At 60.9% G+C, this 57,671-nt stretch carries 49 protein-coding genes (1 of these 49 only partly in view); 25 read left to right on the top strand and 24 right to left on the bottom strand.

What is annotated here, in order from left to right; translation table 11 throughout:
* Positions 1-28: 28 nt before the first annotated feature.
* A complete protein-coding gene (locus F2S13_RS07255; RefSeq protein ID WP_166359792.1) occupies positions 29-589 on the bottom strand; it encodes a nitroreductase family protein in 561 nt (186 codons plus the stop codon).
* 102 nt (positions 590-691) lie between these two features.
* On the opposite strand from F2S13_RS07255, the gene F2S13_RS07260 reads away from it, so the two are divergent.
* Entirely contained in the window at positions 692-2,146 is a 1,455-nt protein-coding gene (locus F2S13_RS07260) for a TrkH family potassium uptake protein (protein ID WP_166359793.1), read from the top strand.
* Here the strand turns inward: F2S13_RS07260 and F2S13_RS07265 are convergent.
* A complete protein-coding gene (locus F2S13_RS07265) occupies positions 2,103-3,170 on the bottom strand; it encodes an AraC family transcriptional regulator (protein ID WP_166359794.1) in 1,068 nt (355 codons plus the stop codon). The genes F2S13_RS07260 and F2S13_RS07265 overlap by 44 nt on opposite strands.
* Before the next feature lie 160 nt (positions 3,171-3,330).
* Here F2S13_RS07265 and F2S13_RS07270 point away from each other — a divergent pair, with 160 nt between their 5' ends.
* Complete coding sequence (locus tag F2S13_RS07270; protein ID WP_166359795.1) at positions 3,331-3,642, top strand: Mpo1-like protein; 312 nt, start codon at positions 3,331-3,333, stop codon at positions 3,640-3,642.
* Here F2S13_RS07270 and F2S13_RS07275 read toward each other — a convergent pair.
* A complete protein-coding gene (locus tag F2S13_RS07275) occupies positions 3,639-4,457 on the bottom strand; it encodes a UDP-2,3-diacylglucosamine diphosphatase (RefSeq protein WP_166359796.1) in 819 nt (272 codons plus the stop codon). The genes F2S13_RS07270 and F2S13_RS07275 overlap by 4 nt on opposite strands.
* Positions 4,458-4,589: 132 nt before the next feature.
* Here F2S13_RS07275 and F2S13_RS07280 point away from each other — a divergent pair, with 132 nt between their 5' ends.
* The gene (locus F2S13_RS07280) at positions 4,590-5,468 is read left to right on the top strand and encodes a DMT family transporter (protein ID WP_166359797.1); all 879 of its coding nucleotides are present in this window, start codon (positions 4,590-4,592) and stop codon (positions 5,466-5,468) included.
* On the opposite strand, the gene F2S13_RS07285 is transcribed toward F2S13_RS07280, so the two are convergent.
* Positions 5,465-5,746: an Rdx family protein gene (locus tag F2S13_RS07285; protein WP_166359798.1), complete on the bottom strand. Its 282-nt coding sequence runs from the start codon at positions 5,744-5,746 to the stop codon at positions 5,465-5,467. The genes F2S13_RS07280 and F2S13_RS07285 overlap by 4 nt on opposite strands.
* 79 nt (positions 5,747-5,825) lie before the next feature.
* Here F2S13_RS07285 and F2S13_RS07290 point away from each other — a divergent pair, with 79 nt between their 5' ends.
* A complete protein-coding gene (locus F2S13_RS07290; protein WP_166359799.1) occupies positions 5,826-8,015 on the top strand; it encodes a patatin-like phospholipase family protein in 2,190 nt (729 codons plus the stop codon).
* On the opposite strand, the gene F2S13_RS07295 is transcribed toward F2S13_RS07290, so the two are convergent.
* Positions 8,012-8,446, bottom strand: coding sequence for a MarR family transcriptional regulator (locus F2S13_RS07295; protein WP_166359800.1), 435 nt, complete (start codon positions 8,444-8,446; stop codon positions 8,012-8,014). The genes F2S13_RS07290 and F2S13_RS07295 overlap by 4 nt on opposite strands.
* 119 nt (positions 8,447-8,565) lie before the next feature.
* Positions 8,566-10,695 (bottom strand): DNA helicase RecQ, encoded by a 2,130-nt coding sequence (gene recQ / locus F2S13_RS07300; protein ID WP_166359801.1) that lies wholly within the window; start codon positions 10,693-10,695, stop codon positions 8,566-8,568.
* Between the two features lie 266 nt (positions 10,696-10,961).
* On the opposite strand from recQ, the gene F2S13_RS07305 reads away from it, so the two are divergent.
* Together F2S13_RS07305 and F2S13_RS07310 are read left to right on the top strand one after the other, a co-directional pair.
* Positions 10,962-11,549, top strand: coding sequence for a UPF0149 family protein (locus tag F2S13_RS07305; RefSeq protein WP_166359802.1), 588 nt, complete (start codon positions 10,962-10,964; stop codon positions 11,547-11,549).
* A gap of 23 nt (positions 11,550-11,572) precedes the next feature.
* The gene (locus F2S13_RS07310) at positions 11,573-11,971 is read left to right on the top strand and encodes a YbaN family protein (protein WP_166359803.1); all 399 of its coding nucleotides are present in this window, start codon (positions 11,573-11,575) and stop codon (positions 11,969-11,971) included.
* Positions 11,972-12,017: 46 nt separating this feature from the next.
* Here F2S13_RS07310 and F2S13_RS07315 read toward each other — a convergent pair whose 3' ends face one another.
* Entirely contained in the window at positions 12,018-17,816 is a 5,799-nt protein-coding gene (locus F2S13_RS07315; protein ID WP_166359804.1) for a retention module-containing protein, read from the bottom strand.
* A 567-nt stretch (positions 17,817-18,383) separates the two neighbouring features.
* On the opposite strand from F2S13_RS07315, the gene F2S13_RS07325 reads away from it, so the two are divergent.
* Genes F2S13_RS07325 through F2S13_RS07335 form a run of 3 tightly spaced genes read left to right on the top strand, consistent with a single transcriptional unit; the run spans position 18,384 to position 23,290 of the window.
* Entirely contained in the window at positions 18,384-19,745 is a 1,362-nt protein-coding gene (locus tag F2S13_RS07325; protein ID WP_166359806.1) for a TolC family outer membrane protein, read from the top strand.
* A gap of 36 nt (positions 19,746-19,781) precedes the next feature.
* A complete protein-coding gene (locus F2S13_RS07330; RefSeq protein WP_166360169.1) occupies positions 19,782-21,923 on the top strand; it encodes a type I secretion system permease/ATPase in 2,142 nt (713 codons plus the stop codon).
* Positions 21,924-21,934: 11 nt separating this feature from the next.
* Positions 21,935-23,290 (top strand): HlyD family type I secretion periplasmic adaptor subunit, encoded by a 1,356-nt coding sequence (locus F2S13_RS07335; RefSeq protein WP_166359807.1) that lies wholly within the window; start codon positions 21,935-21,937, stop codon positions 23,288-23,290.
* 112 nt (positions 23,291-23,402) lie between these two features.
* On the opposite strand, the gene F2S13_RS07340 is transcribed toward F2S13_RS07335, so the two are convergent.
* The 3 genes from F2S13_RS07340 to F2S13_RS07350 form a co-directional block, all read right to left on the bottom strand.
* Positions 23,403-24,008 carry a tRNA-uridine aminocarboxypropyltransferase gene (locus F2S13_RS07340; protein WP_166359808.1) on the bottom strand — a complete coding sequence of 202 codons (606 nt, stop codon included), beginning with the start codon at positions 24,006-24,008 and terminating at the stop codon, positions 23,403-23,405.
* 125 nt (positions 24,009-24,133) lie between these two features.
* Entirely contained in the window at positions 24,134-24,928 is a 795-nt protein-coding gene (locus tag F2S13_RS07345; protein ID WP_166359809.1) for a carbohydrate binding domain-containing protein, read from the bottom strand.
* A 190-nt stretch (positions 24,929-25,118) separates the two neighbouring features.
* A complete protein-coding gene (locus F2S13_RS07350) occupies positions 25,119-26,012 on the bottom strand; it encodes a LysR family transcriptional regulator (protein ID WP_166359810.1) in 894 nt (297 codons plus the stop codon).
* A 222-nt stretch (positions 26,013-26,234) separates the two neighbouring features.
* Here F2S13_RS07350 and speB point away from each other — a divergent pair, with 222 nt between their 5' ends.
* The 6 genes from speB to F2S13_RS07380 all read left to right on the top strand — a co-directional run bounded on the left by speB (position 26,235) and on the right by F2S13_RS07380 (position 31,707).
* Positions 26,235-27,185, top strand: coding sequence for an agmatinase (gene speB / locus F2S13_RS07355; protein WP_166359811.1), 951 nt, complete (start codon positions 26,235-26,237; stop codon positions 27,183-27,185).
* A 9-nt stretch (positions 27,186-27,194) separates the two neighbouring features.
* Entirely contained in the window at positions 27,195-27,602 is a 408-nt protein-coding gene (locus F2S13_RS07360) for a YybH family protein (RefSeq protein WP_166359812.1), read from the top strand.
* 55 nt (positions 27,603-27,657) lie between these two features.
* On the top strand, positions 27,658-29,169 hold the full coding sequence (locus F2S13_RS07365) for a purine-cytosine permease family protein (RefSeq protein ID WP_166359813.1): 1,512 nt from the start codon (positions 27,658-27,660) through the stop codon (positions 29,167-29,169).
* 87 nt (positions 29,170-29,256) lie between these two features.
* Positions 29,257-30,636, top strand: coding sequence for a sodium:solute symporter family protein (locus tag F2S13_RS07370; protein ID WP_166359814.1), 1,380 nt, complete (start codon positions 29,257-29,259; stop codon positions 30,634-30,636).
* Between the two features lie 75 nt (positions 30,637-30,711).
* Positions 30,712-30,963: an acyl carrier protein gene (locus F2S13_RS07375; protein ID WP_166359815.1), complete on the top strand. Its 252-nt coding sequence runs from the start codon at positions 30,712-30,714 to the stop codon at positions 30,961-30,963.
* Between the two features lie 21 nt (positions 30,964-30,984).
* Positions 30,985-31,707 (top strand): MBL fold metallo-hydrolase, encoded by a 723-nt coding sequence (locus tag F2S13_RS07380; RefSeq protein WP_166359816.1) that lies wholly within the window; start codon positions 30,985-30,987, stop codon positions 31,705-31,707.
* 34 nt (positions 31,708-31,741) lie between these two features.
* On the opposite strand, the gene F2S13_RS29695 is transcribed toward F2S13_RS07380, so the two are convergent.
* Both F2S13_RS29695 and ptrR read right to left on the bottom strand, forming a co-directional pair.
* Positions 31,742-31,867 carry a PA1414 family protein gene (locus tag F2S13_RS29695; RefSeq protein WP_343047364.1) on the bottom strand — a complete coding sequence of 42 codons (126 nt, stop codon included), beginning with the start codon at positions 31,865-31,867 and terminating at the stop codon, positions 31,742-31,744.
* 125 nt (positions 31,868-31,992) lie between these two features.
* On the bottom strand, positions 31,993-32,889 hold the full coding sequence (ptrR, locus tag F2S13_RS07385) for a putrescine utilization regulator PtrR (RefSeq protein ID WP_166359817.1): 897 nt from the start codon (positions 32,887-32,889) through the stop codon (positions 31,993-31,995).
* 103 nt (positions 32,890-32,992) lie between these two features.
* On the opposite strand from ptrR, the gene F2S13_RS07390 reads away from it, so the two are divergent.
* Positions 32,993-34,195: a YbfB/YjiJ family MFS transporter gene (locus tag F2S13_RS07390; RefSeq protein ID WP_166359818.1), complete on the top strand. Its 1,203-nt coding sequence runs from the start codon at positions 32,993-32,995 to the stop codon at positions 34,193-34,195.
* Here F2S13_RS07390 and F2S13_RS07395 read toward each other — a convergent pair.
* A complete protein-coding gene (locus F2S13_RS07395; RefSeq protein WP_166359819.1) occupies positions 34,117-34,509 on the bottom strand; it encodes a transcriptional regulator in 393 nt (130 codons plus the stop codon). The two genes, F2S13_RS07390 and F2S13_RS07395, sit on opposite strands and share 79 nt — an antisense overlap.
* Positions 34,510-34,631: 122 nt before the next feature.
* Here F2S13_RS07395 and F2S13_RS07400 point away from each other — a divergent pair, with 122 nt between their 5' ends.
* Both F2S13_RS07400 and F2S13_RS07405 read left to right on the top strand, forming a co-directional pair.
* Entirely contained in the window at positions 34,632-34,913 is a 282-nt protein-coding gene (locus F2S13_RS07400) for a hypothetical protein (RefSeq protein ID WP_166359820.1), read from the top strand.
* Positions 34,914-34,987: 74 nt separating this feature from the next.
* Entirely contained in the window at positions 34,988-35,272 is a 285-nt protein-coding gene (locus F2S13_RS07405) for a hypothetical protein (protein WP_166359821.1), read from the top strand.
* Positions 35,273-35,414: 142 nt separating this feature from the next.
* Here the strand turns inward: F2S13_RS07405 and F2S13_RS07410 are convergent, their stop codons facing one another.
* Complete coding sequence (locus tag F2S13_RS07410) at positions 35,415-36,758, bottom strand: DEAD/DEAH box helicase (RefSeq protein WP_166359822.1); 1,344 nt, start codon at positions 36,756-36,758, stop codon at positions 35,415-35,417.
* A gap of 204 nt (positions 36,759-36,962) precedes the next feature.
* Between F2S13_RS07410 and F2S13_RS07415 the strand changes: the two genes are divergently transcribed.
* The gene (locus F2S13_RS07415; RefSeq protein ID WP_166359823.1) at positions 36,963-38,264 is read left to right on the top strand and encodes a mechanosensitive ion channel family protein; all 1,302 of its coding nucleotides are present in this window, start codon (positions 36,963-36,965) and stop codon (positions 38,262-38,264) included.
* Here F2S13_RS07415 and F2S13_RS07420 read toward each other — a convergent pair.
* The 3 genes from F2S13_RS07420 to F2S13_RS07430 form a co-directional block, all read right to left on the bottom strand.
* Positions 38,202-39,083, bottom strand: coding sequence for a carboxylate/amino acid/amine transporter (locus F2S13_RS07420; RefSeq protein WP_166359824.1), 882 nt, complete (start codon positions 39,081-39,083; stop codon positions 38,202-38,204). The two genes, F2S13_RS07415 and F2S13_RS07420, sit on opposite strands and share 63 nt — an antisense overlap.
* A 185-nt stretch (positions 39,084-39,268) precedes the next feature.
* Positions 39,269-39,868 (bottom strand): FMN-dependent NADH-azoreductase, encoded by a 600-nt coding sequence (locus tag F2S13_RS07425; protein WP_166359825.1) that lies wholly within the window; start codon positions 39,866-39,868, stop codon positions 39,269-39,271.
* Between the two features lie 166 nt (positions 39,869-40,034).
* On the bottom strand, positions 40,035-40,349 hold the full coding sequence (locus tag F2S13_RS07430; RefSeq protein ID WP_166359826.1) for a 3-phosphoglycerate kinase: 315 nt from the start codon (positions 40,347-40,349) through the stop codon (positions 40,035-40,037).
* Between the two features lie 49 nt (positions 40,350-40,398).
* On the opposite strand from F2S13_RS07430, the gene F2S13_RS07435 reads away from it, so the two are divergent.
* From F2S13_RS07435 to F2S13_RS07450, 4 genes are all read left to right on the top strand, one after another.
* The gene (locus tag F2S13_RS07435) at positions 40,399-41,322 is read left to right on the top strand and encodes a PA3225 family LysR-type transcriptional regulator (protein ID WP_166359827.1); all 924 of its coding nucleotides are present in this window, start codon (positions 40,399-40,401) and stop codon (positions 41,320-41,322) included.
* Between the two features lie 14 nt (positions 41,323-41,336).
* Complete coding sequence (locus F2S13_RS07440) at positions 41,337-42,140, top strand: alpha/beta fold hydrolase (protein WP_166359828.1); 804 nt, start codon at positions 41,337-41,339, stop codon at positions 42,138-42,140.
* A 4-nt stretch (positions 42,141-42,144) separates the two neighbouring features.
* Positions 42,145-42,708 carry a peptidylprolyl isomerase gene (locus F2S13_RS07445; protein WP_166359829.1) on the top strand — a complete coding sequence of 188 codons (564 nt, stop codon included), beginning with the start codon at positions 42,145-42,147 and terminating at the stop codon, positions 42,706-42,708.
* Between the two features lie 64 nt (positions 42,709-42,772).
* Positions 42,773-44,605 carry an ABC transporter ATP-binding protein gene (locus F2S13_RS07450; protein ID WP_166359830.1) on the top strand — a complete coding sequence of 611 codons (1,833 nt, stop codon included), beginning with the start codon at positions 42,773-42,775 and terminating at the stop codon, positions 44,603-44,605.
* Positions 44,606-44,705: 100 nt separating this feature from the next.
* On the opposite strand, the gene F2S13_RS07455 is transcribed toward F2S13_RS07450, so the two are convergent.
* From F2S13_RS07455 to hrpA, 6 genes are all read right to left on the bottom strand, one after another.
* The gene (locus F2S13_RS07455) at positions 44,706-45,830 is read right to left on the bottom strand and encodes a GNAT family N-acetyltransferase (protein ID WP_166359831.1); all 1,125 of its coding nucleotides are present in this window, start codon (positions 45,828-45,830) and stop codon (positions 44,706-44,708) included.
* A gap of 87 nt (positions 45,831-45,917) precedes the next feature.
* Positions 45,918-47,231: an OprO/OprP family phosphate-selective porin gene (locus tag F2S13_RS07460; RefSeq protein ID WP_166359832.1), complete on the bottom strand. Its 1,314-nt coding sequence runs from the start codon at positions 47,229-47,231 to the stop codon at positions 45,918-45,920.
* A gap of 230 nt (positions 47,232-47,461) precedes the next feature.
* Entirely contained in the window at positions 47,462-47,701 is a 240-nt protein-coding gene (locus F2S13_RS07465) for an anti-sigma factor family protein (RefSeq protein WP_166359833.1), read from the bottom strand.
* Positions 47,695-48,306 carry an RNA polymerase sigma factor gene (locus F2S13_RS07470; RefSeq protein ID WP_166359834.1) on the bottom strand — a complete coding sequence of 204 codons (612 nt, stop codon included), beginning with the start codon at positions 48,304-48,306 and terminating at the stop codon, positions 47,695-47,697. Before F2S13_RS07470 ends, F2S13_RS07465 begins: the two co-directional genes overlap by 7 nt.
* A 154-nt stretch (positions 48,307-48,460) precedes the next feature.
* The gene (locus tag F2S13_RS07475) at positions 48,461-49,582 is read right to left on the bottom strand and encodes a beta-ketoacyl-ACP synthase III (protein WP_166359835.1); all 1,122 of its coding nucleotides are present in this window, start codon (positions 49,580-49,582) and stop codon (positions 48,461-48,463) included.
* 226 nt (positions 49,583-49,808) lie between these two features.
* On the bottom strand, positions 49,809-53,720 hold the full coding sequence (hrpA, locus tag F2S13_RS07480) for an ATP-dependent RNA helicase HrpA (protein WP_166359836.1): 3,912 nt from the start codon (positions 53,718-53,720) through the stop codon (positions 49,809-49,811).
* A 452-nt stretch (positions 53,721-54,172) separates the two neighbouring features.
* Between hrpA and F2S13_RS07485 the strand changes: the two genes are divergently transcribed.
* Both F2S13_RS07485 and F2S13_RS07490 read left to right on the top strand, forming a co-directional pair.
* Complete coding sequence (locus F2S13_RS07485) at positions 54,173-55,537, top strand: glutamine synthetase family protein (RefSeq protein WP_166359837.1); 1,365 nt, start codon at positions 54,173-54,175, stop codon at positions 55,535-55,537.
* 44 nt (positions 55,538-55,581) lie between these two features.
* Complete coding sequence (locus tag F2S13_RS07490) at positions 55,582-56,883, top strand: NAD(P)/FAD-dependent oxidoreductase (RefSeq protein ID WP_425500221.1); 1,302 nt, start codon at positions 55,582-55,584, stop codon at positions 56,881-56,883.
* 736 nt (positions 56,884-57,619) lie between these two features.
* Here F2S13_RS07490 and fadD1 read toward each other — a convergent pair.
* Positions 57,620-57,671 carry the 3' portion of a long-chain-fatty-acid--CoA ligase FadD1 gene (gene fadD1 / locus F2S13_RS07495; RefSeq protein ID WP_166359839.1) on the bottom strand. Its footprint extends 1,646 nt past the window's final position, so only the last 52 of its 1,698 coding nucleotides appear in the window; the start codon falls outside the window, past its right edge; its stop codon occupies positions 57,620-57,622.

Below are 57,671 nucleotides of genomic sequence, written 5' to 3' on the forward strand. Positions count from 1 at the left end.
TTGCCAGCGATAGGCCGCAACGCGGCCTCTAAGCCCCCCAGGCGCTGACGAAATCAGCCGTAGCCATAGGCTGCGGCACACGCAGTTCCTTCTGCGGCGTCCCCACGTAAAGGAAGGCAATCACCTCCTCCCCGTCAGTCAACCCAAGGCCCTTGGCCACGTTCGCCGCATAGGACAACTCACCGGTACGCCACACCGCACCAATCCCCTGGGCATGGGCCGCCAGCAAAATACTGTGGGCCGCACAGGCCGCCGCCAGCTTCTGTTCTGATTTCGGCACCTTGAAATGGTCTTGCAACCGAGCGATCACCACGATCAGCAGCGGAGCACGCATCGGCATGGCGCGAGCCTTTTCCAGGGCCGCTTCGCTGACATCGGTACCTTTGATTCTGACGGCTTCGACCAACAGTTCACCCAACTGCTCACGCGCCGCACCTTCGACCGTAAGGAATCGCCAGGGACGCAACTGACCATGATCGGGTGCACGCAATGCCGCCTGGAACAGGATTTCCCGTTGCGCAGCCGTGGGCGCCGGATCGATCAGGCGGGGTACGGAAACACGGTTGAGCAAAGCGTCGAGAGCCTCCATCGGCTACCCCCCAATAAGTAATGTGCAACTATTCTACCGTTTACACGCCCGTACCCATAGGTAGAATGGCGACCCTTCAGTTTTCGAGTCAGAGCGGACCTCATGGCGTTGCCGGCCCTACGGATCATCGGTTTCATTATCGGCATCTTCCTGATTACGCTGGCGATCAGCATGGTCGTCCCCATGGCCACCCTGGTGATCTTCGACCGCACCCAGGACATTCCCCCCTTTCTCTGGTCCAGCCTGATCACATTCATCGCAGGCCTTGCCCTGGTGATCCCGGGGCGTCCGGAAAACTCGCAGCTGCGTCCGCGCGACATGTACCTGTTGACCGTCAGCAGTTGGCTGGTGGTGTGTATCTTCGCCGCCCTGCCCTTTTTGTTAAGTCTGCACACCAGCTACACCGACGCGTTCTTTGAAAGCATGTCGGGCATCACGGCCACCGGCGCCACAATACTCAGCGGCCTGGACAGCATGTCCCCGGGCATCCTGATGTGGCGTTCGCTGCTGCACTGGCTCGGCGGCATCGGTTTTATCGCAATGGCCGTGGCGATCTTGCCGTTGCTGCGCATCGGTGGCATGCGCCTGTTCCAGACCGAGTCGTCCGATCGCTCGGAAAAGGTCATGCCGCGCTCGCACATGGTCGCCAAGTCCATCGTGGCGGTCTATGTCGGCATTACCGCCCTGGGCGCGCTGGCGCTCTGGATGGCCGGCATGAACGTCTTCGATGCGATCAACCATTCGATGTCGGCCATTTCCACCGGTGGTTTCTCGACTTCGGACAACTCCCTGGCCCATTGGACGCAACCGGCCGTGCACTGGGTCGCCGTGGTGGTGATGATTCTCGGCAGTCTGCCGTTCGCCCTCTATGTATCCACGATCCGCGGCCACCGGTGGGCGCTGATCAAGGATGAACAGGTCCAGGGCCTGATCGCCATGTTGCTGCTGACCTGGCTGGTACTCGGCACCTGGTACTGGGCAACCACCGAACTGCACTGGCTCGAAGCCCTGCGCCACGTGGCGTTCAACGTGACCTCAGTGGTCACTACCACCGGCTTCGCCCTGGGTGACTACAGCCTGTGGGGCAACTTCTCCCTGATGCTGTTCTTCTATCTGGGGTTCGTCGGCGGCTGCTCGGGGTCCACCGCTGGCGGGATCAAGATATTCCGCTTCCAGGTAGCCTATATCCTGCTCAAGGCCAACCTCAACCAGTTGATCCACCCACGCGCAGTGATCAAGCAGAAATACAACGGTCACCGTCTCGACGAAGAAATCGTGCGCTCGATTCTGACCTTTTCGTTTTTCTTCGCCATCACCATCTGCGCCATCGCCCTGTCCTTGTCGTTGCTTGGCGTCGACTGGATGACCGCCCTTACCGGCGCGGCCAGTACCGTTTCCGGTGTCGGTCCGGGCTTGGGCGAAACCATTGGCCCGGCAGGCAACTTTGCCAGCCTGCCGGACGCGGCCAAGTGGATTCTGTCGGCCGGCATGCTGCTGGGAAGGCTGGAAATCATTACCGTGCTGGTTCTCTGCATGCCGGCGTTCTGGCGCCACTGATAGCCAGCATTGCCGCGGGCTCGGCCAACCGCGCCCGATATTCACCGGGCGTGGTATCGAACCAGCGGCGAAACGCCCGGAAGAAATTGCTCGGGTCGGCAAAACCCAGCAAATAAGCAGTTTCCAGCAGGGTCATGTTGGGCTGGGCCAGGTACTGTTCGGCCAGCTCACGGCGGGTGTCGTCCAGCAGCGTCTGGAAGCTGGTGCCCTCATCCTGCAACCGACGCTGCAGGGTCCGCTGCGACAGGTGCAGGGCCTGCGCGACCATTTCCCGCTTGGGTTCTCCCTGGGGCAGCAACCGGCAGAGCACCTGGCGCGCCTTGTGCGTCACCCGGCTTTCGGAAAAGCGCGCCAGGTATTCACCGGCAAATCGATCATGCAACAACGCCATTGCCTCATTGGCCGTGGGCAAAGGCGCCTCCATGTCTTCACGCTGGAAAACCAGGGCATCACAGGGTGCGCCGAACACCAGCGGCGCATGGAAGGCAACCTTGTAAGGCTCTGCATCGACTGGCTGTTCACCCTGCACCAGGACCCGAACGGGCTGGATGGCCCTGCCGGTCAGCCAGCTGCACAGTGCCAGCGTGCAGGCCAGAGAGGCTTCGGCGCTGTGCCGGGTCGGCGGCAGGTGGTCGCCGTGTACGGTAAGGATCAGCGCGTAGCCTTCGGGCAGCAGTCGGAAACTCAAGTCGGAGCTTTCGGCGATGATTCGCTGATAACGCACCAGACGCGCAAAACCCTCCTTGAGGGTCCGGCTCGACATCAACGCATAACCGACCACATGAAATGACGCGGGGCGCACGACCCTGGCCATGTTCAAGCCGATGGCCCGGTTCCCCGACAGTTCCTCTGCCAGTTGCCACAACCGTGTCATCGAGTCCTGGGTGAAACGCGCATCGGGGTCCTCGAGCGCCGAAAAATCCAGGCCGAGTTGCTCGAACAACACCCGACAATCCAGGCCCTCCAACTCCAGTGCCTTGACGATTCCTGCCGCCCAGCTTGAAGAAGTCGTTCTTTCGCTCATGGCCGTTGTCTTATCCCCAAGTCGCTGCCTGCGACCAATCCCCCAAGGATAGTAAACTGGCGCCCAATGTCACTAGCTGCTATTGCGACTGAATCTAGACTTGTAGCAAGCTCCACGTCCTGCGTCTGCAGCGGCGAACGCAAGCAAAGAGACCGTTGCTTTGAAAAATACCCAGCGTTTCACCAGCTTTGCCGAGTTCTATCCCTTTTACCTGGCCGAACACCGTCACCGCACCTGCAGGCGCCTGCATTTCGTGGGCACCAGCCTGGTAATCGGTCTGCTCGCCTACATCATCGCCAGCGGCAGCTGGTTGCTGTTTTTGGCCGTACCCCTCGCCGGATACGGCTTTGCCTGGGCCGGGCATTTTTTCTTCGAAAAGAACCGGCCGGCCACCTTCCTGCACCCGTTCTACAGCCTGCTGGGCGACTTTGTCATGTTCCGCGACATGCTGGTGGGCAAAGTCGAGTTTTAAACCGGCTGGATGACCTTTGCCTGCTCGGCCAGCCGGGCCTCCAGCGCCTGGGCATCGGCAAGCCGGTAGAGCTCGATGGTGCCATCCCAGTGCTCGATCAAGGCGGTGCAGGATTCGACCCAGTCGCCGCAATTGAGGTATTCCACCTCGCCAACCCTGCGAATCTCGGCGTGGTGGATATGCCCGCACACCACCCCCTGGAAGCCTTGCTTGATGCACTCGTGGGCGATGGCTTGCTCGAAGTCGCTGATAAAGCTGACCGCCGTCTTGACCTTGTGCTTGAGGTACGCCGACAGCGACCAGTAGCCATAGCCGTAACGGGCACGCCAGTGGTTGAGCCAGCGGTTCAGGGTCAGGGTGAATTCGTAGGCCGAGTCGCCAAGAAAGGCCAGCCAGCGGTGATAGCGGGTAATCACATCGAACTGGTCGCCATGAATGACCAGCAAGCGCCGGCCATCGGCAGTCACGTGTTCAGCCTGGTCGACCAATTGGATATTACCCAGTACCAGTTTTGAATAGCGCCGCAGGAACTCATCGTGATTGCCGGTGACATAGATGACTTCGGTACCACGCTTGCTCATGGTCAGCAGGCGACGGATCACATTGGTATGCGCCTGAGGCCAGTACATGCCACCGCGCAGTTTCCAGCCATCGATGATGTCGCCGACCAGGTAGATCCGGTCGGCGTGATAACTTTTCAGAAAGTGCGACAGGTGTTCGGCCTGGCAATCGCGGGTGCCCAGATGGACATCCGAGATCCATAGCGTGCGTACGCGTTGTTTACGAGTCGGTTTGACAAGTTGGGCACTGGTCATGGGCACGCTCCGGCAGGTTTTGCCCAAGCGTAAACGTGGGGGATTAACGCCCTGTGACGGCAAAACGGCAGTTGGATGACACTCAACGTGTAAACTTGTGGCCTGCTTCTGATCGATACGACAAGGATTGCAATGAATCACCGAACCGCCCTGGGTGCCCTGCATATCGGCGCATTGTTTTTCGGCCTGACCGGGGTCTTCGGCAAGCTCGCCAGCGCCTCCCCTTCCATCATTGTCTTCGGCCGGGCTGCCTTCGCCGTGCTGGCCCTTGGCGTGTTCGCCCGTTTTGCCCCCATGGGCGGATGGCAGTCATTGCGTACCCGCGACTGGCAGCGCCTGCTGCTCAGCGGGCTGTTGCTGGCCGGCCACTGGGTCAGTTTCTTCATTGCGGTGAAAGTGGCCGGTGTTGCCATCGCCACCCTTGGCTTTGCCAGCTTCCCGGCCTTTACCGTGGTTCTCGAGGGGCTGATCTTTCGCGAACGCATCCGCGCCAACGAAATCCTGCTGGTGGTACTGGTCAGCATCGGTCTGATCCTGGTCACTCCGGACTTCGACCTGGCCAGCCAGGCCACCAGTGGGCTGTTGTGGGCGATTGCTTCGGGCTTGTTGTTCTCGCTGCTGTCACTGACCAACCGGGCCAGTTCCGGCAGCATTCCGGCCGTGCAGGCCGCCCTGTGCCAGAACGCCGTGGTCGCCTTGTGCCTGCTGCCGGCGGCGGCGCCCGCACTCGGTTCGGTACCGGTCATGGACTGGTTGTGGATCGGCCTGCTCGGTGTCTTCTGCACCGGTGTGGCCCATAGCCTGTTCGTGGCCAGCCTGGCGGTGATCAAGGCGCGCACGGCCGCCGTGGTCTTTGCCCTGGAACCGGTCTACGGGATCGGCATGGCCTGGCTGATCTTCGGCGAAACACCCACCCTGCGCATGTTGCTGGGCGGCGTGCTGATCATCTTTGCCATTGTCCTGGCCAGCAGTCTGCCGACGGCCAGCAAGAAGGCCGCCGCGGCCCACTAACGATCGTTGTGGCCCAGGTCGCGCTGCGGGTCGATCTGGTCACGCACCCGCTGCTTGAGCACCTTGGCCTCGGGAAAGCCGCCATCCTGCTTGCGTTCCCAGATCTGCACGCCGTCGCAGGTAATCCGGAAGGCGCCACCCGTGGCCGGTTCCAATGCGACCCGGGCCAGATCATCCGAGAACGTGCTGAGCAGTTCCTGCGCCAGCCAGGCGGCCCGCAACAGCCACTGGCATTGAGTGCAATAGGTGATGACGATTTCCGGTTTGCTGACAGACATGAAGTAACAGTCTCCTGAAAAGGGGGGCAACAGCGCACTGACTATAATAACGACCTTTGCTGCAAGCCCGAGTCAGATAATGCGCCGCTTGTTGTCCTGCCTGTTGCTGCTCCTGTTCCCCCTGGCTTTGCATGCAGCCGACATGCATCGGCCCAAGGTTGGCCTGGTGCTGTCCGGCGGCGCGGCGCGCGGGCTTGCGCATATCGGCGTACTCAAGGCACTCGAGGAACAAGGCGTAAAAATCGACGCTATCGCCGGCACCAGCATGGGTGCGGTGGTCGGCGGCCTCTATGCCTCGGGCTACAAGGTCGATGAGCTCGAGCGCCTGGCCCTGGAGGCCGACTGGCAGCAAGCGTTGTCCGATGCCCCGCCGCGCAAGGACATCCCCTTTCGGCGCAAACAGGACGATCGCGATTTCCTGGTCAAGCAGAAGCTGAGCTTTCGCGACGATGGCAGCCTCGGTCTGCCGCTGGGGGTGATACAAGGCCAGAACCTGTCATTGCGGCTCGAAAGCCTGCTGGCACACACCAGTGATATCCGCGACTTCGACAAACTGCCCATTCCCTTTCGTGCCGTGGCCACGGACATCGCCAGTGGTGAAAAAGTCGTGTTCCGCCGCGGTCACCTCCCCCGGGTCATCCGGGCGAGCATGTCGATCCCGGCCGTGTTCGCCCCGGTCGAACTCGATGGCCGGTTGCTGGTCGATGGCGGCATGGTCGACAACATTCCGCTGGACGTGGTCCGCGAGATGGGCGTGGATGTCGCCATCGTCGTCGATATCGGCACGCCACTGCTCAACCGCAAGCAACTGGACACCGTGGTCGATGTCCTCAACCAGTCGATTACCCTGATGACCCGCCGCAACTCCGAAGAACAACTGGCGGCCCTGAAGCCCGATGACATCCTGATCCAACCCCCGCTGGCGAGCTTTGGCGGCACCGACTTCGTCCGGGCCCGGGAGATGATCGAAGCCGGTTATCGCGCCACCCATATTCTCGATACACGCCTGGCCAGGCTTCGCCCCGTCGAATCCGACGATACGGGGCTGATCGCTGCCCGTTCGGCCAGCCAGCGAACGCCGGTCATTACTGCAATAAGGGTGGAGAACGATTCGAAGGTCGGCGATGACGTGATCCGCTATTACATCCGCCAGCCGATTGGAAAACCCCTGGAACTGGGGCGTCTGCAGACCGACATGGGTACCCTGTACGGCCTGGATTACTTCGAGCGCGTGCAATACCGGGTGGTCCACGAGGGCGACGACAATATTCTGGTGATCAACGCCCGAGGCAAACGCACGGGCACCGACTATCTGCGCCTGGGGCTCAACCTCTCCGACGACTTGCGCGGCGACAGCGCGTTCAACATCGGCGCCAGCTATCGGGTCAATGGCATCAACGAACTGGGTGCCGAGTGGCTGACGCGAATCCAGATCGGTGATCAGCAGGAGTTCTACAGCGAGTTTTATCAACCGCTCGACGCGGGGTCCCGGTACTTCGTCGCGCCTTACCTCAGCGCCGAGTCGCTGAACGTCGAGTCCACCCTGGATAACGACCCTATCGCTGAATACCGCCTGGAGCGCTATGGATTCGGCCTGAACCTGGGCCGGCAGATCGCCAACAACGGCGAGATCCGCTTCGGCATTGGCGAGGCCTGGGGCAAGGCCGACGTTCGTATCGGCGATCCGGACCTGCCCCGGTTCAGCTTCACCGAGGGCTTCTACGAGCTCAAGTATTCGTTCGACAGCCTCGACAATGTCTACTTCCCTCATGCCGGCGAAGACATCAACCTGACCCTGCGCCAGTACGACCCCAACCTGGGTTCGGACCAACGTTACCGACAGTGGGAATTGAAGCTGGACAAGGCGCTGAGCTTCGGGCCCGACACCTGGGTATTGGGCGGTCGTTACGGGCGCACGATCGACGAAGCCGACATCGTCGCTTCCAGCTTCCTGCTCGGCGGTGCGCGGCAACTGTCGGGGTTTCGCCAGGACGCGCTGGCCGCACAGAACGTCAGCCTGGCCCGTGCCGTGTATTACCGCCGACTGACCCCGCGCTCCTACTTGCCGCTGGAGATTCCACTGTATGTGGGTGGGTCACTGGAGCGCGGCCGTGCCTGGAACAATGACAACGACTTCGACAGCGGCTACATCACCGCCGTCTCCATTTTCCTTGGCTTCGATACGCCATTGGGGCCCCTGACCTTCAGCTATGGTCTGAACGACGACGATCAGAACGCCCTGTACCTCAATCTCGGTCAGACCTTCTAGGACTTCTCAAGGTTGGCCAGGATCCGCGCATGCACCCGCATGGTGATGCGCAACTCTTCTTCGTCGACGCCCTCGAACAACTCCACCCGCAGCGCATTGGCAATGGTTTCGATCTGCTCGATCAAGGGCCTGGCCGAAGCGCTCAACAGGATCTTTTTCGCCCGACGATCCTCCAGCACCGCCTGGCGGCGTACCAGGCCCTGGGATTCCAGGCTGTCGAGCAAGCGCGCCAGTGTCGGTCCTTCGACGCCCACACTCTGCGCCAATTCACGCTGGGTCGGAGACTCCGCGAAACGTGCCAGGTGCAAGAGCACCAGCCAGCGCGCCTGGGACAAGCCCAGGCCGGCCAGACGTCGGTCCAGTTCGGCACGCCAGCCCCGGGACATGTGGGCCAATTGCATCCCGAAACGGTGTTGGTCAGTCAACGGCATAACAAACTCATCATCAGAACTAATTAATAGGCAGCTAACCATGCCGCTGACTCAGAGGCAAGATGCATACCGGATACTTTGTCTGACAATAGTGAGAAATGTTTGCGAACCCGGGCGTGTCACATCTCGAATTCAGACTGCAAGGCAGCGCGCACACAATAAAGAACGCCTTCGGGCACCCGGCCTGCAAACTGCGCGGCAATGGCGGCAACCGCTGGCAACTCGCCTTCGCCATCGAGGAATGCATCCTGTACTTCCCCCAGCAGATCCTCAGGGAGGTCGAGCGCTTGTTCCAGCGACAACTGCTGGCGGCCAATGGCCTCGGCCAACAGGCTGTAGACGTTTTTCTCGCTGCACTGCAATTGCCCGGCAATTTGAATCGGCGTCATGCCGGCGCGGGCCAGGCTGATCAACTCGTGGCGCAGGTCGGCCACCACCGGCGCTGCTTCGACAGCGCCGCCGAGTACTTGCAGGAACGCCTCGCCATAGCGCTCCAGCTTGCGTGCACCGACACCGCTGACCCGCGCCATTTCCGCCATGGAACCTGGCTGGCTGCGCAGCATCTCCAGCAGGGTCGAGTCCGGGAAGATGACGTACGGCGGTACCGCATGTTCCTCGGCAAGCTTGCGCCGCAGAGCGCGCAAGGCTTCCCACTGCTCGCGCTCCTCGCCTCGCACCAATTGGCTGGCCGGGCTGCCGGAGCTGCTCTTGGCACTGGTCTGCGGTTTCAGATCGCGACGCAGCTCAAGGGTGACTTCGCCGCGCAGCAGCGGCCTGCAGGTGTCGCTCAGGCGCAGGCCGCCGTAGCCTTCCAGATCGATGTCGACCAGGCCGCGCGCCACCAGTTGGCGGAACAACGAACGCCACTCGGCTTCGCTGCGGGCCTTGCCGACGCCGAACACGGAGAGTTTTTCGTGACCGAAGTTGCGTACCTTTTCGTTGTCCTTGCCCAGCAGGACGTCAACCAGATGCCCGACACCATAGCGCTGACCGGTACGATAGATGGTCGACAGCGCCTGGCGCGCCGCTTCGGTGGCATCCCAGGTCTGCACGCCGTCAGTGCAATTGTCACAATGGCCGCAGGGTTGCGGCAGGTCTTCGTCGAAATAGCCGAGCAGGGACTGACGACGGCAGCGGGTTTCCTCGCACAGGGCCAACATGGCATCGAGCTTGTGTTGCTCGACCCGCTTGTGCCGCTCATCACCTTCGGAGTTCTGCAGCATCTGCTTGAGCATCACCATGTCCTGCAGGCCATAGGCCATCCAGGCATCAGCCGGCAGGCCATCACGCCCCGCCCGCCCGGTTTCCTGGTAATAGGCTTCCAGCGATTTGGGCAGGTCCAGGTGAGCGACGAAACGCACGTTGGGCTTGTCGATACCCATGCCGAAGGCAATGGTCGCAACCATGATCAGGCCTTCTTCATTGAGAAAGCGCTTCTGGTTCGCAGCCCGGGTTTCGGCGGGCAGGCCGGCATGGTAAGGCAAGGCCGGAAACCCCTGTTCACAGAGGAAAGCGGCAACATCATCGACTTTCTTGCGCGACAGGCAGTAAACGATGCCGGCATTGCTGCGCCGTTCGTTGAGAAACGCCAGCAATTGCTTGCGTGGCTGTTCCTTGGGCACGATGCGATAGAAGATATTCGGCCGGTCGAAACTCGACAGGAAGCGTTCGGCGTCCTGCAGATGAAGCCGATTGACGATCTCTTCACGAGTGCGTTTGTCGGCGGTGGCGGTCAGGGCGATCCGCGGAACATTCGGAAACAGTTCGGCGAGCTGCCCTAGCTGCAGGTATTCGGGGCGGAAATCATGCCCCCATTGCGATACGCAGTGCGCTTCGTCGATGGCGAACAGGGCGATATCCAGGCCCCGCAGGAAGTCCAGCATGCGCGGCTGCACCAGGCGCTCCGGTGCGAGGTAAAGCATCTTGACCTCGCCGTTACGAATCCTGATCGCCAGGGTGCGCTGCTGCTCGGCGCTCAGGGTGGAGTTCAATGCCGCTGCGGCGACACCCAGTTCTTCCAGGGTGGCGACCTGATCGTCCATCAAGGCGATCAATGGCGAGACCACCACTGCCAGGCCCTCACGCAACAGCGCCGGCACCTGGAAACACAGGGACTTGCCGCCGCCGGTGGGCATCAGCACCAGGGCATCGCCACCACTGGCCACACGTTCGATAATGGCACCCTGGCGGCCACGGAAACTGTCGTAGCCGAAGATGTCTTTAAGGACGCGTTGAGCCTGTTCGAGCATAGAAACTCCAAAAATCGCAGAACCATCCTTGCCACAGGCTGGATGAAAACTTCGCTCACCACACGAAAAAATGCGTAAGCGGTCTTTGCAAAGCCCTTGTCGATACAGGGACTTGCAGCAAAGGCGCGGCATTATACCCGAGCGATCAACCGCGCAGGGCTTCGGCGACGGGCCGTCCTTGAGCGCATACTTCACCGCGCGGGTGGCGCACAGCCCTCAACAAGGCCTAGAATTCACTATCGAATATTCCCCAAGGTAGCCTTTTAATGTCCTTCGCTGAGCAATTACACCGCCTGCAAGCCTTCCTCGACGCCGATGAGCTGCATGATGAGGCGCTGGACTATGTTGCCGCTCATGGCTACCTGACCGCCTTGTCGATCTGTTCCGAAGAGGTGCCGGAGCGTGAGTGGATCGACGCCCTGTTCGCCGAAGAGCCGCATTACGCCAATGATGCTCAACGCGAAGAGATCGAAGCCACCCTGATTCTGCTCAAGGCCCACATCGCCCGCCAATTGGCCAGCGATGAGGAGTTCGAGCTGCCGTGCGACCTGGATCTGGGTGAAGACCCGGACGACTCGGAGCTGCGCGGCTGGTGCATCGGTTTCATGGAAGGGGTCTTCCTGCGCGAAGCGGCCTGGTTCGAAACTGCCGAGGACGAAGTCAGCGAAATGCTTCTGCCGATCATGGTCGGTTCGGGCCTGTTCGACGAACAACCCGAGTTCGAGGACATCGCCAAGGATGCCAACCTGATGGACGACATGATCGTGCAGATCCCGGAAGCACTCACAGCCTTGTACCTGCTGTGCAATGCGCCCGACGAGAAGCCTGCGATACTCAAGCCTCGCCATCACTGATGACTGCGCCGGTGGCGCCGCCAATGGCTGGCACGAATCGGCCCCGCCTGCTGCGCTACATCCTGCTGAGTATCGGCTGGATTAGCGTGGCATTCGGCGTGATCGGCATTTTCCTGCCAGTACTGCCGACAACGCCCTTCCTGCTCCTGGCTGCGGCCTGCTTCGCTCGAAGCTCGCCGCGGTTCTATCACTGGCTGGTCAGCCACCCGCGCCTGGGCCCATGGATCGTCCATTACCTTGACGGCCATGGCATTCCGCTCAAGGGCAAGGTCTACGCCATTGTCCTGATGTGGCTGAGCATCGGCCTGTCCTGCTACCTGGTGCCACTGCCCTGGGCACGAGGGTTCATGCTGACCAGTGCGGTGCTGGTGACGATTTACATCCTGCGGCAGAAAACCTTGCGAAATACTCCCCACGACTGATCTCGTTCCCACGCTCTGCGTGGGAACGAGGATCACAATCTGGTATTCAAACCGTATCCACCTTCAACGAATGATCGTTGAGCATGCCATTGATGATGGTTGCAGTATCAGCCCCCGACGCCACGATGCCCCCCGCACCGGCCGTCACGCCATAGTGAGCCGCCAGGTCGATCCCGGCCAGGTCGATCGTCTGGTTCGGGCTCGCCCCCGCCACCGCACTGACTTCGATGGTCGAGATCACCTCGGAGCCGGTGACCGTGACCTTGAAGTGCAGGTAATCATCCAGCGAGGCCGATGTCGCGTTTTCGCCCTGGAGCAGTTGCGACAGGTCCAGTTTGTCAGTACCGGGAGTGAAGTCGTTCACCCGATCATGGCCGCTGTTGCCTTGTTGCCACTGGAAGACGTCGCTGCCCGCACCGCCGGTCAGGGTGTTGTCGCCCAGGCCGCCGATCAGCAAGTCGTCACCGCCCCCTCCGTTGAGCATGTCATTGCCCAGGCCCCCGTAGATGACATTGTTGTGATCATCGCCGGTCAGGGTGTCGTTGAAGTTGGAACCGATCAGATTCTCGATCGATAGCAGCGTATCGAGCCCTGCGCCAACGGTGTTCTGCTGTCCGGTCAGGGCCAGGTTGACGGTCACGGGGGCATCGGCACTGGCATAACTGGCGGTATCGTTTCCATCACCGCCATCAAGCAAGTCGTTGCCTGCCCCGCCGATCAGAAGATCATTGCCGCCACCACCATGAAGCTGGTCATTGCCGACGCCGCCGCTGAGCACATCATTGCCCTCGCCGGCGTTGAGGATGTCGTCGCCATCACCGGCCAGCAAGGTGTCGGCAGTCGCCGTGCCCGTCAGTGTGTGACTGTCCTGATAGCTGATGGTGATATCGCCCACCGCACTGCCATTGTGGCCATCGCTGACCGTGTAGGTGCCATGGGCATCCGGCGTGGTGTCCGCCCCGGCGTAGTTGACCTTCATGGTCAGCAGGTAGGTTTCGGGATTGTCGCTCAGCGGACCGCCATTGGGCTCGTTGACCAGGTGAATGGTGTAGTGACCGGTTTCCTGGGCGACAAAGCTCGAACCGCTGTCGATCACCTGATAACTGCCATCGCCGAGCTTCCAGGTCATGGAGATATCGGTGCCCCGGTTATGGCTCAGTTGCAGGCTTTCGCCCTTGACCAGGTCAACCGTGATGTAGTCCTGGGCATTGGCAGCCCCCACCTGGCCGAGGTAACCACTGATCAGCAGAGCCGCAGCCATGGAGCCCGCTGCGCCCTTGAAGTCGCTGCGATCGAGCTCCTTGTACAGATTGCTGCTGCCGCTGCCATGACCGTTGAAACTGACGATCGGTGTGTTGTTGCCCACCGAGAATCCCGCCCCTTTGACGCCCCAGCCGGTCTGGACCGTCGCCGCAGAGGTGCTCAGCGGATCACCATTGGCATCGCTGTCATTGGCCAGCAACGCCTCGGCCGGAACGGTAACGCTCGTCCCGAAGATATTGGTGATGATATGGTCGGCCCCTGCCACCGGAGCGGCATTGGTGTTGGCCTTGATGACCAGTTGCGCGCTGTCCAGGTCACCATCGTTATCGCTGACGACAAAGCCGATGGTTTCCTTGAGCGGGGCGCCTGAGTCCTTGGGCGGGGTGTAGGTGAATTCCCCGGTATCCATGTCCACCAACAGGTTGCCGCCGCTGCTGCTCTTGATATTGAGACTGTTGGTCTGCGTGTCGAAGATTCCTTTGTCTACCCCGCCGCTGACCGAATACGAACCCATATTGCCGGCGCCCTTGGGGTCGTAGATGTAAGTCGTGCCATCGACAACCAGTGACTTGATGAACCCGCCGTCGGCACCGAAGGTACCGCCGCTCATCAGAGTGCCGGTGATCGGCGCGCCCTGCACGGTGCCGGACAGCACCTGTCCGAGGGCGCCGAGATCCGTCACGACCACGGCATCGGTATCGGTATGGGTGACGCCATCGTACGCCAGAGGGTCGAGGTTGCTGCTGTTGACGCCGTCGCCGAGCCCGACTGCGTAAGCCTTGATGTCGTTGGCATCGAGGAATTGCTTCCAGTCGGCTTCATCCGAGTTGCCGATGGCCATGCCTCCGGTTGGATTACCGTCGGAGAAGAAGTAGCCGATATTTTGCGCGCCGGCGATCTTGCCTGCCGTATCGAACGCCGCCTTGCTGGCCAGAACGGCGGCATCGTAGTTGGTAATGCCACCGGGGCTGAGGCCGTCGACGATGGTCTTGGCCTGGGCCACTGTGACCCACTGGGAGGCTTCATCGGTTGCAGAGCCGCTGAACGTGACGATCTGCACTCGCACATCGCCCAGATTATCGTACTTGTCCAGCAAGGCATTGATGGCCGCCTTGGCAAAGTCCAGCCGAGACTGATGCCCCTGGCCGGAATCACCCGCCATGCTGCTCGACACATCGATGATCAACAGCAAGTTGGAATCCATGTGCCCCGGCGTCACCGTGCGCTCACCGCCCACAGCTTTGGGCACGTCATCGACAATGTTCACGACAATCGTGCTGGTCACCGAATTGCCAAGGGCGTCAGTGGCCTTGTAGGTGAACGACTCGTGGAGAATGTTCGGGCCGTCGTTGGGACTGCCCGGGGTTTTCGGGGCCGAGGTCAGGGTATAGGTGTAACTGCCGTTGCCGTTGAGTTCGATTTGCCCGTAGTTGCCGACTGCACTGCCCACCAGGGTATAGGTCACCGCGCCGGACGCTCCGGATACCGAACCCACCAGCGTTCCGGTAGAGGTTTCGCTGCCGGCTACAGTCCCCGCGGCCAGGTCCAGGGCATTTTCGAACACAGTGACATCGTGATCGACGCTGGCCGTGAGGCAACTGTTCTGGACGTTGATGGTAATGGTGGTCGTGCTTTCATCACCATCGGCATCGCGGATGGTGTAGGTGAACACATCCTGTGCTCCCTGGGCTCCGACCGAGTCCGGGTTGGCGTGATAAGTGGCGTAGCCCTGCGCATCCAGGGTCAGGGTGCCGTAGACGCCCTGGATAGCAGTGCCCAAGCCGTCATGCACTGGGGTCGAGGTGCTGCCGCCGGCGCGCACTCCGACCACCACGCTGCAACCGGGCTGGTCGGCGCCGAGGGTGTCGTTGCCCAGCACGTTACCGCTGCCGGTCTTGCCCTCCTCCACCCAGCCCAGGTCGGCGCCAGCCTTGGGCAGATCGTCGACGATATTGACGTCGATGGTGCCGCTGGCCGAACTGCCGTCGGTGTCGGTGGCCGTGACGGCAATGTGTTCCTGCAGCTCGTTGGCACCCTGGCCATTGGGGTGCATCTCGTTGTCGAGCAGGGTGTAGCTGTAGCTGACCACGCCGGTGCTGGCGTTGTAGCCGGTCACGGTCAGGGTATTGCCCAGGGCCGTGGTAATCGTTTGAGGGAAGGCTGCGACCACACCGCCGGCAATGATGCTGATGCCGCCCACGGTCAGGGTTTGCAGGCCGTCGGGGGCGCTAACGGTGAAGGTGCCGGACTGGGTCAGGGCAGCAGGGTCCGGATGGCTGCCGTCACTGAGATTCTGCTCATGGACCGTCAGCTCACCGCATTCGACGTTGAGGCCTTTGAGGATGACCGGGTCGTCCTGGTACTGGACGTTGACGGTGATGGTGGTGGTGCTTTCATCACCATCGGCATCACGGATGGTGTAGGTGAACACATCCTTGCCACCGCAAGTCGGGATGCCACTGGCGTTCGCGGTGTAACTGGCAAAGCCCTGGGCATCCAGGGTCAGGGTGCCGTAGACGCCCTGGATAGCAGTGCCCAGGCCGTCATGCACCGGGGTGGAGGTGCTGCTGCCGGCACGCACGCCGACCACCACCTGGCAGCCGGGCTGGTCGGCGCCAATGGTGTCGTTGTCCAGCACGTTGCCGCTGCCGGTCCTGCCCTCTTCCACCCAGCCCGTGTCGGCGTAAGCCTTGGGCAGGTCGTCGACGATATTGACGTCGATGGTGCCGCTGGCCGAACTGCCGTCGGTGTCGGTGGCCGTGACGGCAATGTGTTCCTGCAGCTCATTGGCACCCTGGCCATTGGGGTGCATTTCGTTGTCGAGCAGGGTGTAGCTGTAGCTGACCACGCCGGTGCTGGCGTTGTAGCCGGTCACGGTCAGGGTGTTGCCCAGGGCGGTGGTAATGGTTTGAGGGAAGCCCGCGACCACACCGCCGGCAATGATGCTGATGCCGCCCACGGTCAGGGTTTGCAACCCATCGGCAGCGGTCACGGTGAAGGTGCCGGACTGGGTCAGGGCGGCAGTGTCCGGATGGCTGCCGTCACTGAGATTCTGCTCATGGACCGTCAGCTCACCGCATTCGACGTTGAGGCCCTTGAGGATGACCGGGTCGTCCTGGTACTGGACGTTGACGGTGATGGTGGTGGTGCTTTCATCACCATCGGCATCGCGGATGGTGTAGGTGAACACATCCTTGCCACCGGAAATCGGGATGCCACTGGCATTGGCCTGGTAGGTGGCATTGCCCTGGGCGTCCAGGGTCAGGGTGCCGTAGGCGCCATGAATTTCGGCATCCAGCCCGCCATGGGCGGCGGTCGAAGTGTTGCCGCCGGCGCGCACGCCGACCACCACTTGGCTGCCGGGCTTGTCGGCGCCGACTGTGTCGTTGCCCAGCACGTTGCCGCTGATGAACTTGCCCTCGCCCATCGAGGCTTCATCGCCACGGGCCTCGGGCAGGTCGTCGACGATATTGACGTCAATGGTGCCGCTGGCCGAACTGCCGTCGGTGTCGGTGGCCGTGACGGTAATGTGTTCCTGCAGCGTATTGGCGCCATTGGCGTTCGGGTGCGTTTCGTTGTCGAGCAGGGTGTAGCTGTAGCTGACTACACCGGTGCTGGCGTTGTAGCCGGTCACGGTCAGGGTGTTGCCCAGGGCGGTGGTAATGGTTTGAGGGAAGCCCGCGACCACGCCGCCGGCAATGATGCTGATGCCGCCGACGGTCAGGGTTTGCAGGCCGTCGAGGGCGGTCACGGTGAAGGTGCCGGACCGGGTCAGGGCGGCAGTGTTCGGATGACTGCCATCGCTGAGGTTTTGCTCGTATACGGTCAGCTCACCACCGGCCACCGACAGGCCATCGATGGTCACGGGATTATCGACGTCCGGATCGGTCGGCGGAACGACTTCGGGTGGAACGACTTCGGGTGGAACGACTTCTGGTGGAACGACTTGTGGTGGAATCACTTCTGGTGGAACCACTGCCAGTGGTGGCGTTACTGCCGGTGGAACCACTTCGGGTGGAGCTACTGCCGGTGGAGCTATGACCGGCGGAGCCTGTTCGCTCGAATTGTTGGCATTGCTGCCACCGACCCACAGGTCTGGAGTTTCGGGAACGCCATTGAAGCCGGCCGTCGGGAAGCCAATGACAGGATCCACGTGCCCGCCAACCTCACTCAGCATGACAAAGCCATGCCCGCCACCTCCGCTGCCCGCCCCACCGCTTGCGGGCCCTGCCGCCGTCGCTTCGGCATCCTGGGACGGGTCACCGCCCGCGGCAATGGCTGCTTGAAGTTGCTCGACATCCGTCAGTTGAGCCTGGCTGGGAGGTACGGCATCCGCCGTCTCGACATGGGGGGCATTGTCATTGGCGAGGGCTTCGGGCGTCAGATGCAGACTGCTGCCACGCCCAAGGGTCAGCTCCTTGCCATTTTCCAGATGCACTGCGACGGCGCCGGCCGCACCCGTTTCCAGCTGCTCGCCGGCAAACAATCGGTCGCCTTCGATCAGCAGCCGGCGACTACCGTCACTGGCCACCGCAAACACCAGGCCGATCACTTTGCTGACCACACCGACTAACTGAGCCATGCGCATTTCTCCACTGCCGATCAAGCGTCCGGTTCTTGCAGAGAAAGCGACCTTGGCACTGCAGGGAGGTCTGGCTGAATACAGCTGAACAAGCGCCTTCACCGAGAGTGAATGTGCACCTTGCAGCGATTCTTGCCCTACCTGAATCTGGTGGCTTCTTTTTTTCGGGACAAACTTCAATCAAATCAATTCAATCCCGATCGATAGCCTTCCAGTGAAATCACGACAGGGTTTGCGGCGCTTAAGTGCCAATTTTTTGTCGCCACAAACCCCGCCACTCCATCCCCATTGCCACTGCTCCGCCCTATGCTGCAAAAAAAAATTGAACTTTCCTTCAACCCGCGAAAGCCCCATGGAGCTTCCCGATTCGGGCTGTATGAAGAGAACAATGTCTTGGATTTCGTGGACCGCATAAGTTTTTTTTCGCATAGCCATTATGAAAAATTCTTCTTAGCTCGCGCTTAGGATGTTCTTAGCTCTGTTGTTACAAGCCTGAAACGGTTTGACAGTTTTTTCGTCACTTTTTTGACGAAATCAGCGCACCATAAGAATCAGGGAGATGTCCAAATGCGCGTATTGACCCCCATCTGCAGTGCAGTTTTGTTTGCGGTGGCCTGCGCTGATGCTCAAGCCATGTCGTTGACCGAAGCCATCCAGAGCACCCTGGACACACATCCCGAATTACATGCCAACATGAACAGCCGGCTGTCTGCAGACGAAGAGGTGAAGGTAGCAAAAGGGGGCTACTACCCGAGTGTCGATATGTTCGCGGGTTACGGGCGGGAAAAATCCGACAACACCAACACGCGAGTTCCGCCCAGCAATCACAACAAGGAAACACTGAACTACACCCAGTCGGAACTGCGTTTGCGGCAAATGCTGTTCGATGGCTTCAACACCGCGAACGAAGTCGGTCGTACGGAAGCGGTCGTCAACTCCCGCGCCTACTTCGTCCAGGCCACTTCGCAAGCCCTGGCGCTGCGCACCATCGAGGTCTATCTGGAGGTGCTCAAGCGCCGTGAGCTGTTGACCCTGGCCAAGAACAACCTGCAGGCACACTTGCGCGTCAACGATCAGATCGGCCTGCGCAGCGAACGCGGCATTGGCAGCATCGCCGACCAGGACCAATCCAAGGCCCGTCGCGCGTTGGCGGAAAACAACTACTACACCGCACAGGTTGACCTGCAGGATGCCGAAGCCAACTTTTTCAGCGTTACCGGGCGCTCGGCCGATGAGCTGGAAACGCCTGCATCGATCCGCGGAGAAGTTCCCGTGGACCTGTCCGCCGCACGCCAGAGCATGCTCGCGAACAACCCCTACCTGAAATCGGCCCAGGCCGATGTGCAAGCGGCCGAGAAGCAATACGAAGTCGCCAAGTCGCCGTTCTACCCGCGCTTCGATGCGGAACTGGCCACCGGCGCCAATAACAACCTGCAAGGCCAGACAGGCCATGACAACACCGACTGGCGCGCCGGCGTCGTGATGACCTACAACCTGTTCAAGGGCGGCAGCGACAAGGCCCGCTTGCAGTCGGATGCGTACAAGGTCAATCAGGCGATGGACATCCGCAACAACGCCCTGCGCCAGATCGACGAAGACATGCGTCTGGCCTGGAATGCCATGAACAATGCCAAGCTGCAGACCCCGATCGCTCGCGAGTACGCCGAAACCTCCATCCGCGTGCGTGCCGCCTACCAGGACCAGTTCGGCCTGGGCCAACGCACCCTGCTCGACCTGCTCGACAGCGAAAACGAACTCTACAACGCCAACCGCCGTTACACGGAAGTCCGTTACATCGAGGAGTTCTCCAACTACCGGGTGCTGGCCAACATGGGCGAACTGCTGAACAGGCAGAAGGTGGTGCTGCCCGTCGAAGCCATTGCCAGTTCCGAAGTCAAAAGCGAAGCACGTCTCCCTGACATGAGATAACTCAGTATCAGTGCTGGAGTAAGCCAATTGACTAGCATGCAATCCGCGGCGTTCGATCCTCGCCAGAGCTTCGACGACCCTTTGCTCGATGGACTTCTGATCCTCTGCAAGCTCCACGGTTGCACGGTCAGCCGGGCCAGCCTCAGTGCCGGCTTGCCCCTGGCGCAGCAGCGCTTGAGCCTTGAGCTTTTGCCCCGCGCCGCGGCCCGCGCAGGCCTGCAAGCCCGGCTGCTGCGGCGCAAGCTTGATGCGATTTCTGCACTCAACCTGCCCGTCCTGTTGCTGCTTGAAGGCGGCCGCTGCGCGGTACTCAGGCGCTGGGGCGACGATGGCCGGGCCCTGATCCTGCCCTGCGAAGCCGAAGGCGGCGAGCAATGGGTCAGCCGCGAAGAACTGGCTGCCGCCTATAGCGGCCAGGCCCTGTTCGCCAGGCCTCGGCATGAACTGGAAGACTTGCGCTCGCCCCTGATGCCACGGGTCGAGGCGTGGTTTCGCGACACCCTGAAACTGTCCCGCTGGCTCTACAGTGACGCCATTCTTGCCAGCCTGATGATCAACCTGCTGGGCCTGATGGTGCCATTGTTCGTGATGCAGACCTATGACCGCGTGGTGCCCAACCAGGCCACTTCGACCCTTTGGGTGCTGGCCATCGGGCTGCTGATCGGTACCTGCTTCGAACTGTTCCTGCGTGTAGTGCGTGCGCACCTGCTCGACACGGCCGGCAAGAAGACCGACCTGATTCTTTCCGCCACGTTGTTCGAACGCATAACCGGCATGGCCATGAAAGCCCGCCCCGCCACCATCGGTGGCTTTGCCCAAAGCATTCATGACTTCCAGGGCCTGCGGGAGTTTCTCACCGCCGTAACCCTGACCAGCATCATCGACCTGCCGTTCGCGCTGCTCATGCTGGTGGTAATCGGCCTGCTTGGCGGCTGGCTGGTGGTGATCCCGGTGATTGCCTTCCCGGTCACCATCCTCTTCGCCATGCTCATCCAGTTGCGCCTGCGTGATACGGTGCAAAAAAGCCTGAGCCTTGGCGCCGTCCGCCAGGCCCTGTTGATCGAAACCCTCGGTGGCCTGGAAACCCTCAAGGCCTGCAGCGCCGAAAGCGAGCGGCAATACCAGTGGGAAACCACCCACGGTGCGCTGACCCGGCTCGACAGCCACGCCCGCAACCTCTCGGCACTGGCTACCAACGGCACACTGTTCATACAGCAGTTCTGTGGCATGGCCACCATTGTGGCCGGGGTCTACAGCATCATCGCCGGCAACCTCAGCGTCGGCGCCCTGGTCGCCACCTACATGCTCGGCAGCCGCGTACTGGCGCCTTTGGGGCAGATCGCCGGTTTGATCACCCGCTACCAGCAGGCGCAATTGACCATGCGCAGCACCGATGCACTGATGGCCCTGCCCCAGGAGCGCGAGGCACGCCAGCGGCCACTGGAGCGCACTCAACTGCAAGGTGCCGTGGAAGTCAGCCGCGTCAGTTTTCGCTATGCCGGGCAGAACGCCCCGGCCTTGAACAACCTGGCCTTCAGCATGAAACCGGGCGAGCGCATCGGCATCATCGGCCGCAGCGGCTCGGGCAAGAGCACGCTGGCGCGGTTGATCATGGGCTTCTATGCCCCCGAAGAAGGCCAGATCCTGCTCGATGGCCTGGACCTGCGCCAATTGGATGTCGCCGACCTGCGCCATCAAATCGGCTATGTCGCCCACGACTTGCCGCTGCTGGCTGGCAGCCTGCGTGACAACCTGACCCTGGGCGCCCGCTACGTCAGCGATGCGCGGATGCTCGAAGTGGCCGAACTGACCGGCGTCAGCGAACTGGCGCGCCAGCATCCCCAGGGCTTCGACCGCCCCGTGGGCGAGCGTGGCCAGCTGCTGTCCGGCGGTCAGCGCCAGGCCGTGCTGCTGGCCCGGGCCATGTTGCTGGAGCCGCCGATCATGTTGCTCGACGAACCCACCAGCCACATGGACAACAGCAGCGAGGACATGCTGCGTCAGCGCCTGCACGGCTGGGTCCAGGGCAAGACCCTGCTGCTGGTCACGCACCGCACTTCAATGCTCAGCCTGGTCGACCGTCTGGTGGTCATGGACAACGGCCGTATCGTTGCCGACGGCCCCAAAGAAGCGGTTATCGAAGCACTACGCAAGGGCCTCGTGGGCTCGGCAGTCTAGGAGTTGCGAACATGTCCGCAAGTGTTGGCCGTCGCGGCTATCTGCACAGTTTCGGCAAAACCGCCGAAAGCGAATTCATGCCCGAGGTGGCCGGTGCCGCCCTGGAGGATTCACCCAGGTTTTCACGTGTCACCGTCTGGCTCTCTGCAGCCCTGATCATATCGGCGTTGGTGTGGGCCAGATTCGCCGTGCTCGACGAGGTCACCATGGGCGAAGGCAAGGCTATCCCCTCGAGCAAGGTGCAGGTTATCCAGAACCTTGAAGGTGGCATCGTCACCGAAATCTTTGTCCGCGAAGGGCAAATGGTGAACAAGGGCGATACCCTGCTGCGCCTGGATGACACGCGCTTTCAGTCCAACAAGGGCGAGAGCGAAGCTGACCGCTACGCCCTCACCGCCCAGGTCGAACGCCTGTCGGCCGAAGCCGAAGGCCGCCCATTCGCGTTATCCGAAGAGGTCCGCAGCAAGGCGCCGCAAGTCGCCGAGGACGAGCGCGCCCTCTATCAATCCCGCCAACGGCGCCTGGCCAGCGAGCAGAACACGCTCAATGAACAACTGCGGCAAAAAACCCAGGAGCTTGCCGAGTTTCGCTCCAAACAAGAACAATATCGCTCAAGTCTCGGGTTGATTCAGCAAGAGCTGAACATGTCGACGCCCCTGGTCGGGACCGGGGCGATCTCACCGGTGGAAATTCTTCGCTTGAAACGCAGTGCCGTGGAAGTGCGCGGCTCGATGGATGCCACCCGCCTGGCAATTCCACGCGCTGAAGCGGCCATCAATGAAATCAAAAGCAAGATAGACGAATCGGAGCTGGTCTTCCGTTCCGAAGCGGCCAAGGAACTCAACGAAAAACGTACGGACCTCTCGAAAATCACCGCGAACAGCATCGCCATCGAGGACCGGGTCAGTCGTACCACCGTGGTGTCGCCGGTGCACGGCATCATCAAACTGCTCAAGGTCAACACCATCGGCGGCGTGGTCCAGCCCGGCAGCGACCTGGTGGAAATCGTGCCACTGGAAGACAACCTGTTGATCGAGGCCAAGGTCCGGCCCCAGGACGTCGCCTTCCTGCATCCCGGCCAGCCGGCCATGGTCAAGTTCAGCGCCTATGACTACACCATCTACGGCGGCCTGAAAGCCAAGCTGGAATTGATCAGCGCCGATACGGTGACCGACGACAAGGGCAATGCCTTTTACCTGATCCAGGTGCGGACGGATAAGAATCACTTGGGCGGTGACAACAAGCCGTTGCTGATCATTCCGGGGATGACGGCGACGGTGGATATCATTACCGGGCACAAGAGCGTGCTGGATTATTTGCTCAAGCCGGTGTTGAAGGCGCGGACTGAAGCGCTGCGTGAACGTTGAGTTTTGTAGAGGTTCTTGAGGGCCCTATCGCTGGCAAGCCAGCTCCCACAGTGATCGCAAGGGCAGCACGATCTCTGTGGGAGCTGGCTTGCCAGCGATGAGGCCCGGTCATTCACCGCAAATGATTGCGCTCATACGTCGCCTGCCCCATCGCCGCAATCTGCCCCTCGATCAACGCATCGAAAGGCTTTAACAACGCCTCGAACGAAGCCGGCGCCTCAAGCACATCCAACGCCTGCACCACCGCCTCCACCGTCGACAGCGCCCCCGGCCCCGGCGCCTTGCGCAAGCGATAGCGCGACGGCAAGGCTTGCGAAAGGGTCACCCTGGGCAAAGCAGCCAACTGCGGATTCACATGCAACAGTTTGCGCGCCTTGCGCCAGGTGCCATCCGGCACCACCAGCAGCAACGGCAAACTTTCGGCCTGCGCCGTATAGGCCGTCAGCGCCTGCGCATCGTCACCGGGAAACAACAGGCGTGCCTGATAGCCCGGCTGATTCAACAAGGCTGGCAGATCATCGAACACCTCCCCCACCCGCAACTCGGCATTGCGCAAGCCAAGGGCCGCAAGCCGGGCAGTGTTCAAGGCGTGATTGACTTCACTGGGATGCTGCAGCAGCAATACGCGCGTGCGGCTGTCCAGCAGAGGGATAAGCGGGCACAGACAATGGGCTGCAGGGCGCAGGCAGCGGCTGCACTGTATTCTGGGGTGCGTCATGGCGTCTCCTGATGGTCAAGTCTGCCACAGGACGCCACCCCGCTTCTGCCCCTTTGTAGTACCGAATGACAGCAGTCTACCGGCAGGCAGACTGCTGTTTTAATCGCGGGATCAAGCCAGGAACATCAACCGGAGCGCTTGAGCGATACGCTGTTGAATTTAAATTCAGTGGTACCGGTGGCAGTGCGCATCAACCTGACTTCGATTTTTGTAACGTCCGCGGCTACAGGAAATGTCGACTCATACTCACCGGGGCCATTGTAGTCACGACTGTGCACCTCTGCGCCATCCGCGAGTACAACAATGCGTCCGTTTTGCAGCGGCTGAGTCGTGACATCAACTTTTAACGTATAAGTTCCTGGCCCTGCTGAGTCGACGCTCTGGGACACAAAGAGTGGGGCGGAGGAAAAAATGCAGGCATCACCATCGTAGCTTGGGTTGCTGGCAAGCCAATGCTCACCGAGGTCGGTAAAACTGTGATTTTTGAGCAGCTCTTCCGACTCTTCCATCACCGTCATGGTGACATTGTCAAACCAGGCCATGCCTGATGACCCTCCCCACAATCGAAATTCGACAGAGTTCACATTTTCTGGAATGCGAAATGTGGTTTGCAGCTCATATTGCTGCCCGGCGATAAGTACAAAAGCCTCCTGTGATCCGCTGGAAAAAATAAGCTGTATCCGCCCTTCCCGTGCGTAGGTGCTAAAGGCGGTAGCTGTAACCAGATACAAGGCGCCCGGCTCAACCCGAATGGGAGTGGCGTGAGAAGCAAACGTATTAGGGGTTCGTGCAGGGAGATTACAGCGTTGATTTTCAAAAGTTGCCCCGTCCGGACTCCAGCCGGTAGTTCCGTTGTCAAATGTACCGTTGAGTATCAAATTGGTTGCTTTGGCTTTTCGCGCCAGTTGCTGGTCATTCATGAAGTTACTCTCGAAATACGCGGTTGATGGACGCACAACCCCCGCCGGCGATGACGCGCATCGACAGAAATCCGGAGAAAAATGATCAGGGGCAGCCTGCAGGCACCGCCTGTGCCTGAGGCGCTGGTTGCAACATTAGGAGCGGCGCGAAAGGGCGTCTAGCTAGCAGATCTGATAGGCGGTCAGTGGCCTACAACGTATTGAGCTGCGCCTTGAGCAGATCACGAAAGGTCTGGATCAAGGGCTCCCGACTCCGACCACGACGCACGATCATCGAGAACGGTGCCTGGTAACCGAACGTCGCCGGCGACAGCACGCGCAGGTCGCCCTTGTCGGCCCAGGGTTGGGCATAGTGCTCAGGCAAGTAACCGATATAGGCCCCGGAGAGCACCAGGATCAATTGCGCCTCCATACTTTCCACGGTCGCAGCACTGTGCTTGAAGCCATGGCGGGCCAGTTCGGCCTGGCTCCAGTAGCCACGGCCGACCATGCGCTGCTGGGTGATGACTTGCTCGGGGATGCGCCGCTCGTTGTACAGCGGATGCCGGTTACTGCAATACAGCCAGTGCTGCTCACGGTACAGCGGCTGATAGACCAGCCCGCTCATGCGCGTGGAAAAGGCGCCGATGGCCAGGTCCAGGCGGTTGTCCTGGACCCCCAGTTGCAATTCGTAGGGGCTTGAGACCGACAGGTGCAGGTGCACCGCCGGGTGTTCCTGGCTATAGGCGCCAATGGCCTCGGCAAATGGCAGGGCCCGGTCGCTGACGGTGGAGTCGATGACGCCCAGGTTGAGGGTACCGCGCAGTTCGCCCTTGAGCGCGGCGGCATATTGTTCGAAGCCCTCCATCTCGCCCATCAGGCGCAGGGTTTCCTGGTGGAACAGTTCGCCCTTGCTGGTAAGACTGAAGCCACCGCGCCCGCGATGGCACAGCACGATGCCCAGGCTCGCCTCGAGCTGGCTCATATAAGTACTGATTGCCGATGTCGACAGGTTGAGCTCCTGTTGGGCATTGGCGAAGCCCTGGTGGCGCACCACGCTGACGAAGATGCGCAACAGTTTCAGGTCGGGTAAGGCATTGGCCATGGGGGTTCCAGCACAACACAGGACAGAGTGATAGTGCCCAGTCTAAACGCTCCCAGCGCAATAGTTTAGAAAATTCTGAACTAAGTATTTGCCTGTAGCGATTCTACAAAGGCACTACCTTTTGCAGACTTCACTCAATGTGCCCTATCCAGCGCTTTTTCGGTTTCAACGACACCGGCTGGACAGGTTCAAACAACTAAAACAAACGATGAGGCCTTAGCCGTGGACAAGATTCTTCACCAACCACTCGGCGGTAACGAAATGCCACGCTTCGGCGGCATCGCGACCATGATGCGCCTGCCACACCTGCAGGACCCTGCCGGTCTGGATGCTGCTTTTGTCGGGATCCCCCTGGACATCGGTACTTCGCTGCGCTCGGGCACCCGTTTCGGACCGCGCCAGATCCGCGCCGAGTCGGTCATGATCCGTCCGTACAACATGGCCACTGGCGCAGCACCGTTCGACTCGCTGTCGGTTGCCGACATCGGCGATGTGGCGATCAACACCTTCAACCTGCTCGACGCCGTGCGCATCATCGAAGAAGCCTACGACAAGATCGTCGAGCACAACGTCATCCCGCTGACCCTGGGCGGTGACCACACCATCACCCTGCCGATCCTGCGCGCACTGCACAAGAAGCACGGCAAGATCGGCCTGGTCCACATCGATGCCCACGCCGACGTCAACGATCACATGTTCGGCGAGAAGATCGCCCACGGCACCACCTTCCGCCGCGCGGTAGAAGAAGGCCTGCTGGACTGCGACCGTGTCGTGCAGATCGGTCTGCGCGCCCAGGGCTACACCGCCGAAGACTTCAACTGGAGCCGCAACCAGGGCTTCCGCGTGGTCCAGGCCGAAGAGTGCTGGCACAAATCCCTTGAGCCATTGATGGCTGAAGTCCGTGAAAAAGTCGGCGGCGGCCCGGTTTACCTGAGCTTCGACATCGACGGTATCGACCCGGCCTGGGCCCCAGGTACCGGCACCCCGGAAATCGGTGGCCTGACCACCATCCAGGCGATCGAAATCGTTCGTGGCTGCCAGGGCCTGGACCTGATCGGTTGCGATCTGGTCGAAGTTTCGCCGCCGTACGACACCACCGGCAACACCTCGCTGCTGGGCGCCAACCTGCTGTACGAAATGCTCTGCGTACTGCCCGGTGTGACCCATCGCTGAGGCGCACCCATGAACGACCGTGATCAGGTTTTACAGGCTGCCAGGGACTTGGTAACGGCCTTCGCCAACAACGATCGTGAAGCTTACTTCGGCGCCTTCAGCGCCGATGCAAGCTTTGTGTTCTACACCCTCGAACAGCCCCTGCTGTCTCGCGATGCCTACCAGGCGTTGTGGGACAGCTGGCGTTCGCAGGATGGCTTCGAAGTGCTGTCGTGCATTTCGAGCAACGCGTTCGTCAGCCTGCAAGGCGACGTGGCGATTTTTATCCATGACGTAGCCACCGAGCTGCGCATGCAGGGGGAACAGTGCTTTAGCCAGGAACGCGAAACCATTGTGTTTCGCAGGCACGAACAAGGCCAATGGCTGGCCTGCCATGAACACCTGTCCGCCGCACCGCAAACACTGCCTACCCCGTAGCCAACGAAGCGTTCATCTCGCATGAGCGCAACGCAACAAATGATCGGAGCAGATCATGAATAACAACAACAATGCACAAAGCATTAGCAAGATTGAAACCTTTGGGGTCGAACAGATCCCGGACCACGAGCGTAACGCGCGTCCCATCGATCTGTTTCGCATGATCTTCGGCGGTGCCAACACCTTCGCCACCGCGGTATTGGGGAGTTTTCCGGTGCTGTTCGGCCTGTCTTTCCAGGCCGGCGTCGCAGCGATCGTGCTGGGCGTGCTGGTGGGTGCGCTGATCCTGGCGCCCATGGGCCTGTTCGGGCCGATCAACGGCACCAACAACGCTGTGTCTTCGGGCGCGCACTTTGGCGTGCACGGCCGTATCGTCGGCTCGTTCCTGTCGCTGCTGACGGCCATTGCCTTCTTCTCCCTGTCGGTATGGAGCTCGGGCGATGCCCTGATCGGTGGCGCCAAGCGCCTGATCGGACTGCCGGAAACCGACCTCACCCTGGGCCTGGCCTATGGCTTGTTCGCGGTGCTGGTATTGACCGTGTGCATCTATGGCTTCCGCTTCCTGCTGTGGGTGAACAAGGTTGCGGTGTGGAGCGCCAGCGTGCTGTTCCTGCTGGGCATCTTCGCCTTCGCCGGTCCCTTCGACGTGCACTATGCCGGTACCCTGGGCCTCGGTCAGGAAGGCTTCTGGGCCGCCTTCATCGGTGCCGCACTGGTGGCCATGAGCAACCCGATTTCGTTCGGTGCGTTCCTCGGCGACTGGTCGCGCTATATTCCGCGTGAGGCGCCCAAGGGCCGCATCCTGTCGGCGGTGATCCTGGCGCAACTGGCCACCCTGTTGCCGTTCCTGTTCGGCCTGGCCACCGCCACCATCGTGGCGATCCAGGCACCGGACTACATCGCTGCCAACAACTATGTCGGCGGCCTGCTGGCGGTATCGCCCACCTGGTTCTTCCTGCCGGTGTGCCTGATTGCCGTGATCGGTGGCATGTCGACCGGTACCACGTCGCTGTATGGCACGGGCCTGGACATGTCCAGCGTGTTCCCGCGCGTACTGTCGCGGGTCAAGGCGACCCTGTTGATCGGTGTGATGTCGATTGCGTTCATCTTCATCGGGCGCTTTGCCGCCAACCTGGTGCAGAGCGTTTCAACCTTCGCCGTGCTGATCATCACCTGCACCACCCCGTGGATGGTGATCATGCTGATCGGCCTGCTGGTTCGCCGCGGCTACTACCACCCGGACGACCTGCAAGTCTTCACCCGCGGCGAAAAAGGCGGACGCTACTGGTTCACCCACGGCTGGAACTGGCGCGGCATGGGCGCCTGGATTCCGAGCGCACTGGTGGGCCTGCTGTTCGTCAACCTGCCGGGGCAGTTCGTCGGTCCCCTGGGCAACCTGGCACAAGGCATCGATATCAGCCTGCCGGTGACCCTGGGCCTGGCCGCACTGGTTTACCTGGCACTGCTGAGCCTGTTTCCCGAGTCGCCGGCCGTTTACGGACCGAACGATCCTCGTAGCAAAACCGCAACAACACTTGGTAAATCGGGCCTGCAATCCGCGGCCTGACTTGAACTGACCTGATGAACGATCTCGACCAGGGCTTGCCTTGGCCGGGGTCGATCTCGCCATAAGAAAGACAATTGGAGACCCTTGATGGCCCTAGATATTTTTGTCGTAATGCTCTATGCCGCCGGCATGCTATTGCTCGGTTGGTTTGGCATGCGTCGCGCAAAATCCCACGAAGACTACCTGGTTGCCGGTCGTAACCTGGGCCCAGGCCTGTACATGGGCACCATGGCGGCCACCGTCCTGGGCGGTGCTTCGACCGTGGGTACCGTGCGTCTGGGCTATGTTCATGGCATTTCCGGCTTCTGGCTGTGCGCTGCCCTGGGTCTGGGCATAGTTGCTCTGAACCTGGTACTGGCCAAGCCACTGCTGAAACTTAAGGTCTTCACCGTTACCCAAGTCCTGGAAAAGCGTTATAACCCGCTGGCCCGTCAAGCCAGTGCAATCATCATGCTCGCCTACACCCTGATGATTGGCGTCACCTCGACCCTGGCCATCGGTACCGTTCTGCAAGTGCTGTTCGAAATTCCGTTCTGGGCTGCAGTAGTGCTCGGCGGTGGCGTGGTCGTGCTGTACTCGACCATCGGCGGCATGTGGTCGCTGACCCTGACCGACATCGTCCAGTTCGTCATCCAGACCGTTGGCTTGATGTTCGTCCTGCTGCCGATCTGCCTGTACCGCGTTGGCGGTTGGGACGAGTTGGTCGCCAAGCTGCCAGCCAGCAGCTTCAACTTCAGCACCATCGGCTACGACACCATCCTCACTTACTTTCTGATCTACTTCTTCGGGATCCTGATCGGCCAGGACATCTGGCAGCGCGTATTCACCGCTCGTACTGAACGCGTCGCCAAGATCGCAGGCACCACCGCCGGTATCTACTGCATTATCTACGGCCTGGTTTGCGCCATGATCGGCATGGCTGCCCATGTGTTGCTGCCAGACCTGGCAAACGCCAACAACGCCTTCGCAGCTATCACCAAAGCCGCTCTGCCTGACGGCATCCGAGGCCTGGTTATCGCTGCCGCCCTGGCCGCCATGATGTCGACCGCCAGTGCCGGCCTGCTGGCTGCTTCCACCGTATTGACCGAAGACCTCCTGCCGAAACTGCGTGGCGGCAAAGAGTCGAGCCTGGGGCTGAACCGTCTGTTCACCTTGCTGACCGGCATCGTCGTACTGGGCATCGCCCTGGTCGTCAGCGACGTGATCAGCGCCCTGACTCTGGCTTACAACCTGTTGGTAGGCGGCATGCTGGTGCCTCTGATAGGCGCCATTTTCTGGAAGCGCGCAACCACCGCCGGGGCTATCAGCAGCATGGCCCTGGGTTTCATCGTCGCTCTGGTGTTCATGTTCACCGACGGCCTGGAAGCCAACACCCCGATCTACTACAGCCTGGCTGCAAGCCTGATCAGCTTTATCGTGGTCAGCCTTCTGTCCCGTCAGCCGGCCCCTGCTGCAAATCTGGCTTAAGCTTGCCTCAACCGCTGCGTCTTTTCTGGCGCAGCGGTTTTTTGGCCTTGAGGGATCGTCCGGCTAGGGAGGATCATGAACAGGTCACATGTCAGCAAAACCGTTCACGACTTCATCGCCTGCTATCTTGGCAACGCCCTCCCGTTCGATGACGATGTCAGCTTGCAGGCCCTGGGCCTGGACAGGAGCGATATCGAGGAATTGGTCTTTCGCCTGGAAGATGAATTCGGTTTGACGGCTTCCACCCGCGAAGAAGACCAGCTGCTCGACAGCGCCGTCACGGCCAACGACTTGAGCCGCTTCCTGCAACAACTCTCCTGCCACTAAGGGCCCCCAATGATGCCCCCTATGAAGATCGTCAGCCGCGATCAATGGTTTGAAGTCAAAACCTTGAGTGATGGAGTGCGCCTGATTCACGAGCCGTACATCCGCCCCTTCTACCGCTGCAACCTCTGGCATATACAGGGCCGGGAACGCGATGTGCTGGTCGATAGCGGCTCAGGCCTGGTCAGCTTGCGCGAGCAGTTGCCCTGGTTGACCGAACGCCCCTTGCTCGCCGTGGCCAGCCATTGCCATTTCGACCATATTGCCGGTCACCATGAATTTGCCGAACGGCTGGTTCACCCCAATGAAGCGGACATTCTCGGCGCCCCGAATGGCGACAACACCCTGTCGCGGGCCTTTGTCGGCGACGACATGTTCGAAGCGCACCCGGATTGCCCGTTGTGCTATGCCGAATATCAGGTGAAGGCCGCTCCGGCCACGCGCCTGATAGAAGAAGGGGATGTACTGGACCTGGGAAATCGAGTGCTGCAAGTGCTGCATACGCCAGGCCATTCGCCGGGCGGCATCAGCCTGTGGGAGCAAGCCACCGGCACCTTGTTCAGTGGCGACATCATCTATGACGGACCGCTGATCGAAGACGCTTATCACTCGAACCTGCACGACTACGCCTCAAGCCTTGAGCGCTTGCGCGAGCTACCCGTTCGTACAGTGCATGGCGGGCACTTCCCGAGCTTTTCCGGGGAGCGCCTGCGCGAAATGATCGACGCCTGGCTGCGCTCGCATTGAGTACAGCCGTTGCGCCGGTCAAAGGGACTGGATCTTACCTGCGTGGCTGACGTCGACGTTTTTCCTCGTCTGTCGGAATCGGTACCGGCTGTAGCGGTGGTGGTATCAAGCCCAGCGCTACGGCCAGATCGTGAAGCCAGTTGTACAGTCTGTCGTTCATAAAGCCCCCTTAAGGGTCATTCCGAGCGACGCGTGTTCTATTCGTCGCTTCAAATTGATCATAGCCCCAAGTCATGGATTACGCATGCCCTTGAGCGCGGCTAATAGCCGCAGTGTTGATTTCGGTCAAGCGCTGGCTGCTTCAAGCTCAGATTCAAGTGCAGGCCGGCCGGCCTGCTGCAACTCGATCCAGGCGTTCAGGTTGGCGCCGACCATACTCTTGCGCCACATCAGCCAGGTCGTGGCCTGGTCGAACGGCGGCTGCAGCGGATGCACCGCGACGCTTTCGCGCCCCGGCAGGCTGGCCAGCATCGACGCCGACATCAGCGCCACGCCGGAACCTGCGATCACACAGGCCAGCATACTCGGATACGACTCGATCTCCATCACCCGGCCCATGGCCGCATGATCATGGGCGTACCAGGCTTCCAGGCGCATACGGTAGGCGCAACCCTGGCGAAACGTGAATACTGCACGCCCTTCGACATCCCGGGCACTACGCACCGGCGGGTGATCGGCTTCGCTGATCAGCACCAGTTCCTCATTGCACAACGGCACGCCATCGAGCCCGGCCAGCTGCAGCGGACCGTCCACCAGCGCCGCATCCAGGCGCCCGCTGAGCAAGCCCTCGAGCAACTCGCCACTGGGCCCGGCCTGCACCTGCAGGTTCACTGCCGGATACGCCTTGTGATATCTGGCCAACAGTGCCGGCAGATGGATCGCCGCCGTGCTGTACATGGTGCCGAGCACGAAATCCCCGGCCGGTTGACCACCCTGCACCGCCGCATGGGCCTCATCGTGCAGGGCGAACAGCCGAACGGCATAGTCGAGCAGCACCTTGCCCGCCGGAGAGAGCTGCAAGCGTTGCCGCTCACGCAGGAAGAGTTCGACACCTAGCTGGTCTTCAAGCTGCTTGAGCCGGGTCGACAGGTTCGACGGCACCCGATGCAACCGTTCGGCGGCTTTGGTAATCGAACCTTCCTGGGCGACCGCCTGAAAGATACGCAGTTGGCTGAATTCCAAGCTCTTCTCCAAAAATGAACAAGTAACTCATAATTATTCATTTTAATTGAAAGTCAATTGGTTTTAGCCTGACGGTCATCGCTACTTCGCAGGAATTCCGATCATGTCGCCACTGCTGCGCCTTCTCGCCAGTTTTATTGCCTTGATGATGGCCATGGGCATCGGCCGCTTTGCCCTGACGCCGCAACTGCCGCACTTGCTCAGTGAGGGCCAGATAGGCCTGAGCGCTGCCGGTATCATTGCCGCGGCCAATTACCTGGGCTATTTCGTCGGCGCGCTGGATGGCATGTTCGCCCGTCGCCCGGGGCAGGTACGCCTGCGCCTGTATGGCGGCCTGTGGCTATGCGTCGTGTTGACCCTGGCGTCGTTCTGGGCCCACGGCTTCTGGTCGCACCTGCTGTTGCGCTTCGGTACTGGCGTCGCCAGCGCTTGGGTCCTGGTCATGATCACCAGCCTCAGCCAGCAAGTGGCGGCCGGCAGCGGGCGTCCACGCCTGGGAGCACTGGTGTTTGCCGGTCCCGGGCTGGGGATCTTCCTGACCGGCCTGCTGGCCCTGGGCGCAAACCTGCTCGGACAAGGCTCGGCCACCTTGTGGCTGATCTATGCCGCGGCTGCCCTGCTGATGTTGCTGCCAATCCTGCCGATTCTGCCGGCACCCTCCGACGCCCCGGCGCCAGTCCTACACAGCACGCCAGGTGGCAACTCCACCCGGGGTATCGCCAGGCTCGGCTTGATCTATGCCTTGTACGGTATCGGCTACATCATCCCGGCCACCTTCATGTCACAGATGGCCAGTGCACGCTTTCACGGCCACTGGCTGGCCGATCTGTTCTGGCCCTGCTTTGGCCTGGCGGCCGCGACTGGTGTGGTATTGGTCAGCCTGCGCAAGCCCGACCCGCGTACCACGCCGAAGTGGCTGGCGGCGACCTTGTGGCTGCAAGCGGCGGGCGTGTTCGCCTGCCTGTTGCCGGGCGGCGCCGGCCTGGCGCTGGGCGTGATCCTCTGTGGCACGCCATTTCTGGCCTGCATGCAACTGGTCATGCAGCGCTCCCGGGAACTCGCGCCCCAGGCCGCCCAACGCAATGCCGGCATGCTGACGGCCTGTTTTGCCATTGGCCAGCTCAGCGGCCCGCTGCTGGCCGCCCTGAGCAATCAGTTCAGTGGCAGCCTGCAGCCGGCGCTGATCATTGCCGGCAGCGGCCTGGTGCTGGCAGGTGCGTTGCGACCTCAGGCAATCTGTGCCAGACCCGCAACGCTATCAAATGTCGCGGTATCCAGCGCATCGAGCTGTTCATCGAGCACCTGACGGGGGTGGTCATTGCCCGGGATACTGCTGTTGATCAGGCTGAGCAGGCTTGACCCGCGCGGCGTCAGCACAAAATTTTCCCCGTTGCCACCCTGTGCTTCCGGACGCGGTTCGATATAGCCACGATTGAGCAGCAACTTTTCATACTCATCGGCGAGCGTCTTCAAATGATCGAGATTGCAAGGCTGTTCGCCCCGGGCGGCTTTCTCGGCCATATATTGTTCGGCATAGGCTCTGGGCTTGAAACTGTGCCCGGCACCGTTCTGCACTTCGTGGAGCAGGCACTCGATGAAATCCCAGTCGTAAGTGGTCATCCGCTTCAACCTCCATCAGTGGCGTACACAGGTTGTGACCCGTACCCGTGACAGCCGTTCAGCGCTGAACTTTTGCCCTGCCTCGCCCCTCAACCAATAACACCACCGGAACGAGGCCGCACATGAAAAAGCTGCTGAATATCACCGCCGCCGCCACCCTGCTGTTCGCCCTGCCAAGCTGGGCCTGCACCCTCGAAGAGGCCACAGAGAAGCGCGAGCAACTGGCCAAGGAAGTGCAGAAGCTCACCGAGCAGAACCCGGCCAAGGCCAAGGAGATCAACGCTGAGCTGCAGGGCATGAAACTGGACACCGCCAGCAAGGATCTTCCGGACAAGTGCCAGTTAATTGACAAACGCCTTGAAGAGCTCAAAACGGCGTCGCACAAGGCTGAAAATTCAGGCTAATTCGGTCTAATGAATGCTTGAACCTTTGCCATACTTTGGTGACAGCCGATGAACCCACCAGAGCGAGGCCGGACATGAAAACACTGTTGAGCATCACTGCTGCCGCCACCTTGTTTTTGTCCCTGCCAAGTTGGGCCTGCGATCTGGAGGAAGCCACCGAGAAGCGCGAGCAACTGGCCAAGGAAGTGCTGCAACTGACTGCGCAGAATCCGGCGAAAGCCAAGGAAATAAACGACGGTTTGAGGGGAATGAAGCTCGACCTCGCCAGCAAGGACCTGCCGGACAAGTGCCAGTTGATCGACAAGCGGCTGCAGGAGCTACAGACGGCGGCCACCAAGACGGGTGGTGCGGGGTATTGAGGGCCCTATCGCGGGCAAGCCCGCTCCCACAGAGATCGGTGCACGCAGATCCACTGTGGGAGCTGGCTTGCCAGCGATGAGGCCCCCCGCAGCCAACAAAAAACCCGGAACAAGTCCGGGTTTTCAGTACCACCACTAAACCTTATTCAGCAGCCGGAGCCGTCGGCTTGCGGCGCTTGAGCGGCGCCATGCCGTCCTGGCTGACCAGTGCCGGGGCGTCCGACTTCGGACGGTTGGCGCTCTTGCGCTTGGTCGGGGTCTTGGCGGCGGCTTTCTTGTCGGTCTTCTTGTCGGTCTTTTTCTTCTTCACACCGACAGCCTTGCCCGACGCCTTGACCTTCTTCGGACCGCTATAGGTGCCTTTGACTTCCTTGATGACGCGACGCTCGAAACGCTGCTTGAGATAGCGCTCGATGCTCGACATCAGGTTCCAGTCGCCATGGGTGATCAGCGAGATGGCAAGGCCTTCATTGCCTGCCCGACCGGTACGACCGATACGGTGTACATACTCGTCGCCGCTGCGTGGCATTTCGAAGTTGATCACCAGGTCCAGGCCGTCCACATCCAGCCCGCGCGCGGCGACATCGGTCGCCACCAGGATCTTCACGCCACCCTGCTTGAGGCGGTCGATGGCCAGCTTGCGGTCCTTCTGGTCCTTGTCGCCGTGCAGGACGAAGGCCTTGTATTCCTGCGCCACCAGGCGCCCGTAGAGGCGGTCGGCCATGGCCCGGGTGTTGGTGAAGACGATCGCCTTCTGGTACGTCTCGTTGGCCAACAGCCAATTGAGGATCTGCTCTTTGTGAACGTTGTGGTCAGCGGTGATGATCTGCTGGCGGGTGCCTTCGTTCAGCTGGCTGACGCTGTTGATTAACAGGTGCTCGGGGTTGTTCAGCACCTTGCCGATCATCTCGCGCAAGCCGGCACCACCGGTGGTGGCGGAGAACAGCAGGGTCTGCTGACGGTTCTTGCTTTCGTCGCATAGGCGCTGAACGTCTTCGGCAAAGCCCATGTCGAGCATGCGGTCGGCTTCATCGAGCACCAGCACTTCGACTTCGTTCAGGTCCAGGGTACCGGCGTTGAGGTGCTCGAGCAGGCGACCCGGGGTGCCAATAAGGATATCCGGTACCTTGCGCAGCATCGCGGCCTGCACCTTGAAGTCTTCACCGCCGGTGATCAGGCCGGACTTGATGAAGGTGAACTGGGAAAACCGCTCGACTTCCTTGAGGGTTTGCTGGGCCAGTTCACGGGTCGGCAGCAGGATCAGTGCGCGAATGGTCACGCGGACCTTGGCCGGACCGATCAGGCGGTTGAGGATCGGCAGAACAAAAGCGGCGGTCTTGCCACTGCCGGTCTGTGCCGTCACCCGCAGGTCACGCCCCTGCAGCGCCAGCGGAAGAGCCGCTACCTGGACCGGGGTTGGCTCGACAAATTTAAGCTCGGCCACGGCTTTGAGCAGGCGTTCGTGCAGGGCGAATTGGGAAAACACGGGTGTTACCTCGGCGAAGTACATAAATTCAACTGCATAGCGTAACGGTTTCCGGCGCCTTAGCCGAATTTCTTTACGCCTTTATCGTCATATTGGTCTGAAAAACTGCGGTGAAAAGTCTCTTCAGCCTCGCCCGGTTGGCTTTTTGGCCGGCCTTTGGGCTCTAATCGGCTCTTGTTCTCTTCGGGAATACGGGATCCACACATGGATACTCAAGCGTTATGGCTCAGTGTTATGGACAGCTTCGGCGCACTGGATAAACAGCCCATGCTGCACGCCGGGATTGGCCTCATTGTCCTGGTGGCCCTTGCCCTGACGCTGGGTCGCGTGGCGCGCTATCTGATCCTGCACGGGATCAAGCTGCTGTCGAAGCAACCGGCCCTGCACTGGCTCGACGACCTGCTGCACAACAAGGTATTCCACCGCCTGGCGCAAATGGTCCCCTCGCTGATGGTGCAGTTCGGCCTCAACCTGGTCCCGGAGCTGAGCGCCAAAAGCAGCCGGTTTCTCGGCAACCTGGCGCTGTCGATCAGCATTCTGTTCCTGCTCCTGGCGGTGAGTGCCCTGCTCAACGCCCTGCTGGATATCTATGCGCGCACCCGTCACGCCCGCACCCGCTCGATCAAGGGCTATGTGCAACTGGCCAAGATGGTGATTTATATCTTCGGCACCATCATTATCGTCGCCACCCTGATCAACCGCTCGCCGCTGTTGCTGCTGTCGGGGCTCGGTGCGATGTCGGCGGTGATCCTGCTGGTCTACAAGGACACCCTGCTGTCGTTCGTCGCCAGCGTGCAATTGACCAGCAACGACATGCTGCGCGTCGGCGACTGGATCGAGATGCCCCAGGTCGGCGCCGACGGCGACGTGGTGGATATCACCCTGCACACGGTCAAGGTGCAGAATTTCGACAAGACCATCGTCTCGATTCCCACCTGGCGCCTGATGTCCGAGTCATTCAAGAACTGGCGTGGCATGCAGCAGGCCGGTGGCCGACGGATCAAGCGCAGCCTGTTCATCGACGCCGGCAGCGTGCGCTTCCTGCAGGACGATGAAGAGCTCACACTGTCCCGAGTGCACCTGCTGACCGACTATATAACCCGAAAAAAAGCCGAATTGCAGAGCTGGAACGAAGCCCAGGGCAGCGTCGCCAAACTGTCGGCCAACCGCCGGCGCCTGACCAATATCGGCACCTTTCGCGCCTATGCACTGGCATACCTGAAGAGCAACCCGGAGATCCAGCCGAACATGACCTGCATGGTCCGCCAGATGCAGGCCACTGCCCAGGGCGTGCCGCTGGAGATCTACTGCTTTACCCGCACCACGGCGTGGGCCGAGTACGAGCGGATCCAGGGCGACATCTTCGACTATCTGTTGGCTGTGCTGCCGGAGTTCGGTCTCAACCTTTACCAGCAGCCCAGCGGCAACGACCTGCGCGCAGGCTTACTGCGCGCCCCTCTGGCCGAGCAAAGCCGCACGCCCGTTACCGAGCCGACTGATCCATAGGGACGCCAGGATGATCAACCCGCCAATGAACAACCGGCCCAATGGCTCGTGCTGATTCCAGATCAGCAGGTTGAGCAACAGGCCGATGGGCACATGCAGGTTGTTCATCACCGCCAGGGTGCCGCCTGAAACCAGGCAGGCGCCCTTGTTCCACCAGTACAGCCCCAGCGCTGTCGAACACAGCCCCAGAAAGCCCAGCACGCCCCACTGCACGGACGTCTGCGGCAGATGCTGGGTATTGCCGAACAACAGAAACGCCGGCAGCACCACCAGCAGCGCGCCGAGATAGAAATAGCCAAAGCGTCGGTAGTGCGGCAGGTCACTGGGGTAGCGCGCCACCAGATGCTTGTACAGCACCTGGCCTGCGGCATAGGTGAAGTTGGCCAGTTGCAGCAGCAAAAAGCCCATGAAGAAGTCCGGACTGATGCGGTCGAAGCGAATGATCGCGGCCCCCGCCACTGCCACCAGTGCCGCCAGCAGTGCCCAGGGATTGAAACGCCGGTTCAGGGCATCTTCGATCAGGGTCACGTGCAAGGGGGTAAGAATGGTGAACAGCAGCACTTCCGGCACCGTCAGTACCCGGAAGCTCAGGTATAGGCACACGTACGTAATGCCGAACTGCAGCGCTCCGATCAGCAGCATCGAGCGCATGAAGCGCGGCTCGACCTGGCGCCAGCGGGTCAGTGGCAGGAACACCAGCCCTGCCAGCAGTACCCGGACCAGCACCGCGAAGTAACTGTCGACGTGACCGGCCAGGTATTCGCCGATCAGGCTGAAGGAAAACGCCTGAATGAATGTGACAACCAGTAGATAGCCCATGTGTGCCCCTTGCCTGAATGGCGGGGACCTTAGCGGTTTGGGGCGAAGGGGGCAACTGAAAGGCCTGCGGCCTTTATCGCTGGCAAGCCAGCTCCCACAGGGGATCAGAGTCAGACCACAATTCTGTGGGCGACGATCATCTCTGTGGGAGCTGGCTTGCCAGCGATTTGGGTCACCGCAGTGCTTCAGGCCACATCCGCCAGCAATTCCCTGGCCCGATTCAACCCCTTCTCATGGAAATCACCACCCATGTTCAGCCCCTCGGCATGGATGAAGCTCACATCATGGATCCCGATGAAGCCCATCACCTGACGCAGGTAGGGTTCCTGGTGATCGCTGGGGCTGCCGGCGTAGATGCCGCCACGGGCGGTCAGGACGTAGGCGCGCTTGCCGGTGAGCAGGCCCTGCGGGCCGGTTTCGGTGTACTTGAAGGTCACGCCGGCACGCAGGACATGGTCCAGCCAGGCCTTGAGGGTGCTGGGGATGGCGAAGTTGTACATCGGTGCAGCCAGTACCAGGACATCGGCGGCCAGGACTTCGTCGGTCAGCTCGTTGGAGCGTTGCAATGCTTGCAGTTCAGAGGCGCTGCGCTGTTCCGCCGGCTTCATCCAGCCACCGAGCAGATTGGCGTCCAGGTGCGGTACCGGGTTGACGGCCAGGTCACGCACAGTGATCTGGTCGGCCGGGTGCGCGGCCTGCCATTGGCTGATGAATTGCTGGGTCAACTGCCGCGAGATCGAGTCTTGCTGGCGGGCGCTGCTTTCGATGATCAGGACACGGGACATTGGGTTAACTCCATCGGGGGTGGGGTAAGTCGATGGAGTGAAGATTACTGAGGGGCCAATCGATTAAAAAGCGCAAAAAACAGGTACAATCTATCAAATAAGTTGTTTTATCGGAGCGATGCTCTAACCTGACAGACAGGCCTGCCAGGTCGTTTCCGATGGGGTGTCAGGCCGGTTTGCAGTCCAGGTTGATGCGCAGTTTGATGATGCCGCGGTTGAATTTGGCGGTGACATCCTTGCTCTGTTTCGCGGGAATCTGCACCCGGCGAGTGCGCGGCGCCTCCGGTCCATTGGCAAAGACGACCTTGCACTGGGCGGCCACGTCACCATAGTTGTTCACGGTGATCGACCCCATGTCGCCATAGGTATCGTAGGTGGTGTAGTCGATTTTCACGCCATCGAGCGACTTCTCGACATCGATAGGGTAGGCAAAGGCAGCCATCGGCAACAGCGCCAGCAATACCACACAACACTTATTCATACGGCAGTCTCCATGGGGGGCTGCCAGCTTAGGACAAGAGGAGGCGATGATGAAAGCGCCGCGCGTTACCCTGGATCAATGGAGAACATTGCAGGCGGTCGTCGATCACGGCGGCTTCGCCCAGGCCGCCGAAGCGCTGCACCGTTCGCAATCCTCGGTCAGCTACACCGTGGCGCGCATGCAGGATCAACTGGGTGTACCGCTGCTGCGCATCGATGGGCGCAAGGCGGTGCTGACCGAAGCCGGCGGCGTGCTGTTGCGCCGTTCGCGACAACTGGTCAAGCAGGCCAGCCAGCTCGAAGACCTGGCCCATCATATGGAGCAAGGCTGGGAAGCCGAAGTGCGCCTGGTGGTGGATGCCGCCTATCCCACCGCCCGCCTGGTCCGGGCACTGACCGCGTTCATGCCGCAGAGCCGCGGCTGCCGGGTGCGCCTGCGCGAGGAAGTGCTGTCGGGCGTCGAGGAAGTGCTGCAAGAAGGCGTCGCGGACCTGGCCATCAGCGGCTTCAATATTCCCGGCTACCTGGGCACCGAATTGAGCACCGTCGAATTCGTCGCCGTGGCGCACCCCGAACATGCCCTGCACCGTTTGCAACGTGAATTGAGCTTCCAGGACCTGGAAAGTCAGTTGCAGGTGGTGATTCGCGACTCCGGCCGCCACCAGCCACGGGACGTCGGTTGGCTGGGCGCCGAGCAACGCTGGACGGTCGGCAGCCTGGCGACCGCCGCCAGCTTCGTCAGCAGCGGCCTGGGCTTTGCCTGGCTGCCGCGCCACCTGATCGAACGAGAGCTGCACGAAGGCGTGCTCAAACCGTTGCCGCTGGAACAGGGCGGCAGCCGTCACCCGATGTGCTATCTGTACTCCAACAAGGATAAACCACTGGGCCCGGCCACTCAGATACTCATCGAGTTGCTGCGCACTTTCGACACCGCGCCGCTGGATACCCCCTTCGCGGCCCCTCAACAAGCCTGACAGGTACGTCACCGATGGCCTATTTCGAACACGATGGATGCTCGCTGCACTATGAGGAATACGGCCAGGGCGACCCGCTCGTGCTGGTTCACGGGCTGGGTTCAAGTTGCCAGGACTGGGAGTACCAGATCCCGGCGCTGGCCGAACATTACCGGGTCATCGTCACCGACGTGCGCGGCCACGGTCGCTCCGACAAGCCACGCGAACGCTACAGCATCGCCGGCTTCAGCGCCGATCTGATCGCCCTGCTGGAACACTTGAACCTGGCGCCGGTCCACCTGGTCGGGCTGTCGATGGGTGGCATGATCGGTTTCCAGACCGCCGTGGATCAACCGGCCCTGCTGCGCAGCCTGTGCATCGTCAACAGCGCGCCCCAGGTCAAGCTCAAAAGCGCCGACGACTACCTGCAATGGGCCAAGCGCTGGGCCCTGGCGCGACTGCTGAGCCCGGCCACCGTCGGCAAGGCGCTGGGGGCGAAGCTGTTCCCCAAGCCAGGTCAGGCTGAACTGCGGCGCACAATGGCCGAGCGCTGGGCCCGGAACGACAAGCGCGCCTACGCCGCCAGTTTCGACGCCATCGTCGGCTGGGGCGTGCAGGAACGATTGTCGCGCATCACCTGTCCTACCCTGATCATCAGTGCCGACCGCGATTACACCCCGGTCGCCCTGAAAGAGCAGTACACCGCATTGATCCCGAACGCCCATCTGGCGGTTATCGCCGATTCGCGGCACGCTACCCCACTGGATCAACCGCAAAGTTTCAACCAAACCCTGCTGCAGTTTCTGGCTGCGGTCGAAACCAAACCCAAGGATCATTGAACCTATGCTGAAGAAAATCCTTCTCGCTGCCGGCTCCGTCATGTTTGCAACCAGCCTGATGGCGGCCACCCCGGACAAAGCCCCCCACGTCATGCTGGACACCAGTATGGGCCAGATCGAAATCGAGCTGGACCCGGTCAAGGCACCGGTCACTACCAAGAACTTCCTTGAGTATGTGGACAACGGCTTCTACACCAACACCATCTTCCACCGGGTGATTCCGGGGTTCATGGCGCAGGGTGGCGGCTTTACGGCGCAGATGCAGCAAAAGGAAACAAAAGATCCGATCAAGAATGAAGCCAGCAACGGTTTGCACAACGTGCGCGGGACCCTGTCGATGGCACGCACCAACGACCCGAACTCGGCGACCAGCCAATTTTTCATCAACGTCAAAGACAACGATTTTCTCGACCCGGGCCGCGACGCGGGCTACGCCGTATTCGCCAAGGTCGTGAAAGGCATGGACGTGGTCGATCAGATCGTCAATGCGCAAACCACAAACAAACAAGGCATGCAAAACGTACCTGTCGACCCAATCCTGATAAAGTCAGCCAAGCGCATGGATTGAGCGCTGACCTGAAGGCATTGGTAACCGGCAAGGCCCGGTCACCTCACACGGAGAGGCCGCACCCATGTTGTACCGTCGTTTCGAGCAGTTGATCGATATTTTCCGCGACGCTCCGACGGCGGCCCCTCCGGGCAAGGTCCTGCCGTTCTACCTGTACTACCTGCGCCAGGTCTGGCCGAGTTTCGCCGCCCTTCTGGTGGTCGGCCTGATCGGTGCCCTGATCGAAGTGGCCCTGTTCAGTTACCTGAGCCGCATCATCGACCTGACCCAGAACACCCCCAATACCCGATTTTTCAGTGAGCACGGCAGCGAATTGCTGTGGATGCTGGTGGTGGCGCTGGTGCTGCGGCCGATCTTCGTCGGCCTGCACGACCTGCTGGTGCACCAGACCATCAGCCCGGGCATGACCAGCATGATCCGCTGGCAGAACCACAGCTACGTGCTCAAACAGAGCCTGAATTTTTTCCAGAACGACTTCGCCGGGCGCATCGCCCAGCGCATCATGCAAACCGGCAACTCCCTGCGCGACTCGGCGGTGCAAGCGGTCGATGCACTCTGGCATGTGCTGATCTATGCCATCAGTTCCCTGGTACTGTTCGCCGAAGCCGACTGGCGCCTGATGATCCCGCTGATGAGCTGGATCGCCTGTTACATCGGCGCGCTCTATTACTTCGTGCCACGGGTCAAGGAACGCTCGGTGATTTCCTCCGACGCGCGCTCGAAACTGATGGGACGCATCGTCGACGGCTACACAAACATCGCCACGCTGAAGCTGTTCGCCCACACCCACTCCGAACAGCAATACGCCCGCGAGGCCATTACCGAACAGACCGAGAAAACCCAGTTGGCCGCCCGGGTGGTCACCAGCATGGACGTGGTCATCACCACCCTCAACGGTCTGTTGATCGCCACCACCACGGGGCTTGCCCTGTGGCTCTGGACCGAGTCGCTGATCAGCGTCGGCGCCATCGCCCTGGCCACGGGCCTGGTGATTCGCATCGTCAACATGTCCGGCTGGATCATGTGGGTGGTCAATGGCATTTTCGAGAACATCGGCATGGTCCAGGATGGCTTGCAGACCATTGCCCAGCCGGTCAGCGTAACCGATCGCCAGGACGCGCCGCGCTTGAAGGTGGACCGCGGCGGCGTGCGCTTCGAGGATGTCGACTTTCACTATGGCAAGGGCAACCGGATCATCAGCGGCCTGACCCTGGACATTCGCCCCGGCGAGAAGATCGGCTTGATCGGCCCTTCCGGCGCAGGCAAGTCGACCCTGGTCAACCTGCTGTTACGCCTGTACGACCTGGAAGGCGGACGTATCCTGATCGATGGCCAGGACATTGCCCACGTCACCCAGGAAAGCCTGCGCGAGCAGATCGGCATGATCACCCAGGACACCTCGTTGCTGCACCGTTCCATTCGCGAAAACCTGCTCTACGGCAAACCCGGCGCCAGCGATGACGAGCTCTGGGAAGCGGTACGCAAGGCCCGCGCCGACGAATTCATCCCCCAGCTTTCCGATGCCCAGGGCCGTACCGGCTTCGATGCCCATGTAGGCGAACGCGGGGTCAAGCTGTCCGGTGGTCAGCGGCAGCGGATCGCCATTGCCCGGGTACTGCTCAAGAATGCACCGATCCTGATCATGGACGAGGCCACCTCCGCCCTCGACTCGGAGGTCGAGGCAGCCATCCAGGAGAGCCTGGAAACCCTGATGCACGGCAAGACCGTGATCGCCATCGCCCACCGGCTGTCGACCATCGCACGGATGGACCGGCTGGTGGTGCTGGAGAAAGGGCATATCGCCGAGAGTGGCAGCCACAGCGAATTGCTGGCGCATCAGGGGTTGTACGCGCGGTTGTGGCATCACCAGACGGGTGGGTTTGTGGGGATTGATTGAAGGCCTCATCGCGGGCAAGCCCGCTCCCACAGAGGTAGGCGTTGCACATTCCCTGTGGGAGCTGGCTTGCCAGCGATGAGGCCCTCGAAGCCAACACAAATCACCCTTGTCGATACGGCAAAGCCCCCCTTGCCTCCTCGGCATACGCCAGAACCCCCACCCGCTCCTGCTCGAGAAAATGGCTCACCGCCGCCTTCAACCCCGGGTGCAGCAGGTAATGCCAGGAGTGAGTAATCACCGGCTCGAACCCACGAATCAGCTTGTGCTCGCCCTGGGCGCCGGCATCGAAGCGCTGCAATCCCTGGGCAATGGCGTAATCCATGCCCTGGTAGAAACAGGTTTCGAAATGCAGCCGGTCGTACTCGTCCAGACAGCCCCAGTACCGCCCATAGAAACTGTCATCCCCCACCAGGCTGAAGGCCATGGCCACCGGACGACCACCCTGCCTTGCAAGGACGACTCGAATCGCTTCGGGCATGCGCTCGGCCAGCAGGCTGAAGAACTCACGGGTCAGGTAGGGTGCCTGACGACGCACGGCGTAGGTATTGGCATAGCAGGCATAAACGAAGTCCCACTCGACCTCATTCAACTGATGCCCCGTGTACCAATCGAACTCGATTCCGTGCCCGGCAACCTGCTCGCGCTCCTTGCGCATTTGCTTGCGCTTGCGCGAACTCAATGTATCGAGAAAATCCTGGAAATCCCGATAACCACGGTTCTGCCAATGAAACTGGCAACCCAGGCGCTCCAGCCAACCTTCACGCCCGCGCAGCAGCGAATCGGCCAGTTCGTCGGTAAAGTTGATGTGCATGCCGGACAAGCCCCGGGCCGGCAAATCCTCCACCAGTTGATCGATCAATTCCCCCGCCGCTTGCGGATACCCCATCAAGCGCGGGCCGCCGACCGGGGAAAAGGGCACGGCGCACAGCAACTTGGGGTAATAGTCGATTCCGGCGCGGTCACAGGCATCCGCCCAACCATGGTCGAACACATATTCGCCATAGGAATGGGTTTTCACATAGGCGGGCAGCGCGGCCAGCAACTGGCCCTGGTCATCGAGCGCCAGCCGGTGCGAAGGCTTCCAGCCCGTGCCCCTGCCGACACTGCCGCTGTCCTCCAGGGCACTGAGAAAGGCGTGACGAACAAAGGGCTGTGCGCCTGGCACCAGGGCATCCCAGGTGGCGGCATCGAGATCGGCGAGATGATTGAGCGTCAGATTCTGCATGTGCGCAGTCTGAACGTTCAGACTTGCGAAAAAAAGCCCCGCACAAGGCGGGGCTCAAAACAGGAGTAAATAACGGATGGATGAAGCTTAGAACACGTACTGCGCGCGCGTCACGATACCCTGGCCGCTGTCGTCGCCCGCGGCGTTGGTAGCGTTGTCGACCTCGCTCTTGACGTAGACGGCACTGATCTTGATGGCTTCGTTTGCATACCAGTTCACGCCGACGTTATGCACCTTGCCTTCGATATCGCCGATGTTGGCAAACGCACCGTTGTTGTCATCGGTGCTCAGGTGGTCGTAGCGATAGAAGACTTCCCAGGCGCCGTACTGCTTGTTCTCAGGCTTGATGGTATCGAACTTGCCGAGTTTGTAGATACGCGGCTCGCCGGTGAGGGTGTAAGCCAGCTGCCCGTAGTAACCGGTGGACTTGATGTCCGAGAAGTTCGAAGCATCGGCTTTGGTATCACGCTTGAGGTATTCGCCCTGGACGGAGAACGGCCCCGTGGCCCAGGCGGCTTCCAAGGCCCATGCGCTATCGATGTCGTAGGCACCGATCGGCGTGTTCTGGATACCGCCGAGCAACAGTTTGTTGCCGTTGTCACCTGCATCCTGGCCACCATCGGTGCTCACGCCACGCATGCCCAGACGGCTGGTAATACGGCCGTCGAACGCCGTGTCTTTCAAGTCACGTGCAGCGTAGTCGACACCCAGGTGGATAACATGGCCCGCTTCGTGCCATGGTGCCCAGACGCCGCGCAGGTTGGCCTGACGGTAGCTGTCGCCATTCTGGGCCTGATTGTTGGGGTCCTTGGCGAAGATACCCGCCGAACCATAGAGCGAGTCGCCGGCATTGCCGGAAACCTGGATACCCATGCCGCCGTTGTGGGCGTTGGTCCAGTCGACCAGATCGTAGGCAGCTGTACGCTCCTGGGCCGTTACCCACTTGGAGCTGGTGGCTTTTTCCAGACCGAATTCGGGGTCGAAGCGACCCACTTTGATCGAGACCGGCTTGAAGCCGTTGTAAGACAGGGACGCTTCGTCGAAGTAACCGTCTTCTTTACGGTTATCGCCACCGGCGTTGTGGGAGAAGTCGTAGTTGATCTGGTAAGCCCAGTCGGTGTACATCACACCGCCCAGTTCCAGGAAAGCGCGGCGGAAGTAACCGGCATCAGCGGTATTGCCGTTTTTGGTGTAGAAACCATCGAAGCGGCTGTAGTCGGCTTGTACTCGACCACCCAGTTTGAAACTGAATTCCTTGTCGGTTGTGGCAACCTCCAGGCCGCCTTTAGTCTTTACTACGATATCAGCGCCGTCGGTGGTCACGGTACCCGCGAAAGCCTGGGCGGTTACGGCGAGGGCCAGCGCGCTGGCCGCGAAACCGGCGAAGTGCTTACGGATCATCGAAGAATTCCCCTATCTATCTATGGTCTTGATTGCGTTGGAAAACACGCGGTCAGGGCCGCTTTGTGTTGGGAGGGAATCTTGGCGTGGGGTGATGTCAGATTGGCTGCTGTTATATAAAAGTTTTGTTACAACTGAACTTTTTACTTCGAAAAGAAATAAGCCGAAAAACCCCGTTGCAGGGCCCTTGGCGCGGAATTCAGAGAATTTGACCCTGAAGATTGCAAGGACTATTGGTTGTCGCGATGCCTGGAGGCCAGCTTGGCTGCCAATTGGTCGACGTCGACGTCGACGACCGGCGACTCGGGCATTTTGCGTAACGTGGCTTGCATCAGGCGCATCTGTTTGATGAAGCGCCGGCAGTTCGGGCAAAACATCAGGTGATGGCGTACCAGCAGGCGCTCACGAAAGCTCAGTTGTCCATCCAGGTAGTCGCTTGAACGCTCGACTTGTTCCTTGCAGGTCAGCATTGGCCGGTTTCCTCGAAGTGTTCCAGGGTCGCAAAGACCTTGAGCCGCGCTCTATGCAACAGCACCCGCACATTGGAGAGTGAAATCTCGAGAAGATTACAGATCTCCTCCAATTCCAACCCTTGCCGCTCACGCAAGACCAATACGCCACGCTGCAGTTCGGGCAGGCTGAGCATGGTATGTTCCAGGCACTCGCGCAGTTCATCCTCGCTCAACAAGGCTTCGGGGGTGTCTTCATGCCAGGCATGGGGCGCCAGCAACCAGTGGCCATCCCCGGAGAAGCGTTCGTCACCGATGGTCCCATGGGGCGACGGCAGGTCGTCGAGCAGGACCTCCCGACGATTTTGCTTGTAACGGTTCTTCGCTGCGTTGGCCGTGATGGTCAACAGCCAGGTCTTGAGGCTGGAACGACGCTGGAACCCGGACAGGTTGCGCACTACGGCCAACCACGCGTCCTGCACCGCCTCGTCGGCCTGGCGACTGCCGACGATGGCATAGGCCACGGCGCGCATGGCGCCCTGGTAAGTCTCGATCAGCTCTCGGTAGGCCTGTTGCTCACCGGCCAGCAAACGTTCGAGCAGCACTGTCTCATCGACGATCGTCATCCCTACCTCGTGCGCAGATCTCCATGGAAATCCGATTAAAGCGCCGTGTGCCCGGCGCCTCCACCTGCAAGTACAGCAGGGCCATGGCGATAAGTCCCTATGTTAACGAACAACCCCCATGAGCGAAGTAGGACGATTCGCACAATCGATGCAGTTAATGCTTGCGCAAGATCACGCTGCCGATCGAATAGCCGGCGCCAAAGGAACTGAGTACCCCCAGCGCACCCTTGGGCAAGTCGTCCTGATATTTGTGCAGGGCAATCACCGAGCCCGCCGAACTGGTGTTGGCATAGGTGTCGAGAATAACCGGCGCCTCTTCGACCGCGGCCTCACGGCCCAACAACTTCTTGACGATCAGGTGGTTCATGCTGAGGTTGGCCTGGTGCAGCCAGAAACGCTTCACGTCGGAGACGTTCAGGTCGTTTTCCGCCAGGTGCTGGCCAATCAGCTCGGCGACCATCGGGCAGACTTCGCGGAACACTTTGCGGCCTTCCTGGACGAAGAGTTTATCCGTTGCGCCAATGCCCTCTTCCGCTGCGCGGTTGAGGAAGCCGAAGTTGTTGCGGATGTTGTTGGAAAACTGGGTCAACAGCTTGCAGCTGACGATATCGAATTGATAAGGCGAAGTGGCAAGGTCAGCGCGCTCGACAATCACCGCGGTGGCCGCATCGCCGAAGATGAAGTGGCTGTCACGGTCGCGGAAGTTCAGGTGACCGGTGCAGATTTCCGGGTTCACCACCAGCACCGCGCGGGCCTGCCCCAGTTGCACGGCGTTGCAGGCGGCATGAATGCCGAAGGTTGCCGAGGAACAAGCGACGTTCATGTCGAAACCGAAACCCTGGATGCCCAGGGCCGCCTGCACTTCAATAGAGATGGCGGGATAGGCTCGCTGCAGGTTGGAACAGGCAACGATGACCGCGTCGATATCCGCTGCGGTCTTGCCGGCGCGTTGCAACGCCTCCCCGGCTGCCGCCACGGCCATCTGGCAGAGGATCGACTGCTCGTCGTTGGAACGCTCCGGCAGGCGCGGGGTCATGCGCGTGGGGTCGAGGATGCCTTCCTTGTCCATGACGAAGCGGCTCTTGATCCCGGATGCCTTTTCGATAAAGGCGACACTGGACTCGCTCAGCGCCTCGATTTCGCCACGTTCGATGGCTGCGGCATTGTCGGCGTTGAACTGCTGAACATAAGCATTGAAAGACTCGACCAGCTCTTCGTTGGAGATACTGTTGGCCGGGGTGTACAGGCCAGTGCCGCTGATGACGACGTTATGCACGGTCGTTCCTCTATTGGGTGCCATTGCATGAGCAATGGGATGTTCAGGCAGTAAAGGTTTGGCACGAACGTACCAACACCGGCAGAAGCTTGTACCGGAACGCGGAACAATCCCTGCTTATCAATCTATCCCGACACGTTCGGCGAAGTCCGCCTGAACGTGTCGTCTCAATTTATCGTCGAAGTTTGCCATATCTGTAGGAAATTGGCGCTATCTGACCACTGAGTCAGGCATCGACCTGACTCCATTGTTTGCTCAATCGCTTGTCGGAAATCGGCACTCGGGTACCCAACTGCTGGGCGAACAACGAAACCCTGTATTCCTCGATCAACCAGCGGTAAAGCTCCAATTGCGGGTCGCGCTTGCCTTCCTGGGCGTGCTTGCCGGCCCGGGCCTGGTACTGCGCCCACAATCCGGCCAGTTCGATGCTCCAGACCCGGTCTTTTTGCACCTGCGCCCCAAGCTTCTCCAAGCGTAGTTCAATGGCTTTGAGAAAACGCGGCAACTCCTTGAACCATTGGGCCGGGGTTTCACGCACAAAGCCCGGGTACACCAGATGACTCAACTGTTGCTTGATGTCATTGAGCGCCACGGCCTGGGCCAGGTCGATCTTGCCTTTGAAGCGCTTCTGCAAGCCGTGCCACAACTTGAGGATGTCCAGGGTCAAGCGTGCCAGGCGCTCGGCATGTTCGGCCCAGGCACCACGCTTGCGCTCGGCCAGCGAGGCCAGACCGGCACCATCGCGTGGCAGGCTCGCTTCACCTTCGAGAATGCAGCTGTCGAGGCTGGCCAGCAGGATGTCTTCGACCAGCGCATCGACCCGGCCCATGTCGCGGTAGAGCAGGCCCAGTTCGGTCAGCCCCGGCAATTTGCCGCGCAAGAACTTCGCCGGCTCCGCCAATTGCTGCAGCAACAGGCGTTGCAGCGCCCGGCGGTGCTGGAATTCGGCTTCGGCAGCGGTCGAGAAACGGCCTTCCTTGACGGTACCGCCCTCTTCCACCAGCGCTGGATACACCGTCATGGAAAGCCCGGCGATCTTCTGCTGGGCCTTTTCCGCCACCGGCGCGAAGACCTTGGCCTGCACGGGTTCCTGGCTTTTCGCCGATTGCGGTGCGGCCAGAGCCGCCTGGCTGGCCTCGGCGAAGCGTGCGGTCAGCTCGGCCAGGTCACGCCCCTCGCCGAGGAACTTGCCCTGGCCGTCGAGGACTTCCAGGTTCATTTTCAAATGGCTTTCGACTTGCTGGGCCGCTTCGGCCCAGGCCTCATCGCTGACCCGCGCACCGGTCATGCGCAACAGTTCGCGCCCCAGTGCCTGAGGCAACGAGCCCTCGGCAAAGGTCATGCGTTGCAGCGCGGCCCTGACGAAGTCCGGCACCGGCACGAAGTTCTTGCGAATGGCCTTGGGCAGGTTACGTACCAGCGCAATGCACTTGGCTTCCAGCAAGCCGGGCACCAGCCATTCCAGGCGTTCGGCCGGCAAGGCCGGCAACAGGGGGGCCGGCACCCGCACCGTCACGCCATCGCGTGGATGATTGGGTTCGAAGTGGTAACTCAAGGCCAGGGTCAGTTCGCCCAGGCGCAAGGTATCGGGGTAATGCGCCGCCGTGACTTCGCTGGCTTCACGGGCCAGCACATCCTCTTCGCGCATGATCAGCAACTGCGGGTCTTTCTGGCTGTTGACCCGGTACCAGCTATCGAACGTGGCCGTCTGATGGATCTCGGCCGGCAGTCGCGCTTCATAGAAGCCGAACAGGGTTTCTTCATCGGCGAGGATGTCGCGTCGACGCGCCTTGGCTTCCAGTTCGTCCAACTGCTCCAGCAAGCGGGTATTGGCTGCCAGGCACTTGGCCCGCGACTGGATCTCGCCACGCACCAGTGCTTCGCGGATAAACAGCTCACGCGCCAATGCCGGCTCGATAGGACCGTAATGCACTGGCCGGCGCCCGACCACGATCAGGCCATACAGGGTCACTTGTTCATAGGCCACCACTTGCCCACGCTTCTTCTCCCAGTGCGGTTCGAAATGGTTTTTCTTGATCAGGTGCCCGGCCAGCGGCTCGATCCAGTCCGAGTCGATCTTGGCGACCATGCGTGCGTACAGCTTGGTGGTCTCGACCAGTTCGGCGGCCATGATCCATTGGGGACGCTTCTTGCCCAGACCCGAGGACGGATGAATCCAGAAGCGTCGTTGCCGCGCCCCCAGGTAATCACCCTCTTCGGTCTTCTGGCCGATCTGGCTAAGCAGGCCGGACAGTACCGCCTTGTGCAGTTTCGGGTAGTCGGCCGGCTCTTTATTGATGCTCAGCTGCAGGTCGCGGCAGATCAGGCTCAACTGCCGGTGGGCATCGCGCCACTCGCGCAGGCGCAGGTAATTCAGGAAGTTCTTGCGGCACCAGTTACGCAGCGGGCTGGCCGTCAGGGCCAGGCGTTGTTCTTCAAAGCCACGCCAGAGATTGACCAGCGCGGCGAAGTCCGAGTCGCTGTCCTTCCACTGGGCGTGGGCCTGGTCGGCGGCCTGCTGACGCTCTGGCGGACGCTCGCGCGGGTCCTGCACGGACAGCGCACTGGCGACGATCAGCACTTCCTGCAGGCTGCCTTGCTTGTTGGCTTCGAGCAGCATGCGGCCCAGGCGCGGGTCCACCGGCAGGCGCGCCAGTTGCCGGCCCAGGGGGGTCAGCTGGTTCTCCCGGTTGACCGCCGAGAGCTCCTGCAAGAGGTTGAAGCCGTCGCTGATGGCCTTGCCATCCGGCGGCTCGATAAACGGGAAGGCGTCAATCTCACCCAGGCGCAGGTGCAGCATCTGCAGAATCACCGCAGCCAGGTTGGTGCGCAGGATCTCCGGATCGGTAAAGGCCGGGCGACCGTTGAAATCCTCTTCGCTGTACAAGCGCACACAGATCCCCGGCTCGACCCGCCCGCAACGCCCCTTGCGCTGGTTGGCGCTGGCCTGGGACACCGCTTCGATCGGCAGCCTTTGTACCTTGGCGCGGTAGCTGTAGCGGCTGATCCGCGCCGTGCCGCTGTCGATCACATAACGGATGCCCGGCACGGTCAGCGAGGTCTCGGCGACGTTGGTCGCCAGCACCACTCTGCGGCCCGGATGGGACTGGAAAATCTTCTGCTGCTCGGCCGGCGACAAGCGCGCATACAGCGGCAAAATCTCGGTGTGTTTGAGCTGGGCCTTGCGCAGCATTTCCGCGGCATCGCGAATTTCCCGCTCGCCGGGCAGGAACACCAGCACATCACCAGGGCGCTTGCCTTCACTGCGTTCGAAGGCGGCGATTTCATCGAGGGTGGCGAGAATCGCCTGATCCACGGTCAGGTCATCCTCGACCCGATTGCCCTCTTCGTCCTGCTCGGACGTCAGCGGCCGGTACCAGGTCTCGACCGGATAGGTACGCCCGGAGACTTCGATGATCGGCGCGTCGTTGAAGTGTTTGGAGAAACGCTCCAGATCGATGGTTGCCGACGTGATGATCACCTTCAGGTCCGGACGACGCGGCAGCAGGGTCTTGAGATAGCCCAACAGGAAGTCGATGTTGAGGCTGCGTTCGTGGGCCTCGTCGACGATGATCGTGTCGTAGCGCTCGAGGAAGCGGTCGTGCTGGGTTTCGGCCAGGAGGATACCGTCGGTCATCAGCTTGACCAGGGTGTTGGCATCGCTCTGGTCTTCGAAACGTACCTGATAGCCCACCAGCGCCCCCAGCGGTGTCGCCAGCTCTTCGGCCACCCGCGTCGCCACGCTGCGCGCGGCGATCCGACGGGGTTGGGTATGGGCGATCTGGCCATGCTGGCCGCGCCCCAGTTCCAGGCAGATCTTCGGCAACTGGGTGGTTTTGCCCGAGCCGGTTTCGCCGGCAATGATCAGGACCTGGTGCTCGTTCAGGACTTTCTTGATCTCTTCGCGCTTGGCCGCGATCGGCAGGCTGTCATCGTAGCGAATGCTCGGCACGCTCACGCGCCGGGCAGTCACCTGGGCGAAAGAGGCCTGCACCTTCTCGACCCATTGCGCCAGCTTGTCCTGGTCCGGTTTCTTGCGCAGCTCGTGCAATTGACGGCGCAGGCGATGGCGGTCGGCGATCATCGCCTGATCGAGGTTTTTCAGCAGTTGGTCGATTGCGGCAGCTTGGTCGGTCATCAGGTACGCAGAATTCTTTTGAGTGGCGCAGGTGAGCCTGCTTTGACGTGGTCAGCACATATAAGCGGGCGATTGTCGCAGATTTGACCCGACCAACACGACCCCGGCGATTGTTTAGCCGAGACACGATCGAAGGTTTACAAATCCTGATTTAATGAACCTTCGACGGCGTGGGAGTATCCAGCCATGATTTCGCTCGCGCATTTGCTTCGTCGTCAGCAGCGCCCTTCCTACCCGAAGGTGCGAGCCCGTCCGTGCGAAAATCCCCTCTTCCATATCATTCTGGCCTTCTGGGCGCTGTGGCATTGCCGTCATGCGCGCCCACCAGATGCAGCCCTCGCGTTGATTTGAATCCGTTGGCCCATACGCGGCCGACCTCAATCCGATGACGATCAGCCCGCCGCTCAAGGCAGGCGGTCCCTGTGCGCCCCGACGGCGCAAGCGAGAGCTCGATGCAATTTGCCAGTGTGCAGCATGCCCAGGATTTTCTGGCGCAAAACCCCGATATCGACATGTTCGAGCTGTTCATTCTCGACGCCAACGGCGTGCCCCGGGGCAAGCTGTTGCACCGTGAAGAGCTGCTGGCCGTGTATCAAAGCGGACGCCCGCTGCCCAGTACCATGCTCGGCCTGACCCTCAACGGTGACGACGTCGAAGATTCGGGGCTGGTCTGGGAGGTGGGCGATATCGATTGCCGCGCCTATCCGCTGGAAGGCAGCCTGGTGCGCATGCCGTGGCGGCAGATCCCCACCGCTGCCGTGCAAGTGAGCATGCACCCGACCGAAGGCTTGCCGGCCACGGTCGCCGACCCTCGCCATCTGCTGGTCAAGGTCGTCGAAGCCCTCAAGGCCGACGGTTATCACCCGGTAATGGCCTGCGAACTGGAGTTCTACCTGCTCGACCAGAAACGCGATCACCTGGGCCGTCCGCAACCGGCACTCGATGGCGACGGTGGACGACCACGCACCACCCAGGTCTATGGCCTGCGCGAACTGGAACAGATCGAACCCTTCCTGGCCGACCTGTATGCCGCCTGCAAAGAACAGAACATTCCCGCACGCACGGCGATTTCCGAATACGCTCCGGGCCAGGTGGAAATCACCCTGGAACATGGCGATGCCCTGCTGGCCATGGACCAGGCCGTGCGCTACAAACGCATCGTCAAGGGCGTGGCACATAAACACGGCATGCAAGCCTGCTTCATGGCCAAGCCGTTCGACCACCTGGCCGGCACCGGCATGCATATGCACGTGAGCCTGGCCGACGCCGAAGGCAACAACCTCTACGCCAGCGAAGACAAGGCCGGCACCCCGCTGCTGCGCCAGTCGGTGGGCGGCATGCTCGCCCTGCTGCTCGACTCCTTGCTGCTGTTCTGCCCCAACGCCAACTCCTATCGCCGCTTCCAGGCCAACAGCTACGCGCCGCTGGCACCGACCTGGGGCGTCGACAACCGTACCGTCAGCCTGCGCGTACCCGGCGGCCCGGCGTATACCCGACACATCGAACACCGCATCTGCGGCGCCGACGCCAACCCTTACCTGGCAGCGGCGGCGATCCTGGCCAGCATCCATCACGGCATCCGGGAAAACGTCGATCCGGGCGATCCGATCGAAGGCAACGGCTATGCCCAGGCCAAGGAGCTGCTGCCCACCGACTGGCTGACTTCCCTGCGCGCACTGGAAAAATCGAGCTGGGCGCGCGATGCCCTGGGCCAGGAATTCCTCGGTGTCTACCTTGCGGTCAAACGCGCTGAATACCGGCAGTTCATGGCCGAGGTCGGCGAACAGGACTGGCGTTGGTACCTGACCCAGGCCTGATCCGCGACCCAATTTTTTAAAGGAACAATTCCATGACTGCTGCCATGCGCAACTTCAAAGGCCCTGCCCAACGCAGTGCCTCCTATTACACCGCCAGCCTCAATGACGCGACCGAGTACCCCATGCTGCAAGGCCAGGTCAGCGTCGACGTGGTGATCATCGGTGGCGGCTTCACCGGTGTCGCCAGCGCCGTGGAGCTGGCCGAACGCGGGCTCAAGGTCGCGATCGTCGAGACCAACCGCATCGGCTGGGGCGCCAGCGGGCGCAACGGTGGCCAGGTTACCGGCAGCCTTTCGGGCGACGAAGCCATGCGCCAACAGATGCGCGCCAAACTGGGCGATGAGGTCGACGATTTCATCTGGCACCTGCGCTGGCGCGGTCACGAGATCATCCAGCAACGGGTCGAGAAGTACGACATTGCCTGCGACCTCAAGCATGGCCATTTGCATGCGGCCATGAAGTCTTCGCACATGGACGAGCTGCGGGCCTTCCGCGACGAGGCCGAACGACGCGGCATGGGCGATCAGGTGACCCTGCTCGACCAGGCCGGGATGCGTCAGCACCTGGAAAGCGACCTGTACCTGGGCGCCCTGAAAAACACACGCAACATGCACCTGCACCCGCTCAACCTGTGCCTGGGTGAAGCACGTGCGGCGCACAGCCTGGGCGCGCTGATTTTCGAGAACTCCGAAGTGCTGGACATCATTCATGGTGACCGGCCGGCTGTGGTTACGGCCCATGGTCGCATCGATGCACGCCAAGTCATGCTGGCCGGCGATGTTTATCACAAGCTCGAGCGCAAGCAGCTCAAGGGCAAGATTTTCCCGGCCATGGGCGGGATTGTGACGACGAAGCCGCTGGGAGATCTGGCGCGCAAGATCAATCCGCAGGACATGGCGGTGTATGACTGCCGCTTTGTGTTGGATTACTACCGCATGACGGGTGATGGTCGGCTGTTGTTTGGTGGTGGCGCCAATTATTCGGGGCGCGATTCGCGGGATATCGCTGCGGAGCTGCGGCCGTGTATCGAGCGGACTTTCCCGGCTTTGAAGGGTGTGGATATTGAGTTTCAGTGGAGCTGTGCGATGGGGATTGTGATTAATCGCATTCCGCAGTTGGGCAAGCTTTCGGATAACGTCTGGTATTGCCAGGGGTATTCGGGGCATGGCATTGCGACCAGCCATATCATGGGGGAGATCATGGCTGAGGCCCTTACTGGGACCCTGGGCAAGTTCGATACCTTTGCCGGGTGCAAGCATGTCAAGGTGCCGTTGGGGGATGTGTTTGGTAATCCGATGTTGGCAGTGGGGATGTGGTATTACCAGATGCTGGAGAAGCTTCGCTGATTTTTTGTTGGGTGCAGATCCGGATTGGGCGGAGTTGCCACTGGCGGTTCCGCCCTTACGGCGGGTTACTTTTGGCAAACGCCCCAAAAGTAACCAAAAGGTCTTGCCCCTCCATGGGCCCTGCGCTGCGATCCGGGTTCCCTCCCTCCGGTGCCACTGCGGGGGATTGCGGCCAGGGTTGCTGCGCAACCCTACAGCTCGCAACCTCGGCTACGCCTCGGGCGCTGCGCGCTCCCCCCTCCGTGACACCTCCGCTCGGCCTGCTGGAAAGGGGCGGTAGATCAAGATCAAAAGCAAGATCAAAAGCAAAGCAAGAGCAAGAGCAAGAGCTCTGCTTTGGCTTTGGCTTTGGCTTTGGCTTTGGCTTTGGCTTTGGCTCTTGATCTTGCTTTTGATCTTGCTTTTGATCCACCCGCCCTTCCAGCAGGCCGACTGGAGGCGCTGTGAAGCAGGCAGTGCGTAGCACCCTCGGCGTAAGCCGAGGACGCGAGCTGTAGGGTTGCGCAGCAGCCCTGGCCGCGTGCCTGCGTAACAGCGCCGTAAGGAGGGGACCCGGAGCGAAGCGGAGGGCCAATGGCAGGGCGAGAATTTTTGGTTACTTTTTTTTCGTCTGAAAAAAGTGACCCGCCGTAAGGGCGGAACCGCCAGTGGCAACACCACAAAAAATGGATATGCCCACAACCCCAAAAACAAAAAACCCCGCATACAAAGCGGGGTTCATTGTTCAATCCAAACCTCAGGCTATCTTCTTGAGCCCCAGCTTCTTCAACTCCTCATCCCGCAACTCA

Origin of the sequence: Pseudomonas akapageensis (assembly GCF_011355085.1) — a bacterium.
GTDB classification, from domain to species: domain Bacteria; phylum Pseudomonadota; class Gammaproteobacteria; order Pseudomonadales; family Pseudomonadaceae; genus Aquipseudomonas; species Aquipseudomonas akapageensis.

Excerpts from the sequence above, each read along its gene's own strand:
- F2S13_RS07325 (WP_166359806.1), top strand. The coding sequence starts at position 18,384 with ATGCGCGTATTGACCCCCATCTGCAGTGCAGTTTTGTTTGCGGTGGCC.
- F2S13_RS07315 (WP_166359804.1), bottom strand. The coding sequence starts at position 17,816 with ATGGCTCAGTTAGTCGGTGTGGTCAGCAAAGTGATCGGCCTGGTGTTT.
- F2S13_RS07330 (WP_166360169.1), top strand. The coding sequence starts at position 19,782 with ATGCAATCCGCGGCGTTCGATCCTCGCCAGAGCTTCGACGACCCTTTG.
- F2S13_RS07370 (WP_166359814.1), top strand. The coding sequence starts at position 29,257 with ATGGCCCTAGATATTTTTGTCGTAATGCTCTATGCCGCCGGCATGCTA.
- F2S13_RS07420 (WP_166359824.1), bottom strand. The coding sequence starts at position 39,083 with ATGGGCTATCTACTGGTTGTCACATTCATTCAGGCGTTTTCCTTCAGC.
- F2S13_RS07450 (WP_166359830.1), top strand. The coding sequence starts at position 42,773 with ATGTTGTACCGTCGTTTCGAGCAGTTGATCGATATTTTCCGCGACGCT.
- F2S13_RS07340 (WP_166359808.1), bottom strand. The coding sequence starts at position 24,008 with ATGACGCACCCCAGAATACAGTGCAGCCGCTGCCTGCGCCCTGCAGCC.
- F2S13_RS07255 (WP_166359792.1), bottom strand. The coding sequence starts at position 589 with ATGGAGGCTCTCGACGCTTTGCTCAACCGTGTTTCCGTACCCCGCCTG.
- F2S13_RS07465 (WP_166359833.1), bottom strand. The coding sequence starts at position 47,701 with ATGCTGACCTGCAAGGAACAAGTCGAGCGTTCAAGCGACTACCTGGAT.
- F2S13_RS07460 (WP_166359832.1), bottom strand. The coding sequence starts at position 47,231 with ATGATCCGTAAGCACTTCGCCGGTTTCGCGGCCAGCGCGCTGGCCCTC.
- F2S13_RS07415 (WP_166359823.1), top strand. The coding sequence starts at position 36,963 with ATGGATACTCAAGCGTTATGGCTCAGTGTTATGGACAGCTTCGGCGCA.
- F2S13_RS07310 (WP_166359803.1), top strand. The coding sequence starts at position 11,573 with ATGGCTGGCACGAATCGGCCCCGCCTGCTGCGCTACATCCTGCTGAGT.
- F2S13_RS07335 (WP_166359807.1), top strand. The coding sequence starts at position 21,935 with ATGTCCGCAAGTGTTGGCCGTCGCGGCTATCTGCACAGTTTCGGCAAA.
- F2S13_RS07405 (WP_166359821.1), top strand. The coding sequence starts at position 34,988 with ATGAAAACACTGTTGAGCATCACTGCTGCCGCCACCTTGTTTTTGTCC.
- F2S13_RS07290 (WP_166359799.1), top strand. The coding sequence starts at position 5,826 with ATGCGCCGCTTGTTGTCCTGCCTGTTGCTGCTCCTGTTCCCCCTGGCT.
- F2S13_RS07265 (WP_166359794.1), bottom strand. The coding sequence starts at position 3,170 with ATGAGCGAAAGAACGACTTCTTCAAGCTGGGCGGCAGGAATCGTCAAG.
- F2S13_RS07360 (WP_166359812.1), top strand. The coding sequence starts at position 27,195 with ATGAACGACCGTGATCAGGTTTTACAGGCTGCCAGGGACTTGGTAACG.
- F2S13_RS29695 (WP_343047364.1), bottom strand. The coding sequence starts at position 31,867 with ATGAACGACAGACTGTACAACTGGCTTCACGATCTGGCCGTAGCGCTG.
- F2S13_RS07390 (WP_166359818.1), top strand. The coding sequence starts at position 32,993 with ATGTCGCCACTGCTGCGCCTTCTCGCCAGTTTTATTGCCTTGATGATG.
- F2S13_RS07350 (WP_166359810.1), bottom strand. The coding sequence starts at position 26,012 with ATGGCCAATGCCTTACCCGACCTGAAACTGTTGCGCATCTTCGTCAGC.
- F2S13_RS07365 (WP_166359813.1), top strand. The coding sequence starts at position 27,658 with ATGAATAACAACAACAATGCACAAAGCATTAGCAAGATTGAAACCTTT.
- F2S13_RS07455 (WP_166359831.1), bottom strand. The coding sequence starts at position 45,830 with ATGCAGAATCTGACGCTCAATCATCTCGCCGATCTCGATGCCGCCACC.
- F2S13_RS07425 (WP_166359825.1), bottom strand. The coding sequence starts at position 39,868 with ATGTCCCGTGTCCTGATCATCGAAAGCAGCGCCCGCCAGCAAGACTCG.
- F2S13_RS07260 (WP_166359793.1), top strand. The coding sequence starts at position 692 with ATGGCGTTGCCGGCCCTACGGATCATCGGTTTCATTATCGGCATCTTC.
- F2S13_RS07435 (WP_166359827.1), top strand. The coding sequence starts at position 40,399 with ATGAAAGCGCCGCGCGTTACCCTGGATCAATGGAGAACATTGCAGGCG.
- F2S13_RS07295 (WP_166359800.1), bottom strand. The coding sequence starts at position 8,446 with ATGCCGTTGACTGACCAACACCGTTTCGGGATGCAATTGGCCCACATG.
- F2S13_RS07275 (WP_166359796.1), bottom strand. The coding sequence starts at position 4,457 with ATGACCAGTGCCCAACTTGTCAAACCGACTCGTAAACAACGCGTACGC.
- F2S13_RS07395 (WP_166359819.1), bottom strand. The coding sequence starts at position 34,509 with ATGACCACTTACGACTGGGATTTCATCGAGTGCCTGCTCCACGAAGTG.
- F2S13_RS07375 (WP_166359815.1), top strand. The coding sequence starts at position 30,712 with ATGAACAGGTCACATGTCAGCAAAACCGTTCACGACTTCATCGCCTGC.
- F2S13_RS07345 (WP_166359809.1), bottom strand. The coding sequence starts at position 24,928 with ATGAATGACCAGCAACTGGCGCGAAAAGCCAAAGCAACCAATTTGATA.
- F2S13_RS07445 (WP_166359829.1), top strand. The coding sequence starts at position 42,145 with ATGCTGAAGAAAATCCTTCTCGCTGCCGGCTCCGTCATGTTTGCAACC.
- F2S13_RS07440 (WP_166359828.1), top strand. The coding sequence starts at position 41,337 with ATGGCCTATTTCGAACACGATGGATGCTCGCTGCACTATGAGGAATAC.
- F2S13_RS07305 (WP_166359802.1), top strand. The coding sequence starts at position 10,962 with ATGTCCTTCGCTGAGCAATTACACCGCCTGCAAGCCTTCCTCGACGCC.
- hrpA (WP_166359836.1), bottom strand. The coding sequence starts at position 53,720 with ATGACCGACCAAGCTGCCGCAATCGACCAACTGCTGAAAAACCTCGAT.
- F2S13_RS07285 (WP_166359798.1), bottom strand. The coding sequence starts at position 5,746 with ATGTCTGTCAGCAAACCGGAAATCGTCATCACCTATTGCACTCAATGC.
- recQ (WP_166359801.1), bottom strand. The coding sequence starts at position 10,695 with ATGCTCGAACAGGCTCAACGCGTCCTTAAAGACATCTTCGGCTACGAC.
- F2S13_RS07380 (WP_166359816.1), top strand. The coding sequence starts at position 30,985 with ATGAAGATCGTCAGCCGCGATCAATGGTTTGAAGTCAAAACCTTGAGT.
- F2S13_RS07280 (WP_166359797.1), top strand. The coding sequence starts at position 4,590 with ATGAATCACCGAACCGCCCTGGGTGCCCTGCATATCGGCGCATTGTTT.
- F2S13_RS07430 (WP_166359826.1), bottom strand. The coding sequence starts at position 40,349 with ATGAATAAGTGTTGTGTGGTATTGCTGGCGCTGTTGCCGATGGCTGCC.
- F2S13_RS07470 (WP_166359834.1), bottom strand. The coding sequence starts at position 48,306 with ATGACGATCGTCGATGAGACAGTGCTGCTCGAACGTTTGCTGGCCGGT.
- F2S13_RS07400 (WP_166359820.1), top strand. The coding sequence starts at position 34,632 with ATGAAAAAGCTGCTGAATATCACCGCCGCCGCCACCCTGCTGTTCGCC.
- F2S13_RS07485 (WP_166359837.1), top strand. The coding sequence starts at position 54,173 with ATGCAATTTGCCAGTGTGCAGCATGCCCAGGATTTTCTGGCGCAAAAC.
- F2S13_RS07490 (WP_425500221.1), top strand. The coding sequence starts at position 55,582 with ATGCGCAACTTCAAAGGCCCTGCCCAACGCAGTGCCTCCTATTACACC.